At 37.1% G+C, this 56033-nt stretch carries 61 protein-coding genes and 2 pseudogenes (1 of these 63 running past the window's edge); 21 read left to right on the forward strand and 42 right to left on the reverse strand.

From position 1 onward, the window contains the following. From DMB95_RS09675 to DMB95_RS00015, 5 genes and pseudogenes are all read left to right on the forward strand, one after another. Positions 1–166, forward strand: a pseudogene (locus DMB95_RS09675) (methyl-accepting chemotaxis protein); the annotation flags it as partial. Positions 167–392: 226 nt separating this feature from the next. After that, positions 393–1052 (forward strand): hypothetical protein, encoded by a 660-nt coding sequence (locus DMB95_RS09680; protein WP_260604799.1) that lies wholly within the window; start codon positions 393–395, stop codon positions 1050–1052. A 1018-nt stretch (positions 1053–2070) separates the two neighbouring features. Next, complete coding sequence (locus DMB95_RS09835; protein ID WP_442861437.1) at positions 2071–2511, forward strand: methyl-accepting chemotaxis protein; 441 nt, start codon at positions 2071–2073, stop codon at positions 2509–2511. 133 nt (positions 2512–2644) lie between these two features. Next, entirely contained in the window at positions 2645–3001 is a 357-nt protein-coding gene (locus DMB95_RS00010; protein WP_142930368.1) for a hypothetical protein, read from the forward strand. Then, complete coding sequence (locus tag DMB95_RS00015) at positions 2995–3177, forward strand: hypothetical protein (RefSeq protein WP_142930369.1); 183 nt, start codon at positions 2995–2997, stop codon at positions 3175–3177. Before DMB95_RS00010 ends, DMB95_RS00015 begins: the two co-directional genes overlap by 7 nt. Here DMB95_RS00015 and DMB95_RS00020 read toward each other — a convergent pair. The 8 genes from DMB95_RS00020 to DMB95_RS00055 all read right to left on the reverse strand — a co-directional run bounded on the left by DMB95_RS00020 (position 3161) and on the right by DMB95_RS00055 (position 8827). Next, complete coding sequence (locus tag DMB95_RS00020; protein ID WP_142930370.1) at positions 3161–3691, reverse strand: hypothetical protein; 531 nt, start codon at positions 3689–3691, stop codon at positions 3161–3163. The two genes, DMB95_RS00015 and DMB95_RS00020, sit on opposite strands and share 17 nt — an antisense overlap. A gap of 262 nt (positions 3692–3953) precedes the next feature. Then, the gene (locus tag DMB95_RS00025; RefSeq protein WP_142930371.1) at positions 3954–4421 is read right to left on the reverse strand and encodes a hypothetical protein; all 468 of its coding nucleotides are present in this window, start codon (positions 4419–4421) and stop codon (positions 3954–3956) included. After that, positions 4418–4642: a hypothetical protein gene (locus tag DMB95_RS00030; protein ID WP_442861435.1), complete on the reverse strand. Its 225-nt coding sequence runs from the start codon at positions 4640–4642 to the stop codon at positions 4418–4420. The genes DMB95_RS00025 and DMB95_RS00030 overlap by 4 nt, the downstream gene beginning before the upstream one ends. After that, positions 4593–4994 carry a hypothetical protein gene (locus DMB95_RS00035; RefSeq protein ID WP_142930373.1) on the reverse strand — a complete coding sequence of 134 codons (402 nt, stop codon included), beginning with the start codon at positions 4992–4994 and terminating at the stop codon, positions 4593–4595. The genes DMB95_RS00030 and DMB95_RS00035 overlap by 50 nt, the downstream gene beginning before the upstream one ends. Further along, positions 4991–5380 carry a YcbK family protein gene (locus DMB95_RS00040; RefSeq protein ID WP_142930374.1) on the reverse strand — a complete coding sequence of 130 codons (390 nt, stop codon included), beginning with the start codon at positions 5378–5380 and terminating at the stop codon, positions 4991–4993. Before DMB95_RS00040 ends, DMB95_RS00035 begins: the two co-directional genes overlap by 4 nt. A 164-nt stretch (positions 5381–5544) precedes the next feature. Continuing rightward, positions 5545–7017 (reverse strand): hypothetical protein, encoded by a 1473-nt coding sequence (locus DMB95_RS00045; protein ID WP_142930375.1) that lies wholly within the window; start codon positions 7015–7017, stop codon positions 5545–5547. Between the two features lie 3 nt (positions 7018–7020). Next, complete coding sequence (locus DMB95_RS00050) at positions 7021–8235, reverse strand: collagen-like triple helix repeat-containing protein (protein ID WP_221886032.1); 1215 nt, start codon at positions 8233–8235, stop codon at positions 7021–7023. Then, the gene (locus DMB95_RS00055) at positions 8228–8827 is read right to left on the reverse strand and encodes a hypothetical protein (protein ID WP_142930376.1); all 600 of its coding nucleotides are present in this window, start codon (positions 8825–8827) and stop codon (positions 8228–8230) included. Before DMB95_RS00055 ends, DMB95_RS00050 begins: the two co-directional genes overlap by 8 nt. A 564-nt stretch (positions 8828–9391) precedes the next feature. On the opposite strand from DMB95_RS00055, the gene DMB95_RS00060 reads away from it, so the two are divergent. Beyond that, complete coding sequence (locus DMB95_RS00060; RefSeq protein WP_142930377.1) at positions 9392–9610, forward strand: hypothetical protein; 219 nt, start codon at positions 9392–9394, stop codon at positions 9608–9610. Between the two features lie 140 nt (positions 9611–9750). Here the strand turns inward: DMB95_RS00060 and DMB95_RS00065 are convergent, their stop codons facing one another. The 13 genes from DMB95_RS00065 to DMB95_RS00125 form a co-directional block, all read right to left on the reverse strand. Continuing rightward, the gene (locus DMB95_RS00065; protein ID WP_142930378.1) at positions 9751–10122 is read right to left on the reverse strand and encodes a hypothetical protein; all 372 of its coding nucleotides are present in this window, start codon (positions 10120–10122) and stop codon (positions 9751–9753) included. Between the two features lie 230 nt (positions 10123–10352). After that, positions 10353–10799, reverse strand: coding sequence for a hypothetical protein (locus DMB95_RS00070; RefSeq protein WP_142930379.1), 447 nt, complete (start codon positions 10797–10799; stop codon positions 10353–10355). A gap of 18 nt (positions 10800–10817) precedes the next feature. Continuing rightward, on the reverse strand, positions 10818–13232 hold the full coding sequence (locus DMB95_RS00075) for a hypothetical protein (protein WP_142930380.1): 2415 nt from the start codon (positions 13230–13232) through the stop codon (positions 10818–10820). A gap of 145 nt (positions 13233–13377) precedes the next feature. Then, positions 13378–14946, reverse strand: a complete 1569-nt coding sequence (locus DMB95_RS00080) for a terminase large subunit domain-containing protein (RefSeq protein WP_142930381.1) — start codon at positions 14944–14946, stop codon at positions 13378–13380. Between the two features lie 2 nt (positions 14947–14948). Beyond that, complete coding sequence (locus DMB95_RS00085; RefSeq protein WP_142930382.1) at positions 14949–15551, reverse strand: hypothetical protein; 603 nt, start codon at positions 15549–15551, stop codon at positions 14949–14951. A gap of 422 nt (positions 15552–15973) precedes the next feature. Further along, positions 15974–16678: a DNA-methyltransferase gene (locus tag DMB95_RS00090; RefSeq protein WP_142930383.1), complete on the reverse strand. Its 705-nt coding sequence runs from the start codon at positions 16676–16678 to the stop codon at positions 15974–15976. Positions 16679–16680: 2 nt separating this feature from the next. Next, positions 16681–17508, reverse strand: a complete 828-nt coding sequence (locus DMB95_RS00095) for a hypothetical protein (RefSeq protein ID WP_142930384.1) — start codon at positions 17506–17508, stop codon at positions 16681–16683. 1 nt (position 17509) lies between these two features. Then, positions 17510–18055, reverse strand: a complete 546-nt coding sequence (locus DMB95_RS00100; RefSeq protein WP_142930385.1) for a hypothetical protein — start codon at positions 18053–18055, stop codon at positions 17510–17512. A gap of 12 nt (positions 18056–18067) precedes the next feature. Beyond that, positions 18068–19012: a hypothetical protein gene (locus tag DMB95_RS00105; protein ID WP_142930386.1), complete on the reverse strand. Its 945-nt coding sequence runs from the start codon at positions 19010–19012 to the stop codon at positions 18068–18070. Beyond that, positions 19013–19897 carry a hypothetical protein gene (locus tag DMB95_RS00110; protein WP_142930387.1) on the reverse strand — a complete coding sequence of 295 codons (885 nt, stop codon included), beginning with the start codon at positions 19895–19897 and terminating at the stop codon, positions 19013–19015. A gap of 29 nt (positions 19898–19926) precedes the next feature. After that, entirely contained in the window at positions 19927–20292 is a 366-nt protein-coding gene (locus DMB95_RS00115; protein ID WP_142930388.1) for a hypothetical protein, read from the reverse strand. Positions 20293–20507: 215 nt separating this feature from the next. Further along, entirely contained in the window at positions 20508–21686 is a 1179-nt protein-coding gene (locus tag DMB95_RS00120; protein ID WP_142930389.1) for a phage capsid family protein, read from the reverse strand. Between the two features lie 343 nt (positions 21687–22029). After that, positions 22030–22674 (reverse strand): Coiled-coil domain-containing protein, encoded by a 645-nt coding sequence (locus DMB95_RS00125; protein ID WP_142930390.1) that lies wholly within the window; start codon positions 22672–22674, stop codon positions 22030–22032. Positions 22675–22821: 147 nt separating this feature from the next. Between DMB95_RS00125 and DMB95_RS00130 the strand changes: the two genes are divergently transcribed. After that, complete coding sequence (locus DMB95_RS00130; RefSeq protein ID WP_142930391.1) at positions 22822–23361, forward strand: hypothetical protein; 540 nt, start codon at positions 22822–22824, stop codon at positions 23359–23361. Then, positions 23354–23665 carry a hypothetical protein gene (locus tag DMB95_RS00135; protein ID WP_142930392.1) on the forward strand — a complete coding sequence of 104 codons (312 nt, stop codon included), beginning with the start codon at positions 23354–23356 and terminating at the stop codon, positions 23663–23665. The genes DMB95_RS00130 and DMB95_RS00135 overlap by 8 nt, the downstream gene beginning before the upstream one ends. Here DMB95_RS00135 and DMB95_RS00140 read toward each other — a convergent pair. After that, complete coding sequence (locus tag DMB95_RS00140) at positions 23662–25383, reverse strand: hypothetical protein (protein ID WP_142930393.1); 1722 nt, start codon at positions 25381–25383, stop codon at positions 23662–23664. The two genes, DMB95_RS00135 and DMB95_RS00140, sit on opposite strands and share 4 nt — an antisense overlap. Next, positions 25384–25992: a hypothetical protein gene (locus DMB95_RS00145; RefSeq protein WP_142930394.1), complete on the reverse strand. Its 609-nt coding sequence runs from the start codon at positions 25990–25992 to the stop codon at positions 25384–25386. 125 nt (positions 25993–26117) lie between these two features. On the opposite strand from DMB95_RS00145, the gene DMB95_RS00150 reads away from it, so the two are divergent. Genes DMB95_RS00150 through DMB95_RS00165 form a run of 4 tightly spaced genes read left to right on the forward strand, consistent with a single transcriptional unit; the run spans position 26118 to position 27925 of the window. Then, positions 26118–26531, forward strand: a complete 414-nt coding sequence (locus DMB95_RS00150; RefSeq protein ID WP_142930395.1) for a hypothetical protein — start codon at positions 26118–26120, stop codon at positions 26529–26531. A gap of 23 nt (positions 26532–26554) precedes the next feature. Further along, positions 26555–27184, forward strand: a complete 630-nt coding sequence (locus DMB95_RS00155; RefSeq protein ID WP_142930396.1) for a hypothetical protein — start codon at positions 26555–26557, stop codon at positions 27182–27184. Between the two features lie 17 nt (positions 27185–27201). After that, complete coding sequence (locus tag DMB95_RS00160) at positions 27202–27681, forward strand: protein-export chaperone SecB (protein WP_142930397.1); 480 nt, start codon at positions 27202–27204, stop codon at positions 27679–27681. After that, the gene (locus DMB95_RS00165) at positions 27662–27925 is read left to right on the forward strand and encodes a hypothetical protein (protein ID WP_185906668.1); all 264 of its coding nucleotides are present in this window, start codon (positions 27662–27664) and stop codon (positions 27923–27925) included. The genes DMB95_RS00160 and DMB95_RS00165 overlap by 20 nt, the downstream gene beginning before the upstream one ends. Here the strand turns inward: DMB95_RS00165 and DMB95_RS09495 are convergent. From DMB95_RS09495 to DMB95_RS00195, 7 genes are all read right to left on the reverse strand, one after another. Then, entirely contained in the window at positions 27919–28065 is a 147-nt protein-coding gene (locus DMB95_RS09495) for a hypothetical protein (RefSeq protein ID WP_162056609.1), read from the reverse strand. The genes DMB95_RS00165 and DMB95_RS09495 overlap by 7 nt on opposite strands. A 58-nt stretch (positions 28066–28123) precedes the next feature. Next, on the reverse strand, positions 28124–28510 hold the full coding sequence (locus DMB95_RS00170; RefSeq protein ID WP_142930399.1) for a hypothetical protein: 387 nt from the start codon (positions 28508–28510) through the stop codon (positions 28124–28126). 87 nt (positions 28511–28597) lie between these two features. Continuing rightward, positions 28598–28948, reverse strand: coding sequence for a PBECR3 domain-containing polyvalent protein (locus DMB95_RS00175; RefSeq protein ID WP_142930400.1), 351 nt, complete (start codon positions 28946–28948; stop codon positions 28598–28600). A gap of 167 nt (positions 28949–29115) precedes the next feature. Then, positions 29116–37236, reverse strand: a complete 8121-nt coding sequence (locus DMB95_RS00180) for a hypothetical protein (RefSeq protein WP_142930401.1) — start codon at positions 37234–37236, stop codon at positions 29116–29118. A gap of 51 nt (positions 37237–37287) precedes the next feature. After that, positions 37288–37557 (reverse strand): type II toxin-antitoxin system YafQ family toxin, encoded by a 270-nt coding sequence (locus DMB95_RS00185; protein WP_142930402.1) that lies wholly within the window; start codon positions 37555–37557, stop codon positions 37288–37290. Continuing rightward, positions 37557–37769 (reverse strand): hypothetical protein, encoded by a 213-nt coding sequence (locus DMB95_RS00190; protein ID WP_142930403.1) that lies wholly within the window; start codon positions 37767–37769, stop codon positions 37557–37559. The genes DMB95_RS00185 and DMB95_RS00190 overlap by 1 nt, the downstream gene beginning before the upstream one ends. Before the next feature lie 92 nt (positions 37770–37861). Beyond that, a complete protein-coding gene (locus DMB95_RS00195; protein ID WP_142930404.1) occupies positions 37862–39577 on the reverse strand; it encodes a portal protein in 1716 nt (571 codons plus the stop codon). Positions 39578–39685: 108 nt separating this feature from the next. Between DMB95_RS00195 and DMB95_RS09500 the strand changes: the two genes are divergently transcribed. Both DMB95_RS09500 and DMB95_RS00200 read left to right on the forward strand, forming a co-directional pair. Then, positions 39686–39835, forward strand: coding sequence for a hypothetical protein (locus DMB95_RS09500; protein WP_185906669.1), 150 nt, complete (start codon positions 39686–39688; stop codon positions 39833–39835). Beyond that, positions 39832–40218 (forward strand): type II toxin-antitoxin system death-on-curing family toxin, encoded by a 387-nt coding sequence (locus DMB95_RS00200; protein ID WP_142930405.1) that lies wholly within the window; start codon positions 39832–39834, stop codon positions 40216–40218. The genes DMB95_RS09500 and DMB95_RS00200 overlap by 4 nt, the downstream gene beginning before the upstream one ends. Positions 40219–40250: 32 nt before the next feature. Here DMB95_RS00200 and DMB95_RS00205 read toward each other — a convergent pair whose 3' ends face one another. From DMB95_RS00205 to DMB95_RS00220, 4 genes are all read right to left on the reverse strand, one after another. Then, a complete protein-coding gene (locus DMB95_RS00205; RefSeq protein WP_142930406.1) occupies positions 40251–40502 on the reverse strand; it encodes a hypothetical protein in 252 nt (83 codons plus the stop codon). Continuing rightward, complete coding sequence (locus tag DMB95_RS00210) at positions 40503–41201, reverse strand: hypothetical protein (protein WP_142930407.1); 699 nt, start codon at positions 41199–41201, stop codon at positions 40503–40505. It lies immediately after the preceding gene. Between the two features lie 364 nt (positions 41202–41565). Next, positions 41566–41970, reverse strand: coding sequence for a hypothetical protein (locus tag DMB95_RS00215; RefSeq protein ID WP_142930408.1), 405 nt, complete (start codon positions 41968–41970; stop codon positions 41566–41568). Continuing rightward, positions 41971–42441 (reverse strand): hypothetical protein, encoded by a 471-nt coding sequence (locus DMB95_RS00220; RefSeq protein ID WP_142930409.1) that lies wholly within the window; start codon positions 42439–42441, stop codon positions 41971–41973. It abuts the gene before it with no gap. A 267-nt stretch (positions 42442–42708) separates the two neighbouring features. Between DMB95_RS00220 and DMB95_RS00225 the strand changes: the two genes are divergently transcribed. Then, positions 42709–43929, forward strand: a complete 1221-nt coding sequence (locus DMB95_RS00225; protein WP_142930410.1) for an argininosuccinate synthase — start codon at positions 42709–42711, stop codon at positions 43927–43929. Between the two features lie 66 nt (positions 43930–43995). Here DMB95_RS00225 and DMB95_RS00230 read toward each other — a convergent pair whose 3' ends face one another. Together DMB95_RS00230 and DMB95_RS00235 are read right to left on the reverse strand one after the other, a co-directional pair. Continuing rightward, positions 43996–44670, reverse strand: coding sequence for a DUF4234 domain-containing protein (locus DMB95_RS00230; RefSeq protein WP_142930411.1), 675 nt, complete (start codon positions 44668–44670; stop codon positions 43996–43998). Between the two features lie 102 nt (positions 44671–44772). Next, positions 44773–45423, reverse strand: coding sequence for a hypothetical protein (locus tag DMB95_RS00235; RefSeq protein ID WP_142930412.1), 651 nt, complete (start codon positions 45421–45423; stop codon positions 44773–44775). 185 nt (positions 45424–45608) lie between these two features. On the opposite strand from DMB95_RS00235, the gene rplI reads away from it, so the two are divergent. From rplI to hslU, 3 genes are read left to right on the forward strand one after another with little or no spacing between them, the layout of a single operon-like run. Further along, on the forward strand, positions 45609–46052 hold the full coding sequence (rplI, locus tag DMB95_RS00240; protein WP_142930413.1) for a 50S ribosomal protein L9: 444 nt from the start codon (positions 45609–45611) through the stop codon (positions 46050–46052). Continuing rightward, positions 46052–46597: an ATP-dependent protease subunit HslV gene (gene hslV / locus DMB95_RS00245; protein ID WP_137632856.1), complete on the forward strand. Its 546-nt coding sequence runs from the start codon at positions 46052–46054 to the stop codon at positions 46595–46597. The genes rplI and hslV overlap by 1 nt, the downstream gene beginning before the upstream one ends. After that, complete coding sequence (gene hslU, locus DMB95_RS00250; protein ID WP_142930414.1) at positions 46594–47913, forward strand: ATP-dependent protease ATPase subunit HslU; 1320 nt, start codon at positions 46594–46596, stop codon at positions 47911–47913. The genes hslV and hslU overlap by 4 nt, the downstream gene beginning before the upstream one ends. A gap of 87 nt (positions 47914–48000) precedes the next feature. Here hslU and DMB95_RS00255 read toward each other — a convergent pair whose 3' ends face one another. Further along, complete coding sequence (locus DMB95_RS00255; protein WP_142930415.1) at positions 48001–49335, reverse strand: hypothetical protein; 1335 nt, start codon at positions 49333–49335, stop codon at positions 48001–48003. A gap of 204 nt (positions 49336–49539) precedes the next feature. Between DMB95_RS00255 and era the strand changes: the two genes are divergently transcribed. From era to DMB95_RS00270, 3 genes are read left to right on the forward strand one after another with little or no spacing between them, the layout of a single operon-like run. Then, positions 49540–50412, forward strand: coding sequence for a GTPase Era (gene era, locus DMB95_RS00260; protein WP_142930416.1), 873 nt, complete (start codon positions 49540–49542; stop codon positions 50410–50412). Next, positions 50402–51544: a threonine/serine exporter family protein gene (locus DMB95_RS00265; protein WP_142930417.1), complete on the forward strand. Its 1143-nt coding sequence runs from the start codon at positions 50402–50404 to the stop codon at positions 51542–51544. The genes era and DMB95_RS00265 overlap by 11 nt, the downstream gene beginning before the upstream one ends. After that, positions 51537–52067 (forward strand): hypothetical protein, encoded by a 531-nt coding sequence (locus tag DMB95_RS00270; protein WP_142930418.1) that lies wholly within the window; start codon positions 51537–51539, stop codon positions 52065–52067. The genes DMB95_RS00265 and DMB95_RS00270 overlap by 8 nt, the downstream gene beginning before the upstream one ends. Here DMB95_RS00270 and DMB95_RS00275 read toward each other — a convergent pair. The 5 genes and pseudogenes from DMB95_RS00275 to DMB95_RS00295 all read right to left on the reverse strand — a co-directional run. Next, a complete protein-coding gene (locus DMB95_RS00275; protein WP_162056615.1) occupies positions 52061–52468 on the reverse strand; it encodes an META domain-containing protein in 408 nt (135 codons plus the stop codon). The genes DMB95_RS00270 and DMB95_RS00275 overlap by 7 nt on opposite strands. Before the next feature lie 65 nt (positions 52469–52533). Beyond that, complete coding sequence (locus DMB95_RS00280) at positions 52534–54126, reverse strand: methyl-accepting chemotaxis protein (RefSeq protein ID WP_142930420.1); 1593 nt, start codon at positions 54124–54126, stop codon at positions 52534–52536. A gap of 183 nt (positions 54127–54309) precedes the next feature. Continuing rightward, positions 54310–54936: pseudogene (locus DMB95_RS00285) on the reverse strand (methionine ABC transporter permease); the annotation flags it as partial. Positions 54937–54968: 32 nt separating this feature from the next. Then, complete coding sequence (locus DMB95_RS00290; RefSeq protein WP_142930422.1) at positions 54969–55931, reverse strand: methionine ABC transporter ATP-binding protein; 963 nt, start codon at positions 55929–55931, stop codon at positions 54969–54971. Continuing rightward, positions 55918–56033 carry the 3' portion of a valine--tRNA ligase gene (locus tag DMB95_RS00295; protein ID WP_142930423.1) on the reverse strand. The gene runs 2506 nt beyond the window's last position, so 116 of the gene's 2622 nt are visible here — the last part of the coding sequence; its start codon lies beyond the right edge, outside the window; it ends in the stop codon at positions 55918–55920. Before DMB95_RS00295 ends, DMB95_RS00290 begins: the two co-directional genes overlap by 14 nt.

The raw sequence follows: 56033 nt of genomic DNA on the forward strand, positions 1-56033 counted from the left end.
TAAAGAACAAACTGCAGGTATTACTCAAATCAATGAAAGTGTAGCTCATATAGAAAGTGTAACTCAAGATAATGTGAAGATTGCTAATGATAGTTCTGTGATTTCTGATGCAGTCAATAGTATTGCAAAAAATATTCTTGAAGATGCTCGGAAGAAGAAGTTTTAATACTAAAGCATAAGTAATTTTTATACTTTCAAATCAAACCTTAAACTTGAATTTGAGTTTAAGGTTTGGGTGTTTATTCTTCAGTCATTGCAAGCTTTTGTAAAAACAAAACTCTATTAGCTTAAAGCTTTAATGTATAAAATACTGATTTTTCTTAAATAATTTAAGCTTTGATTTGCTACAATCTAAAAAAAAACAAAAACTACAAATTTTAAAAAGGAACTTGATGTTTAAATCCCTTAACATAGCAATGAAGCTTGTCTTATCTGTTGCTTTAATCGTGATTGTAGGAATGGCTTTACTGATCCTTATCATCTCAAATCAAGTTTCTTCTAGCATAGAATACGAAGCAAAATCAACCATCTCTCAAGCCTCGCAAAGCTATGCAAACTATATGCAAGGCGTGCTTAATGAATCTGTAGCGCTAACCAAAGCGACTGCACATTCTATCAATCAAACTTTAAAAGAAAAAGACAAAGTGAATATTTATGTGCTTGAAGCTTTGTTTAAAAACATTTTTGACTCAAATTCACACTCTTCTTATGCTTTTTTATACCTTGAGGATACTTCTATTTTGCTTGATGATTTAGAATTTATCGACAAGCGATATAAAAGTGCGGACGATAGCTTTGGTATAGTATATTTTGATGATGATCTTACTCAAGTTGGACATGTAAAATCCATGCAGTTTAGCGAACGTTTTAAAAATCTTCCTGTTGTAGATAAGATCAAAAAAAGCGTCAAAGAAGCTAACCGCAATGCTATTTATTTTGATATGCCAATGAAGCTGGATTTTGGAAGGGGTGAATTTTTAGGCATTAATATGGCTATGGCACTTTTTGACAAAAAGGGAAAATTTTATAGGTGTTTTGGCTTATACTTTTGATTTTGCGGAATTTTCAAAGCTTTTGCTTGATCCTAAACTTGATCTTTATGAAGGAAATTTAAGGGTTTTATTTACTCAAGATGGAACCATAGCTATACACAAAAATGAGAATTTAATCCTGAAAAAATTCCTAGAAGTCAATACCTCACCACAAGCTGAAACGATCGCAAAGATAATCCAAGCAAATGAAAATGCCACTTTTGATAATTACCTAGCCACGACTTCAGAGCTTAGCTATATCAGCGTCGCTTCTTTTTCTACCACTGAAAACTCAAGTCAATGGAGCTTGGTTGTTACAGCGCCTAAAAATGCTGTTTTGACACCTTTGAAAAAATTAGAACTGACTATTTTTGCACTTTCTGCTTTATTTACTCTTATTATTTTGCTCATCGTGTATTATTCAGTCAATAAGATCATAGGCTCAAAAATTCCTCTAGTTGTCAAAGCCTTACATAGCTTCTTTCGTTTTTTAAATCATGAAAAAGTAGAATTTCAAAAAATCAAAATCGATACAAATGACGAGCTTGGCAATATGGCAAAAATGCTTAATGAAAGCATTATCACCATTCAGCATAATCTCAAAGAAGATCAAGACGCTGTAAAACAATCTGTGCAAACCGTCCATGTGGTAGAAAATGGGGATTTAACCGCAAGGATTATGGCTAGCCCTAAAAACCCTCAACTTATCGAGCTTAAAAACATACTTAACAATCTTCTTAATGTGCTTGAAGAAAAGATAGGCGCTGATATGAATGAAATTCAAAGAGTGTTTAATAGCTACAAGGCTTTAGATTTTACAACTAGCGTAGCAAATGCTAAAGGAAATGTTGAAATCACAACAAACGCACTTGGCTTAGAAATCATCAAAATGCTTAAACAAAGCTCAAAATTTGCAAATACTCTTAGCAATGAAAGCTCAAAACTCCGCCTTGCCGTGCAGTCTTTAGAGCAAAGCTCAAATTCTCAAGCACGAGCCCTTGAAGAAACAGCAAAGTCTTTAGAGCAAATCACTTCTTCTATGCAAAATGTCTCTAGCAAATCAAATGAAGTTCTTACTCAAAGCGAAGAGATCAAAAACATAAGCGCTATCATTAGAGATATATCCGATCAAATCAATCTCTTAGCCCTTAATGCAAACATAGAAGCAGCAAGAGCTGGCGAGCATGGAAGAGGTTTTGCAGTCGTTGCTGAAGAAGTAAAAGCACTTGCTGAAAAAACACAAAAATCTTTAGGCGAAATAGAAGCAAATGCAAATTTACTTACACAAAATATAAACGAAATGGCTGAGAGTATCAAAGAACAAACCGATGATATCACACAAATCAACGAAAGCGTAACCATGATCGAAAATATGACTCAAGAAAATGTAAAAATCGCTAATGATTCTTCAGTAATCTCTAAAAGCGTAGATGATATAGCAAGTAGCATACTCAAAGATGTGGAAGAGAAGAAATTTTAAGCACTTAAATTTCACAACTCATATTCTAGTTATCGCAGCTATTTTTTTGTGTCTTTTTGCTTTTTTCGCCTTAAAAACTCAAAAAACTTTGAGTAGCATTCTAGCATAAAATTACAACCCCAATGCAAAAAAAGTGCAATTTTTTTGCACACTACCGCTCAAAAGCCCTAAAAAGCACCCCAGCCACCGCCTCTTACCTTCACGCTCAAATGCACCAGCACTCGCCCAAAGCCTATCCAAACAAAGCTCCACCATTCAAACCCACCGCCTCATCAAACAAGTTTTCGCACTTTTGCATTTGCATTCTTTAAAAATTCTACTCCCCAAAGTGCATTTTTACGACAAAAACAGCATTTTTCAATCCAAATTCGCCGCCATTTTCCACCCAAAAACTCAAATCCCCTCCGCCCTCTCGTGTGGGGCGACAAGCCAAAGCCAAGCAAACGCAAATCGTGTGGGGCTGGGCGATACAAACTCATTCTCGTGCTAGAGGATGGCGCGGGGCAGCTCAACTCAAAACCACCCAAACTCAAACCAAATGCCAAAAGCTCTCATACAAGATCAAGCATCATCACAAATTTACCTGATAAGCTCAAGGAGTTGTTTTTGCAAGCTTGTCATTTAAGTTTGATTTCGCACTTCACCCACTTCACACGTCCTTTTTAGTTTTCAACGCTTTTTGCTCATCTTTTGCACCCTTGTTTTCACTTGCTGGTGGGCTTTCTTTCGCCTTCTCATCTTCATTTGCAAGCCTTTGACCTTTCATTTTCGCCTCCTCATTTTCTACATTTTGCTCGTGCAAAGGCGTGAAAAAAAGGGCATTTTCCTTACTTTCATCATTATATCTTTTCTTCAAAAAAGCGTTAATTTCTTTATCATAAATGATAAGCAAAGTTGTAATTATTATATGTGGTATAGTGCTGATAAAATACGCCACGCTCAAAGCCGAATAATCATCATTTGGCACACTCTGAGGCAAAAGAGCCGAAGCAAAAACGAGCATCGTGCCCAAAAACAGCCCAAGCGAGAGCACAAACTGCACCGCAACGCTCAGCAAAATCAGCCATTTGCTCACTGAAAAGATTTTGATATGCTGCAAACAAATCGCGATCGCCACCCCAAACACCCCAGCACACAAAGCAATGAGAACCTTACTCAAAAAAGAAACATCATTATTCATTTTAAAACCCTTTATCATTATCTTGCAGCAAAAACCCTGCCCGATTTTGCAAGATAATATCCCAAACCCTGCCCGACAAATCACCTCAAACAAGCCTTACTTTCTTGCGTTTAGCTTACAAAAAAAGGAGGCGGTATCGCTTCAAAATATCTCAAAAAACCTTGCAATTTCCCAATTTCTCGCAAAGCCTTCCCCCAAGCTACTTTCTTGCAAAAAGCGCGCAGGGTAGCTCTTGCCAAGCCCTTCAACTCAACCCTTCAACTCACTTGACCTCGTGCCAATCTTGCGTCGTATTACGCAAAAATTCCTCCGTGTAAAGCACATCAAGCCTGACTTTTAAGTCCGCATCAGTGATACTTTGCTTATCCCTTGTTGCACGCGCTAGATACAAAGGCATTCCACCTTCAAGGCTTCTTTTTGAGCCAGTTCGAACGATATTCATCGCCTCGCTCACTGAAATTTTCCTAATCGGCAACGCCGTAGCTATGGTGTTATGACACTGAATGCACCCCGTGCCCTTAAACACTTCATTATTTTTTGAAAGCTTTAAAAAAGCTAATTTCTCGCGTTCATCAAGATTCATTTTCACACTCAAAGCCCTTGTTTCAGCAAACATAATATCGATTTTATCTTTCAAATCAGCATTAATCTTTACATACTCATCAACAAAACCCTTAAAAATCACATAAACAGCGATCAAAAATACAATCAAAACAAAATTTAGTTTCATTTTGCACCATCATTTTGCAAAGTCTGTATCGCTTTGAGCTGATTTTCAAGCTTTTTATAATGATAAAAAAGATATGAATACGCATTAATAATATCAAGTTCATTTACGACTTTAGGCTTTTGCAAAGGCGGGGTTTCAAGCAGGTTAGGAGGCACTTTGATATACACAAGCTCACTTTGCTTGACAACTTGTGTTTGCGTCCTCGCCCCACAAGCATTCAAGCACAGCATTAAACAGCTCAGTAAGATTATTATCTTTGTTTTTGTATAAAATTTTTTGCACATACACGACCCTTTCGTTAAGCTTTTCATTCGCCTTACTCACGCTAGCAAGGGCTTGAAGCTCCTGTGTTTTTCTTTGCTCTAAAGCCTTTAAATCCGCCTCAAACTTGACATTTGCTTCTAAAGTCGTGTTTAAATCCCTCTTTAAAAGCTCATTTGCAAGCCTTGCTTCATCTAAAGCATAAAAAAGCCAGCCCACCCAAGCCAAAACAAGACTTATCAAAGCCCCAGCAAGGACATAAAGCCCAGAATTTGAGCCAAAAAAGCTCACAATCTTAAAAATGAAACTCATTTATACACCCAACGCGCCTTCACGCCTCTAGTATCTAAATGCACAAAGCCACGAAACGCGTCATTTAAATTGTGCTTAATAGCGATACCAAAAGGCTCATCGCCATATCTTTCAAGCACGAACTCATACACCTTTTGAGTAGGCACGCCCTTGATGATAAAATCCACAGCGTCCCCGTGCGTGTGCCTTGAGTTAGGTGCTCCGCCCACTTTTTTGTTGTGCTCTTTGCAACGATAGGCAGAATTTATAATCAAAGGTGCGTTAAAATGCTCTCTAATCTCGCACAAAACCTCGACAAGCCTATCACTTGGCATACCCGCTGGCAAGGTGCATTTTCCGCACTTGCACTCAAATTCTTTTTGGCTAAAATACTTATTTTCTAGCATACACTCTCCTTTTTTTTGCAAGTAGTGTAGTAGAAAAATAAAATAATAAAAAGGGTTAATATAGCTTGCAAACTGCACGCTACGGAGAAATGCCCGCGCAAACTCATATTTTGCATAAAACGATACTATAGGGGCTTTTTGATTGGGGTGTGAAAATTACTAAATCACACCCTTGTATCATAATCAGCCATATTTATGAGCTTTCCGCCATCTCCTCCACTTGCTTTATTCATAAATTGCAAGTTTGCACTTATCACGGCTCCTGTGCTTTTAGTCTGTGCTAAACTCATTCTATCCACTCCAACGCCATTTTCAGTGCCATTTCTAAACACATAATGATTTTTATGTAATTTTAAAGCCTTGTTTTTAGCTGCATATTTGACAAGTCGTATCGTAGCACTGCCACTTCTATAGACTGTTGTGCCTTTTACCCTTGCTTTGAAATTATACCCACTATCTTGAGTGTATATATCAAAAAATTTATAAGTATTATTTTGACTTGCGCTTGAGCAAACACATTCTAATGATATAAGATAATCATCATCTTCTTCACTACCAAAATTTGCTTGCAAATTTGCATCTAAAACAAAAGATTTTTGCATTGACTTTGATAAAGATACCAAGATCAATGCATTAGCCACACTACTATATTTTTTAGGATAAAGCCTTTCATCATCTTCAGTATAAAGTTCATCACATCGCAAAACAAAATTTGAATTGTAGTAATTTGTAGCAGTTGTTGTGATTGAAAGATTCATCAACAAAGCATTTCCACCAGCTCTTACTAGATCATAACCCATTCTTTCATTTGTTTTTGCTATCAAATCCACCTTCCAACCCACGCCCAAATCATCTGGCGTCGTTGCGATTTGTGTTTGAAAATACGTCAAATAATCAGCTGTGTATTCAGGTGAGCTTTGCGTAGCATTTGCGAAAAACTCGATTTGATTTTTAGCCGAACAAAGTGTAATGCCATTGTGTGATCTAACAGGCGTTACAGGCACGGTTAAAAACTCATTGATACGAATATCAGCCATACCTTTCTTTTTGCCGATGATTTGAAAGCTTACCTTAAATGCACCATTGATCGCATTTGCTAAAAAATAACTATACCCAATTGCCAAGAGATAGCCCGCTAAATTACTTGCATCATAGTAAGCATTTGCGTTATATTTGTTCATCCACTCTAATTGCACGATGAAGTATTCTTCATCTTTAAATTTTTCGATTTCATTTAAAAGGTGAGCTACAAAGCCCACAGCTGAAGATGATTGAGGGGCATAATTTGCTTGAGTAAAGCTCAAATACTCAAGTGGTGTTTTTTTCGAATTCACAAAAATGAGCTTTTTGCTTCCTTGCCTTACGGTATCACTATCACCTTCTTTGGCTAAGGCTATATAAACTTGATTGTTGATTACGGGTAAAATCCGCCCCCAAGTTGGAAAATTTAAAGCCCTATCTTGAGCTAGCACAAGCTGCCATTTTTGAGCCTTTTCATCACTCACAAGCTCATAATCCAAACCCCCGATATTTTCACCTACTGGATAAATTTGCGCCCCATTAAACATTACCTTATCAACGGCTTTTAAGCGGCAAAAAATCTTATCGATAGGCTTACTCTTGTTTAAAATAGCCATTTTCTAACCTTGTATAAAATAAAGCTTGTTATTGTTTTTCTCAGCCTCGCTTAAAGCATCATACTCAGCTTGAGTGTAAGTTAAAACCTGCTCGCTTTTTTGGTTAATAGCTGGACTTTTAAAGCCAGCTAGAGCTTGAGTGATGAGCTCATTTACCCTTGCTTCATTTGTCAAAGTGGCTAGCTCAGCTTTATCTGCTTTGCTCTGTGAGAGACTTTCAAGAGCTGTATTCTCAGCCTTGCTTTGCAAAGCTGCATTAAGCTCGTTTTGTAGTGTGCTAAGCTCGCTTTTTTCAGCCTTTGAAGCGATAAATGGCTCAATACTTGCCTGCGTTAAGTTCGCCATCGTGCCAGCCTCGCCCCTGTCGCCTTTCTCACCTTTCTCACCTTTCTCACCTTTTTCGCCCCGCAAACCCTGTTCGCCACGCTCGCCCCTGTCGCCTTTTTCGCCACGCTCACCTTGCAAACCTTGCTCGCCTCGCTCTCCTTTTAAGCTTGCAAGTTGCTGGGGCGTAAAATCACTAAACACAAAAGCATCGCCTTTGTCTCCCTTTTCTCCCTTTTCTCCACGCTCGCCTTGCAAACCCTGTTCGCCCTTGTCGCCTTTTGCACCCCCGCCAAGTTGTGTGATTTTTTCAGTGATGACGCGTTCAAGCTCGTTTTTTTCGGCTTTTGCCTCAAGTGCTTGCGTGGTAGCGATGATATCTTGCTCAATTCTTGCAAGGCTTGCTTCAAAGCTATCCTCAACCCTCACAAACCCTGCCTCAAGCTCACTTTTTCGCGCAAAATCACTCAAATCAAACTTAGTATTAATATCATTAAATTCCCTGCCATCGTAGATAAACCACTGCTCATTTGCACCCTCGCCAACGATGTATAAATCCCCGCTCAAAGGCTTTTTAATCGCCTCAAGCTCGGCTAAACCTGCCAAATGCCCCTTAAACCTTACTCCGCTTGCCAGCTGAGCCAAAAGCTCGTTAATCTTGCCTTCAAACTCGGCTTGTTTTTGGCTTTCATACTCGTTAAATTGACGCTTTAACTCAGTTTCTAAAGCCGCTAAAGCCGCAGCAATCTCAGCTTTAACACCAGCAGTATTCATACCACTAAAACCCTCAGCCTTTGCTTCAAAACTCGCCACAAGCTGTTTAATCTCAGCGATTAAGTCCCTTAAATACCCACTTTGCTCCTCGATAAGATCAAGCGTTTGCATTTCATTCATCATTTGCTCCTAAAGTGATTGTTTCAAGCTCAGCCTTTGAATGAGCGTTTGAAAGTGCATTTTTGCACTCTCTAAGCTTCAAAGCCCCCTCATTTAGCCTTTCGCTCATCAGTTGCGTAAGTTTTGTAAGTTCGCTAAGATCAAGGCGGACAAAGCTATTATCAAGGCTGATAAAAGCAAAGCTTTCAGGCACGCCATTAAGCAAAGAAAAAAGATTAAGATAGGTGCTTAAAAGCCCAAATTCACTTGCACTTACGCGGAATTCTTTTTCTTTAAAATGCAAAGGCTTAGCTAAAAAAGTTTCGTATTCTTCATTTAAATCCTCAAGTTTGAGCGCCTTAAGCTCTTCTAAAGGCTTGTCTTTGGCTTCAAAAGATAAAATATACTCAAAATCAGCTTCATTAAAATTGCCAGTGCGCTGTAAAAACTGCGTTCTTTCATCAAAGCTAGGCTTTGCAAGCTCTTTAACACTTGCCAAACCCAAAGCCCTCAAATCAGCCTTTTCAAGCTTAGAAACAAACCAAGTATTACCCTGTTCATCAGTGTAAATATCACTCTCAAGCAGCTCTTTTTTGTGTGTATTGTAAAGCATTGTTATTCCTTTTTTTGCCTTGTATTATAAACAAAACACAAAATGCAAAAAAGGGTTAAAAGCTCACCCAGTCATCACAAGCAAGCAAAACACCCGCCCGCTATCCTTGCAAAAACGATATTTTACAGGGTTGTAACTCAAAACAAAATACCAATCATTTCCTTTTAAGCTTATCTTCAAGTTTTTTGATACGAAACTCACAAATACCAAGCCAAAGTGCTAGTATGAGGATTAAGATAAAATCTAAGTTCATTTTTACTCCTTTTATGTTATAATGTTTCAAGATGAAAAGGCAAAGTCGCAAAGCCCTTAAAAAGGGCTTTTTGTCTAACTCGTTAAGAGTTTGACTATCGCTAAAATGCAAAAAGCGATTTTTAAGATTAGGGCTAGTAATCTTAGTCTTTTCATCTTTTTTCCTTTCTTTTTTGGATTTGTATTTTTAATGATATGTTAAAAATACATTATAATTATACACTAAAAATTAAAATTTATCAAGAATTTTTTAACTTTTAATTAACTTTTTTTTGATATAATTACATTTTAAATTAAAACAAAGGTTGCGTGATGACTTATGAAGAATTCTCAAACAAGCTTAAAGCCTTAAAGCTGAGCAAAGATGAGTTTTCAAAGTTAGTGGGTATGAATTATAACTCAGTAGCCAACTGGAAACTTAAAGAAATCCCCGCTTGGGTGGAGCCTTTTTTAAAGTTTTATGAAAGAAGCCTTGATCTTGAAGAGCTCTTAAAAGTGATGCACAAATACACCCGAAAAATCGAAAGCTAAAGCAAAATGCTAAGTCTGTGAGCCAAGCTTTTGCAAACCAAACAGCAAGCCTTTCAATGTGCAAGAAAGTGTGCATTAAAACATTTATGGGGCTTCAAACTCTTGCTTTGGCTTAAGATTGAGCGTTCATTTTACGCAATTTATAAAATTTGTATTTGAAAAAGCTCTATTTTGCCACTTATTGAAAGCTCATTATCAAAATAATTTTTCTTTGTTCTGCCTAGTTTATTTTTATAGTAATGATATCCATTTTCTCTTAAACGCAAACGCAATTTAAAAAATTTATTTGCAGGGATATCAAAAACCCCCTCTTTAATCGCCAAAGCCTCGCCTTTACTTTGTGAAAGCAAGGTTGAATGCTCATTGAGATTTGTTTGGCTGAGCCCTTGAAAACATAAAAGCTCAAAATAATCCCAATATTTTCTATGATTTTTATGCCCACCCACCTGCGTTGCAAATCGTGCTTGAGCGTAAGCTTCCTGCGTGATTAAAAAGCAAATATATAGCCTCAAAGCCTAGCACAATGAAACACTTCGCTTTCATACGCATTAGCCTTTAAGCTTTGATTGAGAGTGAAATTTGCAAATAAAATAGACATTTTTATCCTTTTTTTATAGATTTAAAATCTTCATCGCCCAAGCCTTTATCTTGCTCATCAGCTTTATTTGAAACAAACACGATTATTAAAAGCACGCAAAGTCATCTCTTTGCCAAAAGCTCCGCAAAAGCTCTTGCCACCCCTTCACACAAGCTCTAAACTCAAAATTTCAAAATCACTTAATTTTAAAGTATAATGATAAGTGCTTCTGGCTCTGTAATGCGTTTTGTAGCCCTTAAACCCGTGAAAGACCTTGTATGATTCTTCCCAAACTTGATGCAAAACTAAATCAATGCGATAATAAGTATTCAAAGGCACTTGAGTGCTTACTTCTTTGAGTGTGCGGGCTTGATTTTTGTAAAATTGGACTAAAGTTTTTGAGCTTGCCCCAGAAAAATTTGCATTTGAAGAGCTACTCAGCCAAACTTCAGCGATGGTGTGTATCCTTTCATGAGTGTAATAAAGCTCATCGTATTTGCTTTGAGTGATTAAAGCTTTAAGTTTGAGTGTGATTTGATGTGGTGTAAAAGCTATGCTTGAATGCGTGTTTGTGAAATTAATAGGCGCATTATTATTAACAAGGATTTTCATTTTCTTTGTTATTCCTTGTCAGCTTCGCACCAAGCGGATTACGCCGTTTATAATGCCGTAGCTAAAAAGCTCCCAGCTGTTAAAATTGCTCTGCGAGATCCGCCAGTTAAACGGGGCATTAAAGCCTGTGATACGATTGGCACCATTGACAAAAATCATACCGCTTTTGCCTTCACACCCAGCCACTGAAACACTTCTTAAAGCTTGATTTGAAGTAAGATTAAGCTTAAAGTTTATACCTTTTCTAAAGTCAATGCTTGCGTTGTTGTTTGCATTATTTACCCAATCATAATTATATCGATTGTAAGTATTAGTAATATTTGTTTGAAGCTCAGTTTTTGCAGTGTGTAAATGAGAGCTTAACTCGGCTTTAGTTTTATCCACAAAAGCTTTATTTGTCAGCTGTTGCGGGTATTTAATCTCTAAAAGTTCTTTGTATTTGTTTGGCAGACTTTCATCTGGCAAGATGAGCCTTTCGATGATCTTAAGCCTTTTATCATGCTCATTGACAAAAATATAAGGCAAAAGCCCATTTGGCTCTATCACACGCCACTCAAAATTCGTGTAAAATCGCACGAAGATAAAGAGCTCATCGCCTTTTTTCCACACATCAGCAAAATTCGCATTTTCAGGCTCATCATCTTGTTCAAAAGCAAAAGAGCCCTCAAGATTGATCTTTTTAAACATAGCGACATTACTATCCACAAAATAATAATACAACTCATTTGAATACGGCTTAAAAAGTAAATCCCCAGCATTTGCAGTCTTTGGCTCAAGTTCTTGATGAAAGCGGGCGTATTTCAAACAAGCTTTAAGGCTCAAAAAGCCCGTATTTGAAGCCGTGCCAGTGTAGCTTTTAAGCTCGCCTTCATAGATATTATCTGCTTGATGATGAAACCACAAATCATTTTCTAAAAGCTCATCAGGAGCACTTTCCCCTTGAAAACGCGCCCTTTGCTTGCTTTCGTCTAAACGCACGAAGTCATAGTTTTGCCCTAGCTTTTGATACACAAACACTTCTCTTTCATCGCCTTTAAACCACAGATCAAACATATTCACAAGCACTTCATCAGCCCCAGCACTTGCTTGAGTGTTGATAGGCTCATTCATCTGAAAAAATTTAGCGTGCAAATACGCCTTTTCAAGTGCTATCCACTTTTGCACCAAAGTATCATTTTCATTTACGCTGACATATAAAAAGAATTCCTCGCCCTTTTTCCAGATATCATTAAGCTTGACATTTAAACTCGGCTCATCATCTTGCTCAAAACGCACCTGCTCAAGCTTTTTAGAGATTTGCACCCAGCTTTCATTTTCGCGGTAAAAAAGCTCTAAATAATCCATCTTAAACCAAGTTTGCCCCGCTTTGATAGGATTTGTATCGCTTGAAACAGGCTTTTGCTGACACTGAAAATCCGCACGAAAAGGCGTTTGATTGATCTTGTGCCAATTATTGCCGTGAATATCGTTTAAAAAAAGAAAAAGCTCATCAGTATCGTTTTTATAAAAGGCATCATCAAGTCGCGCAAAATACTCAGGCTCATCAGCACTAAAAAACGAAATGGCAGGGTTTTGGATATATTTTTTCACCACCGCTTCATTGAGATCAAGCCAAGTATTTTCAAGGCGAGCATTTGCAGGCTCTTTTGCACTCACAAAATCAAGCTCATCAAGGCTTTCTTTTAGGGACGCGATGTGCTGATTTAAGCGATCAAATTGTTCGTTCACAAACTCGCTCACTTCGCTTTTTGTCTGCTCTTTTTTCGTCTCTAAGCTTTGAAAAACCTCTTCTTGCTTTGTCTCAAGCTCGCTTTGTTTTTGCGTTAAGTTCAGCTCAAGCTCGCTGTGAAGCAGTTTTAGCTCGGCGATTTTGCTTTCATACAGAGCAAGGGCTTGATTTTTAAGGTTGTTTGCAAAAGCAAGGATTTGCTCTTTTTTGCCCTCAAGTTCAGTTATAGTTTGCTCTGCAAGCTCTTTTTTGTTCTCAATTTCATTTTTTAATTCTTGCAAATTCCCAAGTTTTGCGATGAGCACTTCAATATCATTTTTATACGCATCCATTGCCTCAAAATCCGCTTGCACCTCGTTTTTGAGACTTTCAAGCTCATTTTTAAGCGTGCTGGTAAGCTCAAGCTTTTGGCGCACCTCATTTAAACTCGCCTCAAGCTCGCTTTTTTGTGCTCTTAAAGCCTCATTAAAAGCGTCTTTTTCGCTTCTAAAATCCTCTAAAAGCGATTGCGTTTCATTTTGCTTATTTTTTAAAGCCTCAAGCGTGCGTAAATACTCATTTTCAAGACTTTCAAACACCTGATACACCTCATTGACGCAAAACAAGGTCATCTTCACTTGCTCTTTAAAGTTCGCATTTTCTTTAAGGGCATTTAAAAGCTGTTCATCAAGGCTTAAATTTGGGGTTTGATTTTGATCTGGCATAGTCGTTTCCCTTTTTTTCTAAAATAAAACAAAGTCTAAGACAATTTCAAAAGAAAGAAAAGGGTTAAATGAAACTTTTTAAAAAAAACAAACAAGCCCCAACCCTGCCCCAAATTAAAGGCAGGAGTTTTAGCTTGTTTTACATCTAAATCCGCCAAGTTCGCCCCTGCGTGAAATGCCCTCGCTTTGGCATAACAGGGGTTTCATTTGCTTTTTTAAAGCCCTTGACTTCATTATGATTTATGCAACTTGCGATCGCATCGATACAATCGTCTTTTCGAAAAGGCTTTGCGGGATTGAAGCTTAAAAGCTCTTTTTTGATCTGAGCTAAATTCGCGCAAGTGTTTAAAAAGACTAAATTACCGCTGTTGTAATAAGGCTTTATGGCTTTGATTTTATCGACTTTTGAGCTTTTTCGGCTGGCTGGATAAAGTTTGATGTTATTTGTAATCAGTGGCTTTTGCTGGGCTTTTAATTTGGTATTGATTTTAATAAGCTCTTTTTGTAAAAGTCGTTCTAAAACAAGCCCACCCCCATCACTTTCGATATACACGCTTGCTGCGGGGTATTTTAAGCACGCTGTGATGATAAATGAGCAGGTTTGCTCCTCATCAAACACCCCAAAAAAGCAGTCTTTCACCACATATTTTTCAAGTCCTGCTTCATCGCTTTCAACGCCTATGACTACCACCGCTCTATTATCAGCCCTTGCGTTTAAACTCATAGCGTTGTCGATGAAGATGTATTCGTTTTGCTCATTCATCTCAAAACTCGCGATTTGCTTAAAATACACCGCCTCAAAAAAGCCCGCCTCGCTCGCTTGAGGCTCTTGTTGATACTGCGTGCTAAACTCATCATCGCCCATTTGTTTTTTAAGCTCTTCAAGTTCGCTTAAAGTGTGGCGGTTTGGGAAAAGCGGCTCGCCTTTTAAACGCTGTTTTTTAAAGCTTCCCACTTCAAACACTTCATCTTTGCTCGCGATGGCTTCAAGTTTGATGATTTTCCATTTTGAGATAATGTGTGCATCAAAGTTTTTTTCATCAAGCAAAAATCCGCACAAATCCTCATATCCCAAGCGTTGCATTAAGATAGTAATATTACTTTGATTGTCTTGCAAACGACTTAAAACGCTTTCTTTGAAGTTTTGATTGACCCTTTCTCGCTCGACTTTTGAGTTCATATCGCTGACTTTAATGGGATCATCAATCAAAATGCTGTGCGCGTGAAAGCCTGTTATGGCTGATTTTAAAGTCGTTACAAAAAGCCCACCGCCTTCTTTTAAGACAAACTCACTTGAATTATCTTGCAAAAAAATCGGCTTTTCATTAAAAATTTGCTGATAAAAAGGGCTTTTTATCAAGTCCCTGACTTGATTTGAGATTTTTTTACAAAGCTCATCGCTGTAAGAGATATAGATAAACTTGCGACTTCTATCCTGCCCCAAAGCCCAAGCGATAAAGCTTCGAGCTATGGTTTCGGTTTTGCCATAACTTGGAGGCATATTGAGCATCAAACGCGTTAAAGGCTCATTTTTCTCAAGATGCGCAAACTTAGGCAGGGTTTGAGTAAGCAGGGCACAAATATAATCAAAATGCCAATTATCCATAAAAAAAGCCTGATTGTATCGTTGCCATTTGAGCTTTAAAAAGCTCTTAAAATCCCGCCTTGCCTTTTCACGCAACAAAGCCTCTTGAAGCACTTCTTCTTTTGTCAAAGCTATACCTTGATAAATGGGGTTTTAAAGCTTGTGTTTGAGCTTAGGCTTGCTATTTCGCCTCGCAAGGTATCAAGCTCTTCGCTTAAAAGCTTTTTATAAAAAAGAGCCTTTTGCGTGCTGTTTTGGTGCGTGTCTATGCTTGAAATTTCAGCCAAAACGCTGTAAATGAGAGCGTTTAAAAAGCTCTCATCAAGCACAAGTTCATCATCTAAATCTCTTAAAAACGCCTTTTTGATAGCATTGATCTCAAGCACTCCGCTGGCGTGAAAACTCAGCTTATAAAGCCCTCTTGCTTCTTCATAAAGGGCTTTTGCAAAACGCGCTTTGTGGGATTTGATAAAGCTTTTTGGCAGGAGTAAAAGCTCCTTAGCATTTAAAAAAGCACTGATGAGTTTTAGGGGGATAAAATCAAGTTTAAAGGCATTTTCATTTTCGTTTATAATGAATTTTTGCGTCAAGATATGGCGGTTAAAACTGGCTAAAAGTCTGTTTTGATGAAATTCAAGCAAATCGAGCAAAAATGTATCGCTAAAACGCGTCTTTAGCTCCTCTTCGTCGCGTAATCTTGCCCGAATGTGAGCGATGCACTCATAAACTTTCATATTGTTTTCCTTTTTTACTTACTTTCACCGCAGGAGCTTCTGCTTGCAGTTGCGAAGGCTTTGCCTGTAGCAAAAAGCTCCTGCTAAAGTAACAAACCTAAAGGCTACCCGACCCAAGCCTTCGGCTTGCCCCTGTCAAAGTAGCCACCTTTTTGTGTGTCCTAAAGGCTTCCCGACCCTTTTTCGCAAGCGAAAAAGCCCCCGATCTGGTATGCCAAAACTTTTCTTTCATTCAAGCTAAAGTAACTTCTGCTTGCAGTTACGAGTGCAACGCACGAAGTAAAAACCTAAAGGCTTCTGGGCTGGGGCTTTTGGCTTGCCCCTGTTAAAATAGCCACCCTTTTTGTGTAGTCTATAATCCTCTTGAGCCTATCTTAAAGCAAAATAAAAACTAAAAAAAGGGTTAAACACAAAAACAAGTTTTAATTCATATCAAAATCAAAGCTTGTTTGCACATACTCAAGGCGATTTAAAGCCATATTGTAAAATTCTTCTTTCACTTCACAACCAACAAACGAACGTTTTAAGCTCTTGCACGCTACAGCTGTCGTGCCAGAACCTGCAAACATATCAAGCACCAAATCCCCTTTCTTTGAAGAATTCTTTATCAGTGTTTCTATGATTTTTAAAGGTTTTTCAGCAGGGTGAGCGCTGTATTTTTTGGGTATATTCATCGAAAAAACCTTACTTGCACTTTTATAATCACTATGAAAAAGCGTGCGATCATTGCATACAAAAACTATGTATTCAAGATCGCTTAGGTATTTATTGTTAAACGCAGGCAGGGCATTGAGTTTGTGATACACCAAAACATCAAATTTATCATTTTTAAAATACTCAAGCAAAGCTTGTAAAAGTTTAGCGTTGCAGAAAAAATACGCATTAAGCACTTTCATTACACGTCTGACTTCATCTAAAATTCTAAAATCAAAACCTTGCATAAGTAAAGATTTATCTTGAGTGATTTTATCATAATGCTTTTTATTTTCTTTGGCATAAAACCCACCTCCACCACTTTCTTGCATAAGATAAGGCGGATCGCAAACGACTAAATCAACGCTGCCACTTTGCATATTTTGCAAAAAGTGCAAGGCTTCATCTTGCTTTAAAACAATGTTTGCTTGCACGCTCAAATCCTAGCAATCACCGCTTTTTGCGTGTTTTCGTGCCCAAGTATGACTTTAAGCTCAAGGGTATCACTCACCCATTCATCGTTTTCTTTTAAGGCTTGAAATTGCACCTTAAAAGTCCCTTCGCGCTCGCTCATAAAAAGTATATTTTTCGTGTTTTCGTAGCGTTTAAGCTCTGCGCCTTTTTCATCAAAGATGATAAATCTCGTCTCATTGTCTCCAAAGGCTGAAAACCCTTTGAGTTCAAGGCTTTCGTGCAAGACTAAGAGTTGTTTTGAAGCGTGCAGTATCACTTCTTTTGCTCCATTTCCGCCAAGAGAGAGCTTTTTGACATCTTCTATGAGTTCTTTTAAAATAGGATCAAAATCGCTGATTTTGCTGATATCAATTTGTGAAATCGTTTGTATCACATTGCCTGCGTGCGTTGCGATAGCCCCGCTTTCAGCTGCATTTCCCACAACATTTAAAAAGCCAACATAAGCATTTGCTTTGTTAATACTGGCATTATCGCTCACGCTTCGCACCATTGATCTAGCTTGAATGAGGCTTTTTAAGGCTTCTGCTTGAGCTTGTTTGATGGCGGATTTGGCATTGATGATATTAAGCTCAATCTCACTGCGAAGCTTTTGCGAGCTCATCGCCACTTCGTTTTTTTTCAGCTCAAGCTCTTCAAGAGCGACGCAAGTTTGCAAGGCATTTGAAGAAAAGCCCACCAAAAGACTGGCAAGAGAGGTATCATCTAGGCTCGCATTGGACGCAAACTTAAAAAACTCACTCTCATACAAGGCTTTTTCAAGGGCTTTAAACTTTGTTGTGAAATTTTGCATATTAAACTTTCAAGGCGGGATTAATGGGCGTAAAAAGAGCTTTTTTATACGCCAGATAATCACTCGCAAAACCCTTTGTGATAGCTACAATATCGCCTTTTTCAAAGCGGTATTTACGCCCAAGCTCATCAGTGTGCAAAAAACTTTGCTCGCCACGATACTCAAAAAAAACGATATTGACAAAATGCGTTTTGGGCGCATTTGCTGAGGCTGAGTTTGATAAATCAAAGAGCGAGACTGGTAATTGTTGCGAGGAATTTTCATCTTGTGAAGGAGTTTCATCTTGTGAAAGATTATTAGCCTCAAAAGCCTCTTCATCTTGAGTTTCTTTCTCATTTGTTTTTACTTGTTGTGTTTGGGTATGTTCATCTTGACTTTCTTGCTCGCTTTGCTCTGTATTTTGGCTTGCCTCTTTTGTATCTAAACTCGCCTCTTGCTCACTTTTATCAGCACTTAAAAGCTCTTGTGCCACAACTTGTTCGCTGATGCTTGCTTGCTCTTTTGTCAAAGCATCTTGTTCTTTGTTTTCTACTTGTTTTTTTGCCATGTTTCTTTCCTTTTATTGTATCTGTCTTAAACTTGTGTTTGCTTGTGCATTTGCAGCCTTTTGTTTGCCATTGATGAGCTCATAAAAGGCTTTATAATTAAACGGCTTGTTACTATTTGCACTTTTTTCCACAAAATCAATCGCCCTTTGTTGCCTTGCGAAGTTTTCAAGCACACTTTGAGGCACGGGCAAGGATTTGTTGATATTGTTTTTGATCGTCTCGCCTTGTGAAACGGCTGTGCTTTTCATCGCTGAGAGCATTTGCCCTAAAAACTGCTTTTCGTCTGTAAAACCCACCCCAAGTTGCATTTGGGCGTCTTTTCTAGCGCCCTCAGTGGTGCGTCCGTTGCCAGTTAAATTCCTAGCGTGAGCGCCTACGACATTACCCATTTCAGTTACAAACTCAGCGTGGTTGCTATCAAGTCCCCAAAGCTTATTTGTCGCAAAATTAAGCATGCGACTTAGCCCAGAGCTTGTGCCTAAGTTGCCTTGAGACTTTAAAATGGCTCTTAAGTAGGCATTGTTCGCCTCGACATCTTGCCCCATTTTATCCATCGAAGCTGTGCCACCCACGCCCTTAATCGCCATCACCCCATCATGCACAAGGCTTGAAAACTTCTCATTATCAATCCCAAGATATTTCTTCGCCAAATACGCATCATACATACTCACATTATCAGCACGAATTTTATCATCAAGATACCGCACGCCAGTGAGTTTTAAGGGGCGGTTGCTTTGAGTTTGCAAGTTTTTGTTTGAAAGCTCGGCTTGCTTGAGTATATCGCTTGCTTCCTTTGGGTTGTAAGCTGGCTTTAAATTGCTTTCATCTTGAGGCTTTAAAGCACCATCTTGCTCTGTTTTGCTTGCTAAGACGCTAGAACTTGCGTTGATGAAGTTTTCATCAGCATTTTTACTCTCATCAACAGGAGTGAAAAAATCATCTAAGTTTTGTTGCATTTACACCACCTTAAAAATTTGTTTTTTTGGCAAGCTTTGCGCTTCAAAGCCCTTCTCAAGCTCGATAAACTCAGCCATTTTAAAGGCGATGAGCTTCATTTCATTTTGCACAAAAATACTTGTTGTTTGCAAAGCATTTTCAAATCTTATGCTTAAAAGTTTGTGTTTATACTCATTTTCAAAACCTTTTAAAAAATCTTCAAAAAAAGCCCTCATCGCCTCTTTGAGTTCTTTTTTAAAATCCTTTTGGCTCAAACTTGAGCTAATGGCTTCTTTGATCAGTTTATCAAGCGTGCTTTGAAAGGCTGCATTTCGAAACAATTCATAACGAAAAAAGCTCAAATCAGCATTTTTCACAAGCTCATCGCCTCTTTCTTTGACAAGCTCGCTTAAAGCCTCGTCTTTGAGGCTTTCAAGGCTTTTAAGCTTGCTTTGAAGTGTGCGCGAAAACTCAGCCTTTGCCCTGCTTAAATTTTGGCTTAGCTCGCTTTTAAACTCAGCTTCATTTTGGCTTAAAAAACTTTGGCTTAAAGTGGCTTTAAAACCTTCTTTGTTTTGTTCTAAAAACTCTACAGCTAAAGACTTTGCAAGCTTTTTAAGCGCATTGTTGTGCTGCGATATATACGCGTTTATAAAAGAGCTTGGATCAAAATCCGCTTCAAACTCACCTTTAAGCTCGCTTTTGGCTGTTTTTAACTCCTCTTTAAGCTTGTTTTGCACCTGCTTTTCAAGCTCACTTAAAAAGGCTGGCAAATGAAGACTCAAGCTTTGCGTGATACGCTCATCAATCTTTTGGCTACTGCTTTGCTCTTTTTGTCTTTCAAGCTCGATTTTAAGCTCGTTTGAAGTCGCTAAAAAAGCTTGAATGTGTTCGTTTAAAAGCATAATTTTCCTTTTTTAAAAGCTGTTTTGTGCTAAAACTCAGCCAAAATCTCACTCGGTAAAAAATACTGCGCCCGAACGACTACTTTGCCTTTGGTGCATTTTGTAGCGACACTGATATTCACTTGTCCTGCCTTTAAAATCTGCGTTTGTTTGCTTGAGCGAGTGTTACCAATCGTATCAACACTGGCATCATTGATAAAAAAATCCGCCGTATCATCAAGCCCAACATCAAGCTTTACACCCGTATCGCTAGCCTCAAGCACCTCAAGATCAAGACTTAAAAGCTCAGCCTTTGCAGGCAACATTAACACCTCAAAAGGCTTAGCCACCTCAAGCAAAGCCAAACCCACCACCGCTTTTGTAAGATAACTTACATTTTTTACTCTTTGTTTCATTTTAAATTCCTTTTTTTACTTACTTTTTATGTTCTTTCACCGCAGGAGCAAAGCTCCTGCTAAAGAACCAAATCTAAAGGCTTCCCGACCCAAGCCTTCGGCTTGCCCCTGTCAAAGTAGCCAACTTTTTTTGTATCCTACCCGAGCTTTTTTCGCAAGTCAAAGCCCCGCTCAAGTCGCCTCAACTTTTCCCGTTTCTCGTTTTGTGCTTTGCGTTATCTGTAAGCTGAAAACAAGCCAATCACGGCAAAATCAGTATCAGCATACACACTGAGATTATCATTATGGCTTTCAAATCTAGCTTTTGAAATCGCCATCAACCTATCCACCCCGCAAATCGTTTTCCTGCCAGCGTCTTGGCTATCATCGATATAAAAATTCACACTATCACTGCCCGCCATGACCAAAGCTGAAGCCCCGATTAAAAAGCCTATGCTTACAGGAGTGTTACCAGCATACGCACTTGGCGGGACGATTTTAGAGAAATTTTGCTCGTTGATGTTGGCGCGAAAGTCCTCATCGCTGATCGTTGAATTAAGCATACCAGCTTGAAGTGGGGTGCTTACGCCCATATCAAGCACCACGCATTCATCGATAATGCCAACAAGTCCAGTAAAAAGGCGGTTTTTATCGCCTCTTACGCCCACTTTTTGCATCGCAATCCACTCAGGATCGCGTTTGAGCTGATCGATGGCGTAGCTATCAAGCAAGATGATATAGCTGTAATTTTCGATACTAATGCCCCCTTCAGTGTGCGAAACACTGCGGATAGGCTTCATAGGAAAGGCGTCTTTGCCTTGATAGTTCTTGCCCGTGCGTGCCATTAAAATGGCTTGTCTGATCGCCTTGACATTCATCACATCATCTTGTGTTACTTTTTTACTCGCTTGGCTCACGCTTGCTTCATTTGTAGTATCTTTAAAACCATTTGCACTATCGCACACGACGCAGTTTGTAAGATCATTTGCCAAGCTTGCAAACAAAGCCCTGTCCCTTTTTTCTCGTATCCAATCACTCAAACTATCGCTCGCTTCTTTAACAAAGTCGATCTGCTCGATAGTTTGATACTGCTTGATCGTGCTTTTTAAGCTGTTACCGATCACCTCAGGGTAGATGGTTTGGCTTAAAATTTCAAGCTGATCTAAATTCGTCTCAAAGTCCGCGTTTCCACGCACTCCAGCACCTGTTAAAGCCGCTTTTAAGCGGGGACGATAGGGCTGAGTGTTTTTGACGCTGTAGCTGCGAAGCCCGCGATCGCTTCCTTTTCCTAAAATAGCCTCAAATGGGCTTTTTTTCCAGCTGGCTTTTTCAATCGCTGTGGCGATTTGTGTGCTTACATTTGGGTTGTCTCTCCAACCTGCAATGTCGATTTTGTTTAGTTCATTTAATGGCATATTTGTGTCTCCTTTTTTATTTACTTTTTTATGTTCTTTCACCGCAGAAGCGAAGCTCCTGCTAAAGAACCTTCTGCTTGCAGTTGCGAAGTCGCAGACTGAAGCAAAAAACCTAAAGGCTACCCGACCCAAGCCTTCGGCTTGCCCCTGTCAAAGTAGCCAACTTTTTTGTATCCTAAAGGCTACCCGACCCTTTTTTTTGCTTACGCAACTGCAAGCAGAGGCTTCGCAAAAAGCCCCTTGTCTGGTGTGCCTCAACTTTTTCTGTATCCTGTGGCTTTTGGGCTGGGGCTTTTGGCTTGCCCCGCTCAAGTTGCCTCAACTTTTTCTTTTTTCCTCATCTTCACAAACGATTAAAAGGTAACTCAGTGTTTGAGCTTGGGCTTTGATCGTTTGAGTTTATCGGTGAGCCTGCTATCTTTTGAGGCAACTTTTCTTCGGTGTTTGAAGCTGTTTGGTTAGGATTTGTATAAAGGGTGTAAATCTCATACAAAGCCTCGAAAAACTCCTCAGGTGGCAGATTTTCAAGCTCATTCATCACTTTTGGCGGCAAATCATTGCTGAAAAAGTCCATCAAAACACTCATATCAGCTTCAGGGTGGTTTTGCAAAAAAGCATTTTGAGCCGCCTCGATCTGCCCCATCGCCTTTTTTTGCCCGATACTTGCTTCTAAAGCCTCCGCTTTTTGTGCCTTTGGGGCGATATTTTGCTCTAAAAAAGCATTTTGAGCCTCAAGCACTTTTTGATAAAAGGCTTCTTTGTTCTCAAAAAACAGCTCCTCAAGCTCAGCATCGGTGCTTTGTGCCATATATTTGGCAAAAGAGCTTTCAAGGCTAGCTCTTGCTTGATCAAGCTCGGCTAAAGTGGCGTTTAATTCAGCCTCATCAGCACTCGTGTCAAACTCGCTTTGAGGCGGTGTAGGCTCATTTTGTGCTGGCTCATCTTGAGGTGGGGCTGGTAAGTTGGCTAAATTTTGTTTTTCTTGCATTAGACTTTCCTTTTGTTTAAAATACAAGGCATTGTAGAAAAAAATGAAAATGATAAAAAGGGTTAAATACAAAACAAGGATTTGTGTTAAGCTTGTTTTTAAGGATTTTTGTTTATAATGATAGAGATTAAAGCAAAGAAGTGAAAAATGTTACTTAAGAATTTTATAGGCTCTTTTGTTTGTGTGAGCGCTCTTTGTAGTCAATGCTGGGCTTTAGATACTGAAAATTTCATCACTGCTGTGATCAAAGATGAAAAAAATATCAAAACATCAGCACAAAAAACAAAGCAAATCAGTATCCAAGAGTATGAAATCATCTCTTCAAAAGTATTTCAAATGCTTTCATTGCAATTTTTTAGTATGGTAAGTCTTAAAGAGCCCATCAATCAAAAGGATAAACAAGGCATTAAAGCCTATATCAAAAAGCTTGATGAAGTGCAAAAAGTAGCTCAAAAAAGGCTTTCAAGCAAGCAAAGCGAGAATGAAGGCTTTAAAACAAGCACGCTTAAAGTGTATTATGGGGCTGTTGCTTTAAAAAACACCTTAGAGATTATGATCGATGAGCATTTGTTTGAGCAAATAGGCTTCCTTGATGAAAATATCATCTTTTCAAGCGATTTTGATTTGGCTGAGTATGCAAAAGGCATTTTAGCTGCGCAAGAAAGTTTGAAAGCTTGCAATGTCTAATCAAAGCATAAGCTTAGGCTTTTTAAGAGCTGTGCTTGCAAAAATACTTAATGATAAAACAAGAGATGATAAAGAAAGGATAAAGGTTTATTTTTGCACTTGTATTTTGCCAAGATATGATGAAATCAAAGACAATTATCATAAACTTTCGGGATTTTCGCAATACTCGTGTGTTGAGGCGTTTTTTTCACAGCTTTTTAATGTCAAGGAAGATTTGATTAAAGATATAGTATCTAAGATTGAAGCATTTAAAAATTTAAACTCAAAACAAGCTTTGCAAGCATGTCTTATGACTAGCATTTAACTTTGTGCATCAAGTGTTGTATAATCAAAGCCCTTTAAATCCTCGCTTTTAAACAAAGGCTCGCTCAAAGCCTTAAAATCCTCTTTTTCAAGAGCGATGAAACGTAGTTTTATCACTCCTGTTTGTGAAAAATCCAAGAAAAACACATCTTCTTTCAAAGCATACTCATAAAAAGAATGCAAAGCGAATTTGTTACCAAAATAACGATAAAAGCCACTTGCCTTACTGCTTAGCTCAAAGCGCGCAAAATGCTTCATCAAGGCTTCATACTCTTGCACGAGCTCATTAGCATTTAAAGGCTTTTGTGTGTCTTCATCTTTAAAAAGTTTGAAAAAATCCTCAAGCAAAAGAGCTGAATGGGGCAGTTTTTTAAGATAATAATATTTATTTTGCATATCTTTTTCTTCAAAACGGCTGTATGTAAAAAGGCTTTGATCACTCTGCATTAAAACAAGTTTAAGTTCGCTTTTTACGCCACGAAATACATATCTTGTATCATCAACGCCGTATTCATTTGAGGGGATAATATGCTCGTTTTTTACCTCATTTTGCTCTTGAATGGAGTAAAATTTACTCTTTTCAAGCGTGTTGGCAATGGCGTTTAAATGCACATCAATCATATCAAGATAATACCTTGCTTTAAGCTCAACGCTGATTGTCTTGCTTTCTTGTAAAGCCTTGTAAGAGTGCGCGTCATACCATGCTTGAAGCTCTTCTTGGCTGCGTGTTTTTTCGGCTTTTTTAAAGGATTTTAGTGTGATGAAGTTAAAGTCAAATCGCTGGTTTTTGTTGTAAGCTTTTAGCTTTTCTAAAAAGTCTTGCATACAAATTCGCTGCTCAATGGGCTTTGTTTGACGCTCATACACCCGCTTAAACAACGCCTCGCCCTCAGCGGTGTAGTTGATATCTAAAAGCTCAAGCTCCTTAAAACCCTCGCTAATCCTTTTTGCCGTATCTTTGAGCTGATTTTCAAAGCTATCAATCATACTCCTTGCACTCATCTTAAAATCACTCAAAGGAAACTCAAGCCCCAAAACATCGCTTTTAAACCGCATTCCACCTGCTTTGCTTGCGCCCACTCTTGAGTGGATACTCTCATCAAAGACATCATTTTTCAAATCCCCTCTTAAACCCTTGCTCGTATCAAAGGCTATCGTGCTTGAAAAGCTTTGCGAACCAGCAGCGTTTTTTTGATAAATACTGCCGTTTGCGTATATTTCATAACCCCCATAAATGATGAGCTCAGTCAAGCGCTCTTTTTGCTCGCTTGCTAGTTTTTGACGCTCTAAAGCCTTGTTTGCGTTTGCGTATCTTGAGCTTTCAATGCTTATATTTACCGCCACGCTTGCAAGATAATCCCCATACATACTCACCGCAATAGCCACAGCTGAAGCCGTGATGGACGCATACATACTTATCGTTGCAACAAGGCTTGCCCCACCCGTAACAGGCGATAAAACTACGCCTAAAATCGCCACTGAGATGAAAAGCAGGTTTTTTAAGAGATTGCCCCCGCTTAAAGCTACAGCAAAAAAGCCCCGCTCAGCCTTTGCCTTTGCCGTTGCCCACTCGTAAGAAATATGCTCATAAGTGGCGTATTCTAGCTTAAAATCAAGGGCGTATTTGGTGGCGATACGTTCATAATCAGCCATTCTTTGGCGGTGATAGCGATCGCGTTTTTTCTTCCACTTGCCAAAAGCCCCGCTAAAAAGCCCCATTTAGCCTTCTTGCTCAAACGAAGCAAGCAAGGCGTTTAGCTCGGCGTTGCTAAGCTGGCTTAAATCCGTGTTTGAGTGATTTTCGATGATGATATGCTCTTTTCCATACAAACAAGTTTTCAAATCCAAAAAGATTTTGGCTACTTTTTCTGCACTTGCGATGATGAGCGGATCGCTTTTGTCCTCTCTTTTAAGCCTTTGCATTCTTAAAAGCTCATCTTTGGCGATAAGAGCTGAAAGGGCGATATTTTTTTGAATGAAATTCACACTCATTGCCTCAAGCAAAATCTTATCTGTTGAATGCTCAAGCAAGTTATCAAGCACGAGTTGATCAAGCTTTGTCGTGCTTTGAGTGCTTAAACGGGATTTAATCAAGCCTTTAAGCTGCTCTTTTTTGGCATTTTGGACGCTAAAAAGCTCGTTTTGCAAAAGCTCATCACGAAGCACTTCAGCTTTGATAGGCTTAATCGCCTTAGCTCTTTGCCAACCCTCGCTTTTAATCCAGTGCGCTAGAGTGCGGTATTTGACATCAAATTTTAACGCCACTTGCTTGGCATTTTCATCATTCATCTCAAAATACGCCCTGATCTCATCTTTGTTTGCGATCATTTGTGCCACCTTTTTTCAGCATTTTTGCACCAAATTTACAAAAAAGTGCAAAAAAGGGCAGGGTTAAATATTTTTGGTTATAATTTATTATAGTTTCTAGTTAATTTGTTATGGATAGTGTATTGTTGAAAAAAAGTAATGGATGCATAAATAATTTGTTTAAAGAAGGCTCGATAAGTGCTATAAAAAATATTGCTTTTATGCAGGTTGTGGAGCAAAATGAAATATATACTGAAAATACAACTTATAATGATGAGATTATTATATGTAAAAAACATATTAAGCACCTCAATAAAATAAAGCTAAATGATAAAAATATAGCTTGTAAATACGATTTTAAAGGTGTGTGCATAATTCTTTTTGATTGTGATCGGTTAAAATGCGAAGATTTAACAAATGAAGAGGGTATAAACTATCTCATCAAATATATGAAAGATGAAGTGCTGAAAGCACAAGAATATTGTATTTTTATAAAGTATAAGAAAGAATACTATGTGTTAATTGACTTTTATGATTTGTTGAATTCAAGAAAAGTTTAAAAAACAAAAAGAGGAGCTAGGCAATGAAAATCGAGGAGTTATTTGTTGGAGAATACAAAAAAAACTATCAAATGGGACTAGAAAAAGTAAGAAAAATGTATGATTCTATAGGCTATGATAATGCCATGAGTGAAAAAGAAGTAATGGCGATTGTATTTAAAGAGATCAATAAACAAAATATAAACATTTCGTTTATAATGAAAATTTTTAACATACAAGAGGAGGGGCAAGGAAAACAAAATAAAGTTTATTTTAATGGAGAAAAATTTGTTGTAGAATACAAAAAAGGAAGTTCAGATAAGCAAAAAGCTTTTCTTTTGGGACATTTATTTTTATTTATATTAAATTGCAATTATTTTGAGTATGTTGAAAGTAGTGATGATACAAAAAAAACAATCTACGATGAAAAAGCTCAAGATTTTGCTGACAATTTAATTGAGGGTATAAAATTTTTTAATATAATAAGAAGCATAGTTTATAAGAAAACAAAAGAAATAGATAGCGACGATAAAATAAATCAAAAACAAAAAAATAATTCTCAATTAAAAGAAGAAGAAAAAGAGTTTTTGCTTAAACTATCATCTCAAAAAACAATGAAAACACAAAAGTTTGAAACTGAAGATATAGATAGTTCATCAAAAGCTGTAGCATAAAAATTAAGGGATAAAAAATGAGTAAAAAAGAAGGTTTTTTTAAATTGCATCCTATTCGCATTGTTGATTTTAATTTTAATATGTCAAAGGACGATGCAAGTGCTAAGAAACTATCTCTGAAAAGAACTATAACTGCTGATGCTCTTTTTGAAGAAGAATATAATAAATACACAATGCAAGTGTCTATAAATATAAAAGTTTTGGATAAAAGCGTATCGCCAGAGGAGCTACTTTATACTATCAATTCAAAAATAATTACAGCTGTTAGTTTTAATAAAAATGAAAATGGTGAAGATTACTTACAAAATGCTGTTGCTATAATATACTCTTATTTTAGACCTATTGTTTCACAAATGGTGATGATGGCTAGACTTTCTCCTTGGGTTTTACCACCTGCAAATTTTGAAGATTTCAAGGTAAATGTTATTCCTATAAAAAATACTCCAGAAATAGCTCAAAATAAAAAGAATGACGAACTTGCAAAAACAACTCCTTGAGCTTATCAAGCAAAATGGCAATCTCATCGCTAAAGATGATCTTGTCGTGTTTGAAGATGAACTTAAAATTGATGAAAAAAGCTTAGAGCAAAATTTACAAGCTTTAATCAACGATAATAAAATAAGCCCTGTTTGGATAAATCCACTCACGCAAAAAGTCGTAGATAAAAAAGATATTGATCATTATGAGTTTGGTTATAGTGTTGTATATCCAAAAGTAAATTATGATATTTTTTTTCAATAGCCCCTCTTCATTATGCTTTTTCGTTTAGTTTGACTTATGCTTTGTTTTGGTGCATTTAAATCCCAATTAGCAATGTTTTCAAGTATTTCTCGCTCACTTAAATCTTTATTCATTTTTGTTTTTAAATTTTTATCTCTCATAGCCTTTTGCTTAGCCTCAATTGTAGCAAGTTGTCGCTTTAAATCCTCTTGCACGGCTTTATTGTTCGTAGTAAAAGGTAAGATTTAGATTAAGCTCGCAAAAAGTAGAGTTCCACCTATGCCCATTGTGTGTGTAAAGCACTGCTGTAAAAGTCTGTCCCCCCCCCCCCCCTATGAAGGTATTGATAGTATGCGTTTCATTTATATTTTTGCTGTAAATATTGCTATTTCTATCGCCTACGCCACGATTGATATTTAAAAAGCTGTAACTTACTTCATGCCTAAAAGTCCCACTAACCACAGCTTTAAGCACTTTTGCATCAGGGTAGGGGTTGGTAAATTGCACTGAAACACTTCTTGTTGTTTGGTTTTGTTGTCTTAAGCCCGGCAAACTTAACCTCGCCACCACAGCACTTGCTGGGGCTGAACTTCCTATTAACATCATTGTTTTTTCCTCCTTTTTGATTTAATTTTAGCTCTATGTTTTCCGCCTTTGAGCTCTAAATCAAGCACTAAAGCACCAGCTTTATTATCAATTTCTTTTAAAACTCTTGCTATTTTCAAGCTTACCATTTTCAAAATACATCGTTTTAAATGCAAACTCATTTTTGCCTTTGCGCACTTGCTCCACGACTACATAGTAGCCATTGATTTGTTTTCCACTGACAAGCACAGGTTTCTTTTCGTTATCTATGGTCAAAATTTGCTTATCAGCACTATCTGCATAATCTTGATATTTAGCGATATCATCCAAACTTACCGCCTTTTGTCCGCTTTGCTTTGCAAGGGTTGATAAAAATGCACCGCTAAATTCACTTCTTTTTATTTTATAGGTATTTTCACCTTGTATTTTATTCCAAGCTTTTTGAACTTGTATATTCATGCTTCTCCTATTTCTAAAAGCTTATAAAATTTGACTTTAATGACTTTTTATGCTAAAATTTAAGCAGAAGTAAGTCAGCTCCTGCATCTTAACCTTACTCAACCTAAGGGGTGCAGGCTAGCAAAACCGCACTTGTCGCATGGTTGAATTGCAAGTGGGCAGGCGACTTACTTCATATATTTTATAATTAAATTTCTATCTTTCATCAAGCTTTTAAGCCTTGAGCCTTGCTTATCTAAATAGTATGTTTTAAAATTCAAAAACCCACGCTCATTCACACCTATACCAAAAAGATTTAAAAGCTGTTTTTCTTTATCATAAAAGGGCTTATAAAAATACACACTAGGCTCACTTGCTCCGTCTCTTTTATGCTCCACGACAAACAAAGGTTCTTTAAAGCTTTCAAAAAAGCCACCTTTGATATTTTCTCTATTTGTATCATAGGTATTTTTTCTAAAATGAGTGAAAGCATAATGCGTATTCACTTTTACGCTTTTATAAGGTGTATCGATATAACCAAACTTACCATCAATCCTATCAAACAAAGCCTTAAATTCCTCCTCGTTTTTAAACTCGCTCTTTGGCATAATAGTGATTTCATCGTTATCTATCGCGTTTTTTACTCTTTTGAAAAGCTCCTCATTAAAAAGCTTTCTTGCTTGCTCTTTTGCCTTATCTGTGTTGCCTATCATAGTTTTTATGTCCATTTTTTGTAAAATTGTAGCAAAAAGTTTAGGTTTTTGTGCGCTCAAATTTTCATATTCTTTGCTGATATTTTTTACAAAAGTTAAAGCCCTATCTTGCACCACTTTCGAGCTCATCAGCTTTGAAGCACCAGCACCACCCAAAAAGCCAGCGACAAACTGAGCAGGATCAAAGCTTAAGTTGCCTTGTTCATCTTCTTCTATACCTGCTACGCTTCCTGTAAATAAGCCAGAGCCTAAGTGAGTGTTAGAATGAAGCTCATTAGGCTTGTTGTCTTGACTTAAAAGCTCTTTTGTGGTAGAATTCATTTCAGTAGTTGAGGGCTGGCTTTTGCTAGTTTGGCTTTGCCAAAGGCTGGGTGCGGACGAAATCCCCTCAAAATCTCGTGCCTCTATACTTTGGGCATTTTCTATTCTTTTTATGACTTCTCTTGCTTTTTTAGTAGGTATGCCAGTGATTAAAAGCTTGTTTTGCTCTTCGCTAACTAGCATATAAAAAAGTTTATCTTCATCATAAGAAAAAGCCTTAATAAAAGTTTGTCTTTCCTCGCCACTTTCACCTTTACCCATAAGCTTTAAATCATAATTTTTATAAGTTTCATCAGCTAAGTTAAGATAGCTTAAGCGTTTTGTATCCTCGCTATTTTCTAAATTCTTGATAAAATTTTCTTTATTGATAAACTTGCTTAATCCTTTTTCTAAAAACTCCTCCTTGCTTAAATACTGCGGTGCTGGTGTAGGCTTGATATTTTTTAAAAGTTCTTTGGCTTGTTCTTTATCAATAATGCTAAATTCCTGCGATATGTTAAAATTTTGCGAATTTTTTAACATATCCTTTGAATGTGTTAAATCCTCAAAGTCTATTTGTTCATCTTGACTTAAAGTTTTGTTTGTGGTAGAATTAGCCTTTGGAGGTTGAGGGTTTATAGCTTCTTTGCTAGCACCTGCCTGCTGTCTAAGCCCCTCTATAATGTCAGCACCTTTAACAAGCTCATCAGCTTTATTTAATTCTTTTTCTAAATATGCATAATCTCTTGTTTTTAAATGAGTGATAAAGTTTTTATTGCCGTCTTTTGTGATAAGTAGATAAAAGAAAGGTTCTTTTCCACTACTTTTAAATTTTTTCAAAAACTTATCTTTTCCATCTTTGATATATTGAAAATGTGGATTTTCTAAAGTGCTATCAAGCAAATTAAAAAGTGCTTTTCTTTGTTCGCTGTCCGCTCTTGTGCTTAAATGCTCTTTGATATTTTCTACATTATCAAAGCGTTGTAAAAGCTCATCAAGTTCTTTTTCATCAAGTTTTAAAGGTGTGTTTTCAGCTGGTAAATCTTTCAAAGCTGATGATATGTTAAAATTTTGCGAATTTTTTAACATATCCTTTGAATGTGTTAAATCTTGAGCTTGTTTTTGCTCTGCTTTGTGAGCTTGCACTTCTAGCGTATGTTTGCTTGGATAATACAAAGCATCTTCATAGCCTTGATCTGCTAACTCTAATCTTGCCTTTACTTCAGGGGCTAGCTCTATATGAAAGCCTTTTTGAGCTAATTCCTCTTGCATTTGTCTTACTTGAAACAATGATATGCCTAGATCAAGTATCTCATCATCTCTTAACAAAGGATTTAAAGGCTTACCTTCTTTGAGTTGTTTAAGCACTTGCAAGGTGCGAAGCTCCATTGTATCAATCCTTGCTTGTTTACTCATAAAGTTTCTTTCAAGTTCCCTATCTATATACCTTTGCAAATCCTCAGTGTATTCTTTATACAAAGTCTCATCATTTAAAATATCTTTTGGGTAGATTTCTTCTCTTGTGTGCCTTAAAGGTGTAGGGTGGCGATTGATGAAGTCATTTATAAGCTCATTGTATTCTTTGCTGTCTGTGAGTTTGGCTTGACTTTTAAGCTCTTTTGTGGTAGAATTTGCACTAGAGTTTAAAGGGAGATTATCCCCTTTAGTTAAAGGCTTAGATGATATACTTGAGCCTTTCTCTTCAACTTCATAAGCTGTTACTATCCACTTATTGCTAGGTTTTCCTTTCCAGTTTGACTTTAAAACGATTTTATAATTATCTTTGATGACTTGCATAGCTTCATTAACTTGCTTTTTCAAGCTCCCATTTTCCACTATATCAGCTAAAAGCTCAGCGGTGATTTCTGGGTGCTTTTGTAAAATCTTACTCAAGCCAAAGCCTTGAATTTGTCCTTTTTCATCGCGCCAAACTTCGCCCCAAACCAAATCAATATCGCCTAAGTCTTTTCTTTCAAAAGCCCCAGCAACTTGTCCGCTTTGCTCGCTTTTTAGCTTATGAAAAGCTTCTATTGGCTTATGATAAAACTCGGCGTAATTTGTGCCAAAATCTTCATTAAGCTTGCTTAAATCCTCAAAGCTTACAGCTCGTTTGGCTGTTTCTAGCTCATCAAGCTTAGTTAAGGCATTGAGTAAAGCTGGCTTATCTTTGTTTTCTTGTCCTTCAGCCAAGATAAGCTTTAAAAAATCATTCATATTAGCCTCACTTAAACTCTTGCCATTTGGATCAAAAAGATTAGGAGCTATTAGCTCTTCAAGTTTGCTTTTTGCTGAGTGTAAAAACTCAAACAAACTTGCACTTGGATTTTCAAGCCGTGCAAATCTTGCTAATGCCAAGCCCAAAGCTTGAGCTTTAATATCTTGCGTGAAATTAGGGTGAAGCTCATCAAATTGCTTTCTTGCTTCAGCAGTTAAGCTTGTGTAATGCTCTAAGCTTTCAAGCAAAGCCTTAAAATCCTCGCTTCTTGTTTGATTTGCCTTTGCACTTGCGACAAAAGCATCAGCTAAAAAGTTTCTTAAATCAAGCTCTTTTAAATCCGTATCTTTAGCGATATTATAAAATGCCCCTGCGTTTTCAACATACATTTTTAAAATCTTATTTTTACTTTGAGCATCAAGATGTTTTAAAGCCTCATTAAGCCCTTCTAGGATATCGTTGTTTTTGCTATTTTTGGCTAAATTTGCAAATAAGGCTAAGTTCGCATTAAAGCTGTCAAGTCCTTTGCCTTGTTTGTCTAAATGCTTAGCGATTAAAAAGCTCATTTCATCAACGCTAGAAGCATTTAAAAAATTTGGCAAGTTTTCAATGTCTTTTTCAAAGCGAGCAAGATTTGCTAAAGCTTTTTCACCAAAATTACTTTCTCTGCCCGCATTTGAAGCAAAAGCAAGGCGGAGTATGTCTTTTGTATCGGTGTTTTCATCAAGCTTTCTTACAATGATTTCATTGTCTTTGAGCTTAATGTTAAACTTAGCCTCAACTGCTTTCTCATAAGCCTTTCTTGCTTCTTTGTTTAAAGCATTCATCGCTTCACTTCGGTGGTTGCCTACAACGACTTGTCCGTCTTTTGTGATGATAGGCACGCCATCAAAGCTGCCTTCTTTATCAAAGATTAAAGAAGGCTTAAAATCCTCTTGTATGTTTTTTATCACTGCGTCTTGCTTTGTGCTTCTACCTTGCACGCCAGCTCGCTCAAAACTTGGCTTTATATCTTTTTTGTCAATAACCATATAAGTGGCTTTTAAAGGCAAACTCTCATCATCTATGATGATAGTAGTATCTTTAAGGGGCGTTGCGTGAATGCTTGCTCCTTGAGTAAAGCTTACATTTTCATTCACACCAAGTCCAGCTCGAGCATCTTTTTGCGCTCTTAAGGCTTGTTGCTGTGCCTCTAAGCGTTTGAGTTGCTCTTTGGCTTCTTTTTCTTGTCTTAAAGCCTCAGCTTTTTTGCTGGCAATGAGTTCTTCTTTTTCAAGCAAGGCTTTTTCAAAAAGGCTTAGGTTTTTTTGGGGATTTTGTGCTTGACTTTTAAGCTCTTTATTTTCTTGCAAAGCAGGATTTTTAAAGCTCATCGGCTCTTTAAGATTTCTGTCAGAATAAAATGTTATAATCTCATCAGTAAGCTCTTCTTTTGTCGATGGCGGGGCTGGTTGTAGCTCGGTCGCATTTGCGGTGCTTACTAGTCTAAATCTTACCCCTTTTTCATCTTGCCACTCATAAATAAAAGCTTTCTTCCCGCCTTGATCGCTTAAAAATGGCTCTTTGTGTTTTTGCAAAAACTCACGCATTTTTACACCCAAACTCGCTACTTCTTGCGGCGTTACAAAGCCTTCTTGTGTGCTGTCAATGGTATGTTCTAGCTTGATATGCCTTGCTCCTTTGCCTCCTCTTTTAAAGTGAAAACCTTTTGAGAGTGTAGCAAGATAATCAGCACTTTGCAAATCTTTTTTAATCTGAGTAGAAAATTTATCATTATACACGACATTATAAAGCCCACGAGCTTCTTTTTGCCCCCTTTTTTCCTCAAGGCTTTTACTCATCAACCTCGCTTCTTCATCTAAAGCCTTGCTAGTTTGTTCAAGCTCGCTCATCAGTTCATCAGCAAGCTTTCTGGTTTGTGAGTTAAACTGGCTTTTTGAAAGGCTGTGTTTTAAAGTGTGATTAAACTCATCTACGCTGACACTTTTTTGCAAGGCGTGGCGGAGGTGGTGTCTTAAAGCCGCACCTTGAATGCTGTTTTTAAAAAAGCCAAACATAAAGCTTTGAGGCAAATTTCTAAAAGTAAAGTCAAAAAGCCCTTTAACAAGCTTTTGTGCGTAGGCTCCACTGATAGAAGTTGCAAGTGCTGAACCTTCTTTGCGCGCTGTTTTTGAAAGCAAATCCTCAGCCAAACTCGCATCATTTTTAAACAAAGTATGAAAGCCTTGCGAAAGCTTGATAAATTCTTTGGCTTCTTTGCTTTGAAAAGTAAAGTTTTGAAGTTTAGCAAGCTCGTTCATAAATTTCGCACTATCAAGCACCCTTAAACTCTCATCAGTGCTAGCCAAACTCTTTTCAAAAAAACGTTTCAGCAGGTTCATCTCTAAGATGGCTGTATTTGGTGCATCAAGCTTTGAGCGTAAAAAATCTAGGTTGTTGTTTTTGCCATCGCCTTGCCCTTTGGCGTATTTGATCAAACTATCTAAAGCCTCATCTAAGCTTTGCTTTTCATCTCTTGCTTTTTTAAAAGCACTTTGTTTTAAAAGCTCGCTCATTTGGGCGTATTCTTGCAAAGCCGTGTTATAAAGGGCTGATACTTTGGTGTAGGCGGTTTTATTTTGTGAAAAGATTTGATTGATACCTTTTGCAATCTCATCTTTAAGCGTGTTTATAGCCTCGCTTTTAAAGAAGTTTTTGGAGCTTGGTGTGCTTGCTTTGCGTAAAAACTCGTTTAGGTTGATACGAGCGTTATTAAGCTGTTTAAAGCTCACGCCTTTTTCATCAAAGACATTTTTTTGAATGTCTTTTAAAAACAAAAGCTCATTTTCACCCAAAGCGCCTGTGCTTTCAAGCTCGTTTTTAAGTGCTTCAAACTTTGTTTTATCAAGCGTGGTGGTGTAAGTTTTATCATCATAAAGCTTATTAATGATGGCATCACTTACCCTTGCAAAGTCTTCTTTTGTGCCTTTGTGTAGCTCATCAAGCAAGGTTTTAATATCGCTTTTGTTGATATTTAAGGCGTTTAGCGAGCTTTCAAGGCGGGCTGTGGTGGCGTTTAAAATGCCTTTTAAGCTTTCATTTGCCTTGCTATCAAGTGAAGCCACTTCTTTAATGTAGGGCAGTAAAAAACCGCTCTCATCAGCTCTAATAGCCTTGAAAAGCTCTTGTTGTCGGGTGGTTAAAGAGTTAAGATTTAAAATTTCGCTGAGTTTTTGCGTGTGTTTTGTAAGGGCGTGATCGCTACCATATCGCTGCGCTAAAAAGTTGGCAAACTCGCCTAAAGTCTTGCCCTGTTTTGCTTGCAAATCCCCGCCAAATTCTTTATAAAAGCTTTGAAGTTGCGCTCTTGTGCCCTCATCAACACTTTGAGCGACTAAGTCTTTAGCCGCCTTAAAATTTTGCGTTGGGATACTTTTGGTAAAATTAAGCACAGGCACATACTCAACCGCCTTACTCACGCTTGTGGCAACGCTTTTAAACAAAGGCTTGGCATTGACGATCACCGCATCGCCAACCAAGCTTAAAATGCCCTCTTGCGTGGCTAAAGCAAGGTATTCATCAAGCTTGTGTTCTTTATCATACGCATAATTTGTCAAAGCCACATCACCGATCTTACCAAGCATACTTCCAGCAGCAGCTCCTGCGATAGATTTACGCGCAGCATCTTTTAAGCCTTTGCCTTTTTGAAATCCAAGCCACGCCCCAGCTAATGACCCTCCCAGTGAGAGCTGATTTGCCTCAATAAAGCTTAAAAAATTCGCCCCAAAGTTATTATTGACGCGGTAAATGTGCTCCCCTTTTTTCACATAAAGCTCACCCGAGCCCTCATCAACCAAAGCTTCATCAAAGCCCGCAAACTCGGCTACTCTTTTAAAATCTCTTTCAAAGTCTGCTTTATCTTTTTCGTTTTTGCCCCCGATGATAAGCCCTTTATAACTTGAGTTTTCACCCAAACGCACTACAGCACTTCTTAGCTCATCACTGACTGCAAAACGCGCCTCAAAGTCCTTTTTTTCGTCCAAAAAACGCTCTTCATCATCGCCAAAAAGCTGGTGTCCTGTCTTATCCCAAATACTGCTAAAAAGTCCTCTTTCTTTGTCAATGGCAGCTTTTTCCGCCTCGCTTAAATCCTCAAATGCGTTTTTTTGATAGGCTTCATTTAAGGTTTTAAGGTGATTAAACTGCTTTAAAGCCGCTTCTTGCAAAAGCTTTGCTTCATCTTTTTGGCTAAAACTTTGCTTTAGATTTTCGCTCAAGCCCTCATCAAAGCGGTGCAAAGAAAAAAGATCGCTCGCGTCATTTTGCGTTTTTTGCCACGCTAAAAGAGCTTTTGTATCTTCATCAAGGGCTTCAAAAGGCACATTTGCAGCGATTAACGCACTTGTGTATGCATCAAGCTTTTTCTTTTTATCCTCATCAAAATCAACGCCTAAAACCGCATTAAAAAGCTCCTTGCCTGCTTTAAAAAGGGGATTTTCATCTTGTTTTTCTTTGACTATGCTTGCAACTTGGGCTTTTAAATCAGCATTTTGCGTATCAACTTCGTTTTTTCGTGCTTTAGCCTCTTCGTGCTTGAGCTTTGCGGCGTTAAAATTGGCAGGATTAAGCCAGCTTAAAGCGGCTTTTTCTTCCTCGTTTTCAGCCCTTGCGTAAGTTTTAAAATTTGGCGTTTGAAAGCCTTGTTTTTTAAGCATTTCAAAGCCTTCATCGACACTTTTTTTGTTTAAATCCTCCCAGTTAATCTCACTTTGCTTACTTTGCAAATGCTTCATAATCTCTTCTTTTGAAAAGCCAGCATTTAAAGCCTTATCAAAATCAAAAGCCAAAAGCAAAGCAGGCTTTTCATCAGGGTTTGTTTGCTCTTGCGGGGTGTTTGCTTGCTCTTGCGAAGCAGGGTGCAAGCTCGCCAAATCGCTTTGCTCTTCATTTTGCTCTGTGTTTTGCTCTTCATTTAAAGCAGGAGTTTGCAAAGCAGGAGTGCTTAAAGCTTGATTTTTAAGTGCAGGTGGGTTTAAAGGCTGATTTGCTAGCTCACCTTGCAAGGTTTTAGGACTTAAATTGATGCTATTTTGCACGCTCATTTTTTGCCTTTTTGCCTTTATTGTAGGAAAAAAGAGCGTTGTTAAAAAGGGTTAAAATAATTTGCTATGCGAGCCAAGATACAAAGCACTTAGCACTAAAATTGTTTCTTTTTTCTCATAGATTAAAAGCAAATCAGGGTTTATGTGGCATTCTCTAAAGTTTTTAAACGAGCCTAAAAGCTTATGATCTTTGTATTTTTCATCTAAAACTTCATCATTAGCTAGTTTTTCAAGAACTTTTAGGGTTTTTTCTTTGTTTTTAGTGTCAAGTTTTTTAAAAGACTTTTTAAAAGCAGAACTAAGATAAATTTCATACTTCATTAAGCTAAATCAGCCCTTAATTCTTGCATACTTTTAAAGGTTTTAAGCTTGCCTTTTTTATAAAGCTCATCGCATTTTTGGCTTTCTTTTTCAAGCTCTTTGATAAGCTCTTCTTTGTTTTTCTCAACCAAAACTTTGGCTTTTACGCCCTTTGCTAAAGCCTTAAAAGCAGGTAAAAATTCTTCATCAACATTCATAATCGTTAAAGTCATCAACTCTTCCTTTGCTTTTTTCACTCAATTATAACACTTTTAAGGTTGAAAGTCAAAAAGCAAGGCTTAAAAAGCAAAATCCACCCTTTCACTCATCTTAGATCAATGCCTTTTTCTCTTGGGCTTTGTGTTTGATCTTCGTTGTTTGCGTTTTGCTGGGCGATTTGATTTGCTAGCTCGCCTTGAGCGGTGTATTTGTAGGCTTTTGCTTCAAGCTCGCTGATCTTTGCTTGCATTTCTTTGATCGCAAGTTGCATTTGCATTTCTTGCATTTTAGCCTCTTGGGGCGAGCTTTGAGCTTGCGCTTCTTCAGCCTGCGCTAAAAGCTCTTCTAAATCCTCAGCGATTGGGCTGTTTGTGTCTTTGAGCATTAAAGGCAGGATATTTGCGACGATGTCAGGGCGGATTGAAGCTATGGTTTTAAGCATTTCGCTCCAGTGTGCAAATCGCTCTTCTCTACCTTGAGTTTTCAGCTGTGTTTGATAGATAAGATCAAATTTGCCCACTTTGATGGTGTTTTCTTCGCTGTCATTGATCGTAAAAAAGCGTTCGCCCACCTTTTTATCCACGATTTTAAACACTTGCTTTTTGGTAAAATAGTGCATAATCAGATCAAGAGCCTTGCGGAAGATGTCTTTATCCATCTCATCGCTGGTTTTGATGTATTCGCTCAGCCCCATAAGTCCAGCATCTCTTCTTTGTGCGATTGCTACGCCACTTTGGCGGTTTATGGCTGTGCCTAGTGCTTCATCGTTTAGCCCGCTTAAAATTTTAGCGAGGTTGCGTTTTTCATTTGCCTTTTGAGAAAGCACACTGATATCGGCGTGATGTTGCACGAAGTGGATTTTGTTCTCTTTTAATGCCCCATCTCTGACCTTGACGATCGCATTATCAAGGCTTGCCTCGCTGATAAAGCTTTGCGCATCAATGACAGCACCTTCTTCAAAAAAGGCTTTGAGCGAGCCCATCATATTTGCCATACGATTTTCAGCAAAGTTAATATAATCTTGCAGTGGCTTAATATCCCTAAAAAGCCCATACCAGCGGTGTTTTTCATCGATTGAATACTTGGCGATGACAAAGGGGTGCGAAGCGGTTTTAAAGGGCGCTTTTTCATACAGATAAAGCTGCCCTTTTTCGCTGAAGCAGTAGCGGTTAAAACTACTCATTTTCTTGCCGTTTTCATCAAAATCATCTTCTTTAATCCAACTTTCAATGATAGTTGTTCGTGGCTCGTATTCGTCCAACTCATCGATGATCACATCTTCGCCAAAAAGCCTTCTTGCCTCGCTTGCACTTAAATTTAAACGGCGATGAAAACGGCGCGCGTCGCTGGCGTCTTTTTCAAGAGAGAATTTATCGATGATAAAACAATCACTTGGCACATTTTCAAGCTCGATATGAAAATCCCCTTCCTCATCTTGCACGATCCAAAGGCACATTACAGCCATACCAAAGATGAGCTCTTTATCTCTTTTGATGATCTCTTTATCAAAGCTTTTTTGCTGAGAAAAAACCTTTAAGATATCATTTAAAAGCGTGGCTTTGGCTTTATCCTCGACTTGACGCCCTGAAAGCTTGACTTCTTGGATACTTTCGCTTTTATAGCCTAGGATTTTAGCCACGATCATTTTATAAATATTCTCAATAATGGGCGTTTGCCCCCTTTCTTTAATCACTGCAAGCACATCAGAGGGAAGCTGGTTGCCATGATAATACTCCTTTGCCTCATAATACTCTTTAATGCTGCTTTCATTTGCCTTGCGATCCATTTCATAAAGGGCTTTAAGCTCGGTTATAGTTTTCATTTGCTTTGCTTTTTTTGGAATTAACTTTTTTTAAGTTTTTTTGGTTAGAATTTAGCCTAAAAACAAACGCAAAAAAAGGGTTAAGCCAAAACAAAAAAAGGAAAAAGTATGCAAACAACAGCTAAAAGCGTGGCTGAGAAAAAAAACAAAGACGAGTTTAGCCAAAGGCAAGCCGTTAAAAAAACTATGCAAAAAATGGAAAAAGAGCTTGACAAACCTGCTATTAAAGCCGTATTTGAGCGATTAAAGGATAAATGAATTATATAAGACTTGATGAAGCCATCGCCATACACGATAAAATCATTGAAAAAATAGGTGGCTTAGGCGGATACAATGAACAACAAATCGTTTATCTAGCTAGTGCTTTAGAGCACATAAAAAACGATGAGTATTATCCTAGTATCGCCGATAAAATCACTCATTTAATGTTTTCTTGCATACAATTTCACCCATTTTTAGACGCAAATAAACGCACTTCGATATTTTTAGCTATGCACTTTTTGGATTTGGAGGGTATTTACAGCGATGAATTTGCTGAACTTATGGAAAATGTCGTCGTAAATGTAGCCAGCGGCTTAACTTCAAAAGATGAATTAAACCAAGTGATACAACAATTCATCACTGAAAAAAGCCACAAATAAGCCTTTGTGCTCTAGGGCTTGCCCTTTGCTTGTTATCTTGTGTTTTTGGTATAAAGCTTGATCTCATATCTTTTAATCACTTGCTTTTGTTGCACTTCAAATGCAAGTTTAAAAAGGTTCATACTCAAGCAAATCGGGCAATAACACGAGTAAAAAAACTCTTTTTCTTTTGCCCTAAACAATTCTTTAAACTCAGCCTTAAACTCATCACTATCGTTTAAACTAAAGACATTGTCGCATTTTTCGCAAGTTACATAGGCATTTTTAAACTTAAATACTCTCATTTAAAATCTCTGCGTTGGTAAGTCTTGTGTGTTTTTGCGCGCAGCAAGCAAGGGCTGAAGCATCCAAGGAACTTTTGGGCTTTGAGCGGGCTGGGGCTGGGTAGCTGGGCTTGGCTGGGGTTCAGTGGCTGGGCTTGGGCTTGGCTGGCTGGACAAAGGAGCTGGGCTGGCTTGATTTTCAGTAGTGCTTGGCTGGCTTGAGTTAGCAGGAGCGTTTGAAGCAAGTTGTGTTTGAGTGGCTGGGCTGGACGAAGGAGCAGACTGCGTTTGAGTATCATCTTTTTCAGTGGTGGCTGGGCTTTGAGCGTCATCTTTTTTATACCGCGTGTCATCCATTAATTTAAAATCTTTCTTCATTTGCTTTGTCTGTTCGTGCGTTGCGTTTGCATTGGCGTTCATATTCCACGCTTGAGCCTTGCCGACTTTTTCATTAATCGCCATTTGCCTTTGATTTAAGACGTGTTGCGTATCAAACTGGCGGGCTTTTTCTAAAAGCAAGTCCTTATTTGCCTTTGTTTGCTCCTCAAGTTGCCTTCTTTTAAGCAAATGATCCCTATACTCGCTAAAATAGCTCATCGCTGAGTTTAAGCCTTGCTGGATACCTTGCGTCATCGATGCTGTCGTGTTTTGCATAGCTTGAGCGTTTGCGATCATCCCGCTAAGTGCTGAACTCCCTGCGTTGATATTTTCTCTTGGCATTTTAATTTCCTTTCTTTTTTTTATTTACTTTCACCGCAGAAGCGAAGCTCCTGCTAAAGTAACAAACCTAAAGGCTTCCCGACCCTTTTTTTGCTTACGCAACTGCAAGCAGAAGCTTCGCAAAAAGCCCCTTGTCTGGTGTGCCCAACTTTTCTTTCATTCAAGCTAAAGCAACTTCTGCTTGCAGTTACGAGTGCAACGCACGAAGTAAAAACCTAAAGGCTACCCGAGCTTTTTTTCGCAAGCGAAAAGCCCCCGCTCTGGTGTGCCCAACTTTTTTGTATCCTCTGTCTGGTTGCCAACTTTTTGCTATTCTTGTGGCTTTTGAGCTAAGCTTTTAGCTTGCCCCGATCTTTTTTTGCTTTTATTGAGCAAAAAGCCTCCTGCAAAGCTTTTGATAGGCTTTGTTGATGATGTATTCTTCGCCCTTTTCTTGCAAAATCAAATCAAAATCCAAAAACAAAGCGATCATCTTTTTATCAAAGGTATCAGCGTTTTGATGGTGCAAGTTGTGGCATAAAAAGTGCTCTAAAAAAGCAAGATTAAGCTTTGAAAAGTCAAAATTTTTCAAAGCATGCTCAAATTCTAAAACCCCCTTGCCCTCATACACCCTAAAAATCAGCCTTTCCTCGCTTTGATAATACCCGCCAAAACGGCTCAGCTCAAGCTCGTTTTCGCCCTGTTTGAGCTTTAAAAGGGCTGATTTTGAGTTTGAAAAGCGATCCTTTTTGACGCAGTTTAAAGCACGAGGCAAGCTAATAAGACGCATTTACAGCCTTTGAGTTGGCAAAAGCTCGTAATTTGAGGCTGATTTTGCCAAAGCCTCGTTGTTTTGCTTGCGTTCATTTTCTCGCTCTTTGTAGCGGGCGTTTTCGGTGTGAAATTGCTCTTTTAAAAGATTTTGTTGCTCTTTTTGAAGCTTGAGATTTTCTTTGCCCATTTTCCACGAATTAAACGAGTTTAAAAGGCTCAAGCCACTCATAGCTAGATTTGCACCAAGCCCTATTTTATCGGTGAAAAGTTGCTGATTTTTCAAGGCTGTATCCGCTTGCAAGTTTGCAATTTGCGAGTTTTGCAAGGTTGGATTTGAAAGAGAATTGCTCAAATCACTTTGCGTTAAAAACCCTGCCGCATTTGTGGCATTTTTTGACGCGAAGGTGTTTTGAAACGCCCTTGTTGGCGGGCTGGCTTGATAAGCATTGTTTGAAAAGGAGTTGGTGCTTAGATCAATCATACTCATTTGCATATCCTTTTTTGCGTTTGAGTATAGGCATTTTTGGCGTTGAAAAAAAGGGTTAAATGCAAAAAAGCGTGCAAAGCGTGCTAACGCTGTGTTGATTTGAGCTAGATTTGATTTAAAATGACTAAAATTTATTGTTTTCTAAGAGTTTTTTATATGCCACAAAATCAAATTTTTCAGCTAAATTTGACTTTTGTTTAATTGTCATATAAACATTTTTTCGTTAGAATACTTGCTTAAATACCACAAAAACCTTAAGGAAAAACGATGAAAAATGAGATCAAAAAAGTCGTTCTAGCTTACTCAGGCGGGTTAGATACGAGCATTATCTTAAAATGGCTTCAAGATGAGTATAAATGCGAGGTTGCAACCTTTACAGCTGACATAGGACAAGGCGAAGAACTAGAACCAGCTCGTCAAAAAGCCCTAGCTTTAGGCATAAAACCAGAAAATGTCTTTATTAAAGACTTAAAAGATGAATTTGTGAAAGATTATGTTTTTCCTATGTTTAGGGCAAATGCTATTTATGAAGGCGAGTATTTGCTTGGCACAAGTATAGCGCGTCCTTTAATAGCTAAAACTCAAGCCTTAATAGCAGCTCAAACAGGAGCTGATGCGGTAAGTCATGGCGCTACAGGCAAGGGTAACGATCAGGTGCGTTTTGAGTTAGGATACTTAGCTATAAACTCAAATTTAAAAATCATCGCCCCTTGGAGAGAATGGGATTTAAATAGTCGTGAAAAACTCTTAGCCTATGCTCAAAAACACGGCATTGATATAAGCAAGAAAAAGGGCAAGTCTCCCTACTCAATGGACGCAAATTTACTTCATATCTCTTATGAGGGTTTAGAGCTTGAAAATCCAGCCATAGCTCCAAATGAAGATATGTGGCGATGGACAAAAAGTCCAAAAGATGCTCCAAATGAAAGCCAGATCATAGAGCTTGAGTTCGCAAAGGGTGATTTAGTGGCTATTGACGGACAGAAAATGAACCCTGCCGCACTTTTAGCAAAGCTTAATGAACTTGGGGCAAAACATGGCATAGGACGTCTTGATATCGTTGAAAACCGCTTTGTAGGTATGAAATCACGCGGTTGTTATGAAACACCGGGCGGAACAATACTACTTAAAGCACACAGAGCTATTGAGAGCATTACTCTTGATAGAGAAGCAGCTCATCTTAAAGATGAACTTATGCCAAAATACGCTCATTTGATCTATAATGGCTTTTGGTTTAGCCCTGAAAGACTTATGCTTCAAGCGCTCATTGATGAAAGTCAAAAGCACGCCAATGGACTTGTGCGCCTTGAGCTTTACAAAGGTAGTGTAATGGTAGTAGGTAGAGAAAGTGCAAATGATAGCCTCTTTAATGCAGCATACTGCACCTTTGAAGAAGATGAAGTGTATAACCAAAAAGACGCTGAAGGCTTTATCAAGCTTAACGCCTTACGTTTCATCATCGCTGGCAAAGCTGGAAGGAAGTTTTAACCTTAACTTTGATCTAAACTCAAGCCTTAAAATGCTGGCTTGAGTTTAGATTTAGTTATAAATTTATCAATCGTTAGGATTATTTGGTGTATTTTTAATCCTTTCTAGTCTTTCATTTTCTAAGGCTTTAAAATCTATCAAGTATTTAAAATCTGAGTCTGATAAATCAGATCTGCAAATAACTGCTTCTTTATCATCTACTACATTTAAGTAATATTCTTTAACTCTTGGCACTAAGATATTTTTATAGAGTTCTTTTATACTCTCATCTTGACCCGCATGAATGATATAGGCTACTCTAAATAATCTTCCCTTATTGCTAAGTATATAAAAATCAGTAGTTGAATGCGGAATCATTGGTGGAAAATCCCGACCATATATAGGAAGCTCTAAAGATAGCGTTTTTGTTTTACCTAAATATCTTTTAAAAACAAGTTTATCCTTTGTAGCATATACTGCTTTTTGATTAAACAATCTAAAAATAGAATAAAGTGGATAAACAAACAATACCAAGAATATAAATAAAAATGACATATAATGCCCAAAACCGGGATTTACCCATTTTGCTGCTTTATTCATAGTAAGCCAATAAAAACCATAAATATAAATCATATGTCCTGCTACAGCTATGCAAAACCACACTTTTGAATCTCCCTCATATTCCCAAATAATCTCATCTCCATTTTCATCATATTTTTTGTTTTGTGTTAAATTTAGGTTTTCTTTATTATTTTCATTCATTTTTTAACTCCTCCTCCAAAATCTTTACGAATAATAAAAACCTGTGTAAAATCTTGCTCACAAAAGCAAAATTCCAAAGGCATATAAATAGCTTCATTTTCTTTATTGTGTATTTTTAAGCCTTTCTAATCTTTCGTTTTCTAAAGCCTTTAAATCTATTAATTTATTAAAATCGGACATAGATAAAATTAATATGCAAGTAAGTGCTTCCTTTTCATCTGCTATATTTAAGACATATTCTTTAACTCTTGGTAATAAAATATTTTTACGAAGCTCATCTATACTTTCATCTTCCATCCCATAAATAATATAAGCTTTTCTATCAAAGAATTTTCTCTCACCACCAAGTATATAAAAATCAGTAGTTGAGTGTGGGAGGCGTGATATATAATTTGATGTGTATATAGGAAGCTCCAAAGATAGTATTGTTGGCTTGCCTAAATATCTTTTAAAAATAAGTTTATCTTTTGTAGCATATACTGCTTTTTGATTAAATAATCTAAAAATAGAATAAAGTGGATAAGCAGCCATTAGCAAAAATATAAATAAAAATGACATATAATGCCCAAAACCGGGATTTACCCACTTTGCTACTTTATTTATAGTAAGCCAATAAAAACCATAAATGGCAATCATATTTACCACCACAGCCACATGAAACCACATTTTATCCTCTTTATACTCCCAAATAATCTCATCACCATTTTCATCGTATTTTTTATTTTGTGTTGAATTTAAGTTTTCTTTATCCAAAAATACTCCTTCAATCTCATTTCATATCCAAATAAAGCCCCTTGCATTTTACGACAAGTGCCAAAACCAAAATTCGAGTTTAAATTTGCGTAAAGATTATATGCAATTTTATTTAAATTTCAGCTTGTAAAACTAAGATTAAACATAAAATGTTACAATTGTCTTTTTTACAAAAAGGATAAAAAATGAAAGTATTATTAATCAAAGATGTTAAAGCTCTTGGCAAGGCTGGAGAGATCAAAGAAGTAAAAGATGGCTACGGACAAAATTTTTTAATCGCTAAAGGTTTAGCTAAAGCTGCTACAAATGAAGTTTTAAAGCAATTTGAAGCCGAGCAAAGAAAAAAGGCTGAGAATTTGCGTTTTGAGCTTGCAAATTTAGAAAAGCTTAAAGATGAATTAGCCAAAGTAAATTTAGAGATCAAGAAGCCAGTAGGTGCTAATGGCTCGCTTTTTGGCGGGGTGACAAAAGATGAGATTGCTACAGCTTTAAAAGAGCAATGCGGCTTTGAGCTTGATAAAAAAAGCTTAGAATGTGATACTATAAAAACGCTTGGTTTGCATGAGATTAGCGTCAAACTTGGACATGCTATACATGCAAGTTTTAAACTTAATGTAAAGGCTGAATAATGTTTCACGCGACGACAATTTTAGCTTATAAGGGCAAAAACAAATCCGTCATAGGTGGAGACGGACAGGTAAGCTTTGGCAACACTGTGCTTAAAGGCAATGCTGTAAAAATTCGCAAACTTAACAATGGCAAGGTTTTAGCCGGCTTTGCAGGAAGCACAGCTGATGCTTTTAACCTTTTTGATATGTTTGAAAATTTGCTTAGTGCTTCAAAGGGTGATTTGCTTAAAGCTGCGATTGATTTTAGCAAAGAATGGCGGAAAGATAAATACCTCAGAAAGCTTGAAGCTATGATGCTTGTGCTTGATAGAGAACATATCTTTTTGCTTTCTGGCACAGGTGATGTGGTCGAGCCAGAAGATGGGCAAATCGCAGCCATAGGAAGTGGCGGAAATTTCGCCCTTAGCGCAGCTAGAGCCTTAGCTAAACACACCAAGCTAGATGAAGAAGTGCTGGTAAAAGATAGCTTGCAGATCGCAGGCGAGCTTTGCATATATACAAATACAAACATAAAAACTTATGTCATAGAGGATACAAAACAATGAATTTAACCCCAAAAGAAATAGTTGAGTTTTTAGATGATTATGTCATAGGACAAAAAAATGCCAAAAAAATCATAGCTATAGCCCTAAGAAACCGCTACCGCAGAATGCAGCTTTCTAAAGAGCTTCAAGATGATATTACCCCTAAAAATATCTTGATGATAGGCTCAACTGGGGTTGGAAAAACTGAGATTGCAAGAAGATTAGCTAAGATGATGGGCTTTCCTTTTGTCAAGGTTGAAGCAAGTAAATATACTGAAGTTGGCTTTGTAGGACGCGATGTAGAAAGTATGGTAAGAGACTTAGCAAATGCAGCTTTAACTTTAGTAAAAAACGAACAAAGAGAGAAAAATCAAGAAAAAATCGATGAATTCATAGAAAATAAAATCCTTGAAAAACTACTCCCACCCCTACCAAAAGGCATAAGCGAAGAAAAGCAAAATGAATACGCAAACAGCCTTGAAAAAATGCGCGCAAAGCTTAAAGATGGCAAGCTTGATGAAAGCGTGATCGAGGTAGAAATTTCACAAAGTATGTTTGATACCAATCCAAATTTACCGCCTGAAATGGGAGCTATGCAAGATATAGTAAAGGTTATAGGCGTTGGAAGCAAAAAAGTCAAAAAAGAAATGAAAATAAAAGATGCCAAAAATGCCCTTCAAAGCGAAGCAAGTGAGAAAATTTTAGATATGGAAAGCATTAAAAGTGAAGCCTTAAAAAGGGCTGAAAATGAAGGCATTATCTTTATCGATGAGATTGATAAAGTCGCTGTTTCAAGTTCTAACTCAAGCAGGCAAGATCCAAGCAAAGAAGGCGTGCAAAGGGATTTGCTGCCTATAGTAGAAGGCTCAAGCGTGCAAACTAAAATTGGCACCTTAAAAACCGATCATATACTTTTCATCGCAGCTGGAGCTTTTCATTTAAGCAAACCAAGTGATTTAATCCCAGAGCTTCAAGGACGTTTTCCTTTAAGAGTAGAGCTTGACAGCCTTGATGATAAGGCACTTTATGCCATACTTACGCGCCCTAAAAACTCGCTTCTTAAACAATACGAACAGCTTTTAGCGACTGAAAAAGTAAGGCTTGAATTTAAAGATGAAGCCATTTTAAAAATCGCACAAATTGCAAGCAAAGCAAATGAACAAATGCAAGATATTGGCGCAAGAAGATTACACACCGTGATTGAAAAGCTTCTTGAGGATTTAAGCTTTGAGGCTGATTTGCACGCTGGCAAGGACTTTGTGGTTGATGAGGCTATGGTTGAAGAAAAACTTGGCTCTATTATAGAAGATAAAGACTTAGCAAGATATATATTGTGAAGCTTTTTTAAAGCGATAATTATCAGCGGAAAGATAAAAGAGTATTTTTATTCATTTTGTCTTTGCGCAAAAATAATCCTAGTTTAATCAATCTCTCAATTTTATCTTTTTAACAAAGTCTTTCACTGGCTTTTCTACTTCATTTTTCATCGTGTCTGTATCGCATTCTCCACCAGTGCAAATAAAGCCTGTGTCTTCCTCATAATAATACCCATGCCCTGAAAAGCGTGAAAGATCACTTAAATATCCTAAAGTTTTAGTTATCTTGCTTAGCTTATCTTTAAATTCTTTTGGGAAAAAGGTATCATAAAGCTCAAAGTTATGAAGGTATTTTATAGAAAAAATATCAAGGAAATAAGGCTCTGAACCTGAATACTCTCCTTTTAAATCCGCGCTATCTTGCAAGGTGTTTGTAGCAAGAAGCAAGATTCCCATAAGATAAACTCTTTGCACACAAGCTTGCTTTTGCTCTTGGGTGCTAAAACCATAACGCACTATGCTTAAATATGCATACAAAGGCACTCCATTATCGCCTAGTATCTCATTTGTCTCTTGCACCTCTTTTTCGTTGTTATTATAATCCAGAAAAAAACAACGCATATTATCTCTATATTCCAAAAGATTCTTATTAAATGTTTTTAAATTTGCTCTTGTAGTTTGCCCTAGCTTTGTGTCTTTTGGAATGCTATTAAGTATGCCAAAATAAAGTTTTGAATAAAGTTTGTCTAAACTCGCTGTTTCTTTATTACTACAAATAAGCTTTTCAACCTCACTCTTTGCCTTTGTGCAATCAAAGCTAGGCTTGATAAGCTCATTTGTGTGAGCGATGAGTTTTCCTGTTTTATCTATGAGGTTGTCTTGGGCTGCTTTTTGAAGTATGTTTTTAAGTAAAAATTCACTATTGCTATGTGATTTCATAAACTCATAATACTCTTTAGGATTTGGTGTAAAAATTTCATCAAAGATATGTTTATACTTAGGATTTTCATAGATAAAATTACTCAGTTCATAAAAAGACTCGCCAAATTCATCTTGCATACAAGAAGTTAATTCAAGATCTGGAATTATAGGATTAGCATCCTCTGGCAGGTCAATATTACTAGCCATCTCTTCACATTCATCTTGTTTTGCAAGCATATTCTTAACCATATTGTTAATTTTATGCTTATCTTGTGTGCTTATATGTTCTGCAAGTATTTTATAATAACTTGAATAAAAATGCCCCATTATCATGGTAAGCTTATCCTCATATGCATTCATAGCACCAGTAAGACTACACACACCTATTTTAATATCCTTAGCCAATGATACTTCACATTCTCCAGGGGTTATTTCATCGTATTCTTGGTGTATCATCTCATCAAGATCTAAAGCTTGAAGCCATGTAAAGCTTAAGATTAAAATCACAAGTAGTTTTTTCATTATTTGTCCTTTAAGATTAAATTTCTTTTTTATTCTTTATAAGGGTATTATTAAAGCTTTTTTGAAGCTTAAAAAGCGATATTATAACTTATTTTGTTTATATTGATGAGCTGAAATTTGTTTTTAAACTTAAATTTAGCTTGAAAATAAAAATTTATCTGCAAATTAGTGTAAAATATCATCATTACACTCAAAGGATTTTGTATGCAAAAAGCGGGCTTTATCTCTGTTATAGGGCGAACCAATGCTGGCAAAAGCTCGATGATTAATTCTTTGCTGGGTGAAAATCTTGCTATTATTTCTCACAAAAGAAATGCTACGCGTCGTAAAATCAATGCCATTGTTATGCACGAAAACAATCAACTCATTTTCATCGATACGCCAGGACTGCATAAAAGTCAAAAAGTTTTTAATCAAAAACTCGTAGAAATCGCTCTTAAAAGCATAGAAGGGGTTGATCTTGTGCTTTTTGTAGCAAGCATTAAAGATGATTTGAGTGAGTATAAAGACTTTTTAAGCTTAGCCTGCAAGGTTCCGCATATCGTGATTTTAAATAAGATCGATTTGGTGGATAATGCGTATTTGCTTGCTAAGATGAATGAGTATTCAAGCTTAAGCGAGCATTTTAAGGCTTTGCTTCCTTACTCAAGCAAGCAAAAAAGTGCTAAAAAAGCCTTGCTTGATGCAGTTGTTAAACTCTTGCCTGAGCACCCACACTACTATGATAGCGAGCTTTTAAGCAGTGCAAAGGAAAAGGATATTTATAAGGATTTTATACTTGAAGCGATTTTTGAGAGTTTTAGTGATGAGCTTCCTTATCAATGCGAGCTTGAAATTTCACGTTTTAAAGCAAAAGAACATATACTTTTCATTGACGCAAATATCATCACTTCAAGTCATAGCCACAAAGCTATGATTATCGGTAAAAATGCTGTAGCCTTAAAAAGACTTGGCAAAAACGCAAGGATAAGGATAGAAAAATTTGCTCAAAAAAAAGTTATGCTCAATCTTTTTGTGCAAGTGAAAAAAAACTGGGATAAAGATGAAGACTTTCTTAAGCAAATTCTTGAACTTTAAACCCTTTAAAACTCAAGACATAAAAATACAAATTATTGCATTTGAAGATATTTTATACACCAATTTCAAGCTTGATGAGCTTGAAAATATCGATGAAGAAAACTTGTTTGAAAGAGCTTTGATAGAATTTGATATACAAGAAAGCCTAAGTTATGTGATGAGCTTTATCAAAAGCAAGGAAAGAGTGCATATCTTTTTAACTCTTTTTAAAAATTTACACACAAAAGATGATTTTGCCTTAAGCGAAGCTGTGATTTTAAGAAATTTGCAAAATCTGCATGCGGATTTAAGCCAAGCATTTGCAACGCTTGTTTTGCAAGATGAATATGCTTTTATCGCCTTTTTTAAGCAAGATGAGTTTTTGTATTGCAAAAATATCCCCAAACTTTGCCTTAATGCTTTTAAAAACAAAAGCATTCAAGAACAAGAAAAGTTTTGCATAGAAATTCTACTCACTCAAGCCAAGTGCGAGACGCTTTTAAAGCAGTATCAAAGCCAAACACTTTTGATTATCAACGATCATTTTAATCTTAGCAAAATGCTTCAAAATAAGCTTTTTATACAAATTCACAAAGAGCTAATAACACAAGATGAGCTTTACAAAAAGCTTGCAAAACTTGAGATAGAGCAAAATCAAGCTCAAGCCAATTTTCTAAGAAACATAAAACAAGGCTCATTTAGTGCTTTAAAAGGCTTGATTTTGAGTTTTTTACTTGCTTTTGTGCTAAGCTTTTGTGGTGGTTTAATTTATGCTTATCTTACGCATCACACCCTAAAAACAAACTTTCACAAACAAGCTAATCAGCTTTCATTAAACGAGCTTGAAGAACTTACTCAAAGCACAAATTTAAAACTTGAGGAAAAGCAAATTTTAATCAAAAGCTTAGAATCAGAGCTTGCTAGCACGATCACAAACCCTCTTTATACTCTTAGCAAACTCTTTGCTTTTTTAGATGAAAATGGCATAAGAATCATAAGCTTAGAGCTTGAAAATGAAAATTTAGTCAAAATCATTACGCAAGGCAATGAGAATAACTTCGAAAAACTTTATAACAATGATGATTTTATACTCAAGCAAAAAACAAGCAAAGATGGTCTATATGAATTACATTTAAGGATAAAAGATGAGTGAGAAGTTGAGCTTTTATCTTGATGGATTGAGTTTAAGAGAAAAAATTCTTCTTGGCATTATAAGCTTGCTTTTGGGTGTATTTTTGGGCTTAAAATTAGCTCAAATACTGAGTTTTTGGTATTATGATCCACAGAATTTAGAGCGCTTTTCAAACGAGCAAGGACAAATTCTAAAACTTTCTTCGCTCAAAGAAGAACAAAAACTCAATCTTAATGAACTTGAAAAAACGCTTTTAAAATTTAAAATCCCCTATCAAAAGCAACTTGACGAGCTTTATAAACTTGCTAATGCCAAGCACATACATTTTCATTCTATTAAAGATAAAAAAATAGAAAAAGAGTATTTTATAAGTCATAAACTTGAGCTTGAATTTGAAGCTGAATTTATGAAAACTATGCAGTTTTTAAAGGCTTTAGAGCAAACAAATATCGGTTTGAAGGGTTTAAGTCTTGTAAAAGATCAAGATAAAAAAGGACTTAAAGTCGCGATTTATCTTGATTTGCTTGTTTTGAAAGCTTATTGAAGGTGAATTTGTAAAGCTGGTGATTCAAGCACAAAGCCATTTTCATTCTTTTTAAGCTCAAAATCCCCTTTAAAAGAAGCTAAAAGCGCGTCTTCAAATATCATTGCTTCTGGATCGCAAAGCATCTTTGTGGAGCCTGAATTTTCAGCAATGCTAAGCTTGTTTTTATCTAAACTAAACTCGCCAAAAAAGCGGTTGCAGCCCGCAAAGCCATTAAATTTACCTTTTGAGAAGTTGATATTTGGTCTTTCTTGAGCCTTATACTCAAGCTCATCACCCAAAGCCACGATTTTAATAATCGTAAGATCTTTGTCTTCAAAGCCTAAAGCTTGATCTTGAGTATTTGAGCCGCAGCCGAGTAAAAAACCTGCAAGAAGGCTGGCTAAAACGATTTTTTTCATTGTGTTTCCTTTTTTTCGTAAATACATCACAAAAGTGTAACGAACTTGCGTAAATCAAAGTTTATTTAAATTTGAAAATGGCTTAACTCTTCTTCTAAGCTTTTACATACCACTTTAAGCTCATCAGCCACTTGAAGCAAGGCTTGTGAAATGCTTTCATTTTTGTTACTGATGATAACATTTTCCTTAACGCTACTTAAAAGAATTTCAATATTATTTTGAGACTTTTTAATCCTCTCAACGCATTCAAACACAAGATTTTTAGACTCTTCATTGCACGATTTTACCTCTTTAGCGTCTTGAGTTAAGGCTCTTGTATTTTCATCAAGAGAAGCTATAAACACCCCATTTTCTTTAAGTTCAGCACTGACCTGAGCTATGCTTTCTAAAAGCTCTTTAATGATAGCTGAAATTTTATCCAAAAACTCCTCACTGCTTTGAGCTAAATTTCTAATATCTTCTGCGATTACTGAAAAACCTCTGCCATAGCCTCCAGCTCTCGCAGCTTCTATGCCAGCATTTAGGGAAAGTAAATTTGTTTTATCCGCCACCTCGCTCATCATTTGTATGGCTTCTTTGATATTGTTTGCTTGCCCTACCATGTTGCTTACTTTTTGACTAAGTTGTGTTTCATTTTGAGTAACTTGTGTTACCTTGCTTGCTATATCAAAAAGTGAACTTAACATTTGATCAAGCACTTTGTATGATTTATCGTTTGCGTTATTTGCCTCAGTAGAAAGGTTTGCTAATTCATTTAAATCCTGTCCGACTTGAGTGCTTAGCTTAAAGCTTTCATCGATCTTTTCGTGGCTTTCTTTTGTGATTTGTGTTAGCTTGATGGCGTTTTCATTCAGTCTTGTGGATTGGTATTCGACATTTTTTGAGCTTTGATTGGTTGATTGCACGGCTTTGTGAATTTTTTCTATAAATTCATTGATATAAGTACAAGCCCTAGAAATTTCATCTTTACCTTTAATCTTAATACGTGCTTTTAAATTCCCACTTCCTTGTGCAAGCTCTCTTGCGTGATTTAAAAGCTCTAAAACGGGCTTTCCAACCACAAGTTTAAGCATAAAAAGCACCACAGCAACGGTTACAATAAGCGCTAAGGTAAAAATAACCATATAATTTTTACTCGTTTGTTGCAAATCCCTCTCAACGCCCTCAAGACTATGATAAACATCCATCACGCCGATAACTTCACCAAGCTTAGCATTGGCATGACAAGCCACGCAACTTTCATCAGCGATTAAAGGACGTATAAGTCTGAGGTAGTTTAGTCCTTGAATTTCTTGCTCTAAAGAAAGAAGTTTTGGGTTTTTAAACTGCTCTAAGATGAGCGTATCGCTTGAAATTTGGGGATTTTTCATCTCAAAAAGCTCTATCGTCTCTTTAGAAGGATAAATACTCACATCACTCACACCTTCCATACTCTTAGCCTCGTGTATAGCTTCTTCTATCTTTTGCGAATCGCCTAAATTCATCGCCATTTTAAGCGTTTGAAAAACAGAAGTGCTAATCGTATCTAAATTTTCTCTACTCATCTTTGAAAAAGTGTTTTTAAAATCCAAATACAAAATCACCTGAACGATAATAAAACTCACAAGTAGCACTATAAAGGTTACAGCAGATATTTTAAAGCCTATATTTTTAAACATTATCTTCCTTTTTTTCAAGCAAAATATCTATATTTTAGTTTAAAGATGATTAAAAAGTTATTAAATAAAAGCGTAATAAAAAAATCACGCTACTTTCAAGAAGTATTTTGTATTGAAAAAAAGCAGCTTAGGCTGAGTTTAAGCGGATAAGTTTTATGTATCCGCTTAAATGAAAAATTATTTTTTAGTGATTTTATAGGCTAAATTTCCTAGAATTTGTATAACTTGCACCAAAACAAGCAAAACAATCACGGTTAAAATCATCACATCGCTTTGAAAACGTTCATAACCATACCGAATAGCTACATCACCTAAACCTCCGCCTCCAACCGTGCCAGCCATAGCTGAAAAACCTACGACTACGATAAGCGTTAGGGTTATGCCATTAATAAGACTTGGTAAGCTTTCTACAAACATAACCTTAAAGATGATTTGGGCGTTGCTTGCTCCATAAGATTTTGCTGCTTCGATGATACTTTTATCAACTTCTTTTAATGAACTTTCTATCATCTTAGCTAAAAATGGAGCTATACCCAAAGTCAGTGGCACTATAGTTGCTGTTGTGCCTATACTTGTGCCTGTGATGATACGTGTTAGTGGCATTAAGACTATGATTAAGATGATAAAAGGAAAAGAACGCACAATATTGACGAAAAAATCAAGCACAGCATATAAGCTTTTATTTTCATTAAGCCCTCCTTTATCCCACACCGCAAGCAAAACGCCCGGGATTATAGCGAGCAAAAAGCCAGCAAAGGTTGAAACAAAAGTCATATATAAGGTTTCAAGTAAGGCTGGGCTTAAAATATCTATTAGTATCATTTCTAATCTTTGAATTTCCATTAGACTACCTCCCATAAAACGCCACTTTTTTGGATAAAATCAAGCACTTTTTCTTTATCCTTTTCAGCCACATTAATCACTAAATTTCCTAAAGCGATGTCATTGAGCTTTTCTATCTTGCCCCAAACTATGTTAAAATCTATGTTTAATGCCCTTGCCATACTTGTAATGACGCTATGTTGTGCCACTTCTTTTGGGAAGAAAAGCTTGATATTTACTCCTGTTTGAGGTAAAAAGTCATTTTCGCCTAAAAACTCTTGCATTTTAGCATTTGGTTTTAAGAAAAGCTCGTGAATTTCCCCACTTCCTATGATATGTCCGTGATCAAGTAAAACAGCCTTGCTTGCGATTTCTTTCACCACTTCCATTTCATGAGTAACTAAAACTACGCTTATGCCAAGTTCTTTATTGATCTTTTTGATAAGTTCTAAAATGTTTTTCGTTGTATTTGGATCAAGTGCTGAAGTTGCCTCATCACTAAGAAGTATCTTAGGCTTTAACGCCAAAGCTCTAGCTATAGCCACTCTTTGTTTTTGCCCTCCGCTTAGCTCGTTTGGATAAGACTTTGCTTTTTGCTCTAAGCCTACCATTTCAAGGAGCTCTTTTACTCTTTTGTCAATCTCATTCTTGTTAAAATCATGAATTTGCAAAGGCATAGCCACATTTTCAAAGACATTTTTTCTACTCATCAAAGCAAAATGCTGAAAAATCATACCTATATCTTTACGCAAGTTTCTAAGTTCTCGAGCATTTTTTGCCACTTGTGAAATTTCTTTACCAAAGACTTTTAAAGAGCCGTTTTGATAATCCTCTAAAGCATTAATGCACCTTAAAAGCGTGGATTTTCCAGCCCCACTATGTCCTACTATAGCAAAAATTTCTCCAGCCTTAACACTAAGGCTCACCTCATCAATGACGAGTTCTTTGCCGTAGTATTTTTTTAACTTGTTAATCTCTATCATTTTTACCCTTTAAATTTTCAAGTTCAAGTTCTATCTTTTCAAGTTGCGCTTGAAGTGCGTTTAAGGCTTCTTGATTTTGTGTGATGACTTCTTTTGGAGCCT

It is taken from the genome of Campylobacter sp. MIT 12-8780 (assembly GCF_006864535.1).
Taxonomy (GTDB): domain Bacteria; phylum Campylobacterota; class Campylobacteria; order Campylobacterales; family Campylobacteraceae; genus Campylobacter_D.

Excerpts from the sequence above, each read along its gene's own strand:
- DMB95_RS09680 (WP_260604799.1), top strand. The coding sequence starts at position 393 with ATGTTTAAATCCCTTAACATAGCAATGAAGCTTGTCTTATCTGTTGCT.
- DMB95_RS09835 (WP_442861437.1), top strand. The coding sequence starts at position 2,071 with ATGCAAAATGTCTCTAGCAAATCAAATGAAGTTCTTACTCAAAGCGAA.
- DMB95_RS00020 (WP_142930370.1), bottom strand. The coding sequence starts at position 3,691 with ATGAATAATGATGTTTCTTTTTTGAGTAAGGTTCTCATTGCTTTGTGT.
- DMB95_RS00025 (WP_142930371.1), bottom strand. The coding sequence starts at position 4,421 with ATGAAACTAAATTTTGTTTTGATTGTATTTTTGATCGCTGTTTATGTG.
- DMB95_RS00035 (WP_142930373.1), bottom strand. The coding sequence starts at position 4,994 with ATGAGTTTCATTTTTAAGATTGTGAGCTTTTTTGGCTCAAATTCTGGG.
- DMB95_RS00040 (WP_142930374.1), bottom strand. The coding sequence starts at position 5,380 with ATGCTAGAAAATAAGTATTTTAGCCAAAAAGAATTTGAGTGCAAGTGC.
- DMB95_RS00045 (WP_142930375.1), bottom strand. The coding sequence starts at position 7,017 with ATGGCTATTTTAAACAAGAGTAAGCCTATCGATAAGATTTTTTGCCGC.
- DMB95_RS00050 (WP_221886032.1), bottom strand. The coding sequence starts at position 8,235 with ATGAATGAAATGCAAACGCTTGATCTTATCGAGGAGCAAAGTGGGTAT.
- DMB95_RS00055 (WP_142930376.1), bottom strand. The coding sequence starts at position 8,827 with ATGCTTTACAATACACACAAAAAAGAGCTGCTTGAGAGTGATATTTAC.
- DMB95_RS00060 (WP_142930377.1), top strand. The coding sequence starts at position 9,392 with ATGACTTATGAAGAATTCTCAAACAAGCTTAAAGCCTTAAAGCTGAGC.
- DMB95_RS00070 (WP_142930379.1), bottom strand. The coding sequence starts at position 10,799 with ATGAAAATCCTTGTTAATAATAATGCGCCTATTAATTTCACAAACACG.
- DMB95_RS00075 (WP_142930380.1), bottom strand. The coding sequence starts at position 13,232 with ATGCCAGATCAAAATCAAACCCCAAATTTAAGCCTTGATGAACAGCTT.
- DMB95_RS00085 (WP_142930382.1), bottom strand. The coding sequence starts at position 15,551 with ATGAAAGTTTATGAGTGCATCGCTCACATTCGGGCAAGATTACGCGAC.
- DMB95_RS00095 (WP_142930384.1), bottom strand. The coding sequence starts at position 17,508 with ATGCAAAATTTCACAACAAAGTTTAAAGCCCTTGAAAAAGCCTTGTAT.
- DMB95_RS00100 (WP_142930385.1), bottom strand. The coding sequence starts at position 18,055 with ATGGCAAAAAAACAAGTAGAAAACAAAGAACAAGATGCTTTGACAAAA.
- DMB95_RS00105 (WP_142930386.1), bottom strand. The coding sequence starts at position 19,012 with ATGCAACAAAACTTAGATGATTTTTTCACTCCTGTTGATGAGAGTAAA.
- DMB95_RS00110 (WP_142930387.1), bottom strand. The coding sequence starts at position 19,897 with ATGCTTTTAAACGAACACATTCAAGCTTTTTTAGCGACTTCAAACGAG.
- DMB95_RS00115 (WP_142930388.1), bottom strand. The coding sequence starts at position 20,292 with ATGAAACAAAGAGTAAAAAATGTAAGTTATCTTACAAAAGCGGTGGTG.
- DMB95_RS00120 (WP_142930389.1), bottom strand. The coding sequence starts at position 21,686 with ATGCCATTAAATGAACTAAACAAAATCGACATTGCAGGTTGGAGAGAC.
- DMB95_RS00125 (WP_142930390.1), bottom strand. The coding sequence starts at position 22,674 with ATGCAAGAAAAACAAAATTTAGCCAACTTACCAGCCCCACCTCAAGAT.
- DMB95_RS00130 (WP_142930391.1), top strand. The coding sequence starts at position 22,822 with ATGTTACTTAAGAATTTTATAGGCTCTTTTGTTTGTGTGAGCGCTCTT.
- DMB95_RS00135 (WP_142930392.1), top strand. The coding sequence starts at position 23,354 with ATGTCTAATCAAAGCATAAGCTTAGGCTTTTTAAGAGCTGTGCTTGCA.
- DMB95_RS00140 (WP_142930393.1), bottom strand. The coding sequence starts at position 25,383 with ATGGGGCTTTTTAGCGGGGCTTTTGGCAAGTGGAAGAAAAAACGCGAT.
- DMB95_RS00145 (WP_142930394.1), bottom strand. The coding sequence starts at position 25,992 with ATGATCGCAAACAAAGATGAGATCAGGGCGTATTTTGAGATGAATGAT.
- DMB95_RS00155 (WP_142930396.1), top strand. The coding sequence starts at position 26,555 with ATGAAAATCGAGGAGTTATTTGTTGGAGAATACAAAAAAAACTATCAA.
- DMB95_RS00160 (WP_142930397.1), top strand. The coding sequence starts at position 27,202 with ATGAGTAAAAAAGAAGGTTTTTTTAAATTGCATCCTATTCGCATTGTT.
- DMB95_RS09495 (WP_162056609.1), bottom strand. The coding sequence starts at position 28,065 with ATGAGAGATAAAAATTTAAAAACAAAAATGAATAAAGATTTAAGTGAG.
- DMB95_RS00170 (WP_142930399.1), bottom strand. The coding sequence starts at position 28,510 with ATGATGTTAATAGGAAGTTCAGCCCCAGCAAGTGCTGTGGTGGCGAGG.
- DMB95_RS00175 (WP_142930400.1), bottom strand. The coding sequence starts at position 28,948 with ATGAATATACAAGTTCAAAAAGCTTGGAATAAAATACAAGGTGAAAAT.
- DMB95_RS00180 (WP_142930401.1), bottom strand. The coding sequence starts at position 37,236 with ATGAGCGTGCAAAATAGCATCAATTTAAGTCCTAAAACCTTGCAAGGT.
- DMB95_RS00185 (WP_142930402.1), bottom strand. The coding sequence starts at position 37,557 with ATGAAGTATGAAATTTATCTTAGTTCTGCTTTTAAAAAGTCTTTTAAA.
- DMB95_RS00190 (WP_142930403.1), bottom strand. The coding sequence starts at position 37,769 with ATGACTTTAACGATTATGAATGTTGATGAAGAATTTTTACCTGCTTTT.
- DMB95_RS00195 (WP_142930404.1), bottom strand. The coding sequence starts at position 39,577 with ATGAAAACTATAACCGAGCTTAAAGCCCTTTATGAAATGGATCGCAAG.
- DMB95_RS09500 (WP_185906669.1), top strand. The coding sequence starts at position 39,686 with ATGCAAACAACAGCTAAAAGCGTGGCTGAGAAAAAAAACAAAGACGAG.
- DMB95_RS00200 (WP_142930405.1), top strand. The coding sequence starts at position 39,832 with ATGAATTATATAAGACTTGATGAAGCCATCGCCATACACGATAAAATC.
- DMB95_RS00205 (WP_142930406.1), bottom strand. The coding sequence starts at position 40,502 with ATGAGAGTATTTAAGTTTAAAAATGCCTATGTAACTTGCGAAAAATGC.
- DMB95_RS00210 (WP_142930407.1), bottom strand. The coding sequence starts at position 41,201 with ATGCCAAGAGAAAATATCAACGCAGGGAGTTCAGCACTTAGCGGGATG.
- DMB95_RS00215 (WP_142930408.1), bottom strand. The coding sequence starts at position 41,970 with ATGCGTCTTATTAGCTTGCCTCGTGCTTTAAACTGCGTCAAAAAGGAT.
- DMB95_RS00220 (WP_142930409.1), bottom strand. The coding sequence starts at position 42,441 with ATGAGTATGATTGATCTAAGCACCAACTCCTTTTCAAACAATGCTTAT.
- DMB95_RS00225 (WP_142930410.1), top strand. The coding sequence starts at position 42,709 with ATGAAAAATGAGATCAAAAAAGTCGTTCTAGCTTACTCAGGCGGGTTA.
- DMB95_RS00230 (WP_142930411.1), bottom strand. The coding sequence starts at position 44,670 with ATGAATGAAAATAATAAAGAAAACCTAAATTTAACACAAAACAAAAAA.
- rplI (WP_142930413.1), top strand. The coding sequence starts at position 45,609 with ATGAAAGTATTATTAATCAAAGATGTTAAAGCTCTTGGCAAGGCTGGA.
- hslV (WP_137632856.1), top strand. The coding sequence starts at position 46,052 with ATGTTTCACGCGACGACAATTTTAGCTTATAAGGGCAAAAACAAATCC.
- hslU (WP_142930414.1), top strand. The coding sequence starts at position 46,594 with ATGAATTTAACCCCAAAAGAAATAGTTGAGTTTTTAGATGATTATGTC.
- DMB95_RS00255 (WP_142930415.1), bottom strand. The coding sequence starts at position 49,335 with ATGAAAAAACTACTTGTGATTTTAATCTTAAGCTTTACATGGCTTCAA.
- era (WP_142930416.1), top strand. The coding sequence starts at position 49,540 with ATGCAAAAAGCGGGCTTTATCTCTGTTATAGGGCGAACCAATGCTGGC.
- DMB95_RS00270 (WP_142930418.1), top strand. The coding sequence starts at position 51,537 with ATGAGTGAGAAGTTGAGCTTTTATCTTGATGGATTGAGTTTAAGAGAA.
- DMB95_RS00275 (WP_162056615.1), bottom strand. The coding sequence starts at position 52,468 with ATGAAAAAAATCGTTTTAGCCAGCCTTCTTGCAGGTTTTTTACTCGGC.
- DMB95_RS00280 (WP_142930420.1), bottom strand. The coding sequence starts at position 54,126 with ATGTTTAAAAATATAGGCTTTAAAATATCTGCTGTAACCTTTATAGTG.
- DMB95_RS00290 (WP_142930422.1), bottom strand. The coding sequence starts at position 55,931 with ATGATAGAGATTAACAAGTTAAAAAAATACTACGGCAAAGAACTCGTC.